General features: G+C 63.1%; 48 protein-coding genes (2 of these 48 cut by a window edge). 30 read left to right on the top strand and 18 right to left on the bottom strand.

Annotated elements, in window-relative coordinates; genetic code table 11:
• The 5 genes from AB5Y53_RS17245 to AB5Y53_RS17225 all read right to left on the bottom strand — a co-directional run.
• Positions 1-369: the 5' end (the start) of a hypothetical protein gene (locus AB5Y53_RS17245; protein ID WP_368182678.1), read on the bottom strand. Its footprint begins 408 nt before the window's first position; only the first 369 of its 777 coding nucleotides appear in the window; its start codon is at positions 367-369; its stop codon lies off the left edge, out of view.
• Positions 370-472: 103 nt separating this feature from the next.
• On the bottom strand, positions 473-898 hold the full coding sequence (arsC, locus tag AB5Y53_RS17240) for a glutaredoxin-dependent arsenate reductase (protein ID WP_368182676.1): 426 nt from the start codon (positions 896-898) through the stop codon (positions 473-475).
• 51 nt (positions 899-949) lie between these two features.
• The gene (gene arsB, locus AB5Y53_RS17235) at positions 950-2,014 is read right to left on the bottom strand and encodes an ACR3 family arsenite efflux transporter (RefSeq protein ID WP_319901313.1); all 1,065 of its coding nucleotides are present in this window, start codon (positions 2,012-2,014) and stop codon (positions 950-952) included.
• Between the two features lie 88 nt (positions 2,015-2,102).
• On the bottom strand, positions 2,103-2,471 hold the full coding sequence (locus AB5Y53_RS17230) for an ArsR/SmtB family transcription factor (protein ID WP_368182675.1): 369 nt from the start codon (positions 2,469-2,471) through the stop codon (positions 2,103-2,105).
• Between the two features lie 390 nt (positions 2,472-2,861).
• On the bottom strand, positions 2,862-3,953 hold the full coding sequence (locus AB5Y53_RS17225; protein WP_368182673.1) for an HD domain-containing phosphohydrolase: 1,092 nt from the start codon (positions 3,951-3,953) through the stop codon (positions 2,862-2,864).
• 266 nt (positions 3,954-4,219) lie between these two features.
• Between AB5Y53_RS17225 and rimO the strand changes: the two genes are divergently transcribed.
• From rimO to AB5Y53_RS17170, 11 genes are all read left to right on the top strand, one after another.
• Positions 4,220-5,548 (top strand): 30S ribosomal protein S12 methylthiotransferase RimO, encoded by a 1,329-nt coding sequence (gene rimO / locus AB5Y53_RS17220; protein WP_368182671.1) that lies wholly within the window; start codon positions 4,220-4,222, stop codon positions 5,546-5,548.
• Between the two features lie 545 nt (positions 5,549-6,093).
• Positions 6,094-7,776 (top strand): ABC transporter substrate-binding protein, encoded by a 1,683-nt coding sequence (locus AB5Y53_RS17215; RefSeq protein ID WP_010673906.1) that lies wholly within the window; start codon positions 6,094-6,096, stop codon positions 7,774-7,776.
• Positions 7,777-7,893: 117 nt separating this feature from the next.
• A complete protein-coding gene (locus tag AB5Y53_RS17210; RefSeq protein ID WP_010673905.1) occupies positions 7,894-8,877 on the top strand; it encodes an ABC transporter permease in 984 nt (327 codons plus the stop codon).
• Between the two features lies 1 nt (position 8,878).
• On the top strand, positions 8,879-9,784 hold the full coding sequence (locus tag AB5Y53_RS17205; protein ID WP_368182668.1) for an ABC transporter permease: 906 nt from the start codon (positions 8,879-8,881) through the stop codon (positions 9,782-9,784).
• Positions 9,781-10,803 carry an ABC transporter ATP-binding protein gene (locus AB5Y53_RS17200; RefSeq protein WP_041215596.1) on the top strand — a complete coding sequence of 341 codons (1,023 nt, stop codon included), beginning with the start codon at positions 9,781-9,783 and terminating at the stop codon, positions 10,801-10,803. Before AB5Y53_RS17205 ends, AB5Y53_RS17200 begins: the two co-directional genes overlap by 4 nt.
• Before the next feature lie 11 nt (positions 10,804-10,814).
• Entirely contained in the window at positions 10,815-11,813 is a 999-nt protein-coding gene (locus tag AB5Y53_RS17195; protein WP_039040529.1) for an ABC transporter ATP-binding protein, read from the top strand.
• 107 nt (positions 11,814-11,920) lie between these two features.
• Positions 11,921-13,648 (top strand): glycoside hydrolase family 9 protein, encoded by a 1,728-nt coding sequence (locus tag AB5Y53_RS17190; RefSeq protein ID WP_368182666.1) that lies wholly within the window; start codon positions 11,921-11,923, stop codon positions 13,646-13,648.
• 104 nt (positions 13,649-13,752) lie between these two features.
• Positions 13,753-14,625 (top strand): BadF/BadG/BcrA/BcrD ATPase family protein, encoded by an 873-nt coding sequence (locus AB5Y53_RS17185; protein ID WP_264786841.1) that lies wholly within the window; start codon positions 13,753-13,755, stop codon positions 14,623-14,625.
• A 67-nt stretch (positions 14,626-14,692) separates the two neighbouring features.
• The gene (locus AB5Y53_RS17180; protein ID WP_368182664.1) at positions 14,693-16,549 is read left to right on the top strand and encodes a beta-N-acetylhexosaminidase; all 1,857 of its coding nucleotides are present in this window, start codon (positions 14,693-14,695) and stop codon (positions 16,547-16,549) included.
• Between the two features lie 192 nt (positions 16,550-16,741).
• Positions 16,742-18,295: a PAS domain-containing methyl-accepting chemotaxis protein gene (locus AB5Y53_RS17175; RefSeq protein WP_041212609.1), complete on the top strand. Its 1,554-nt coding sequence runs from the start codon at positions 16,742-16,744 to the stop codon at positions 18,293-18,295.
• 66 nt (positions 18,296-18,361) lie between these two features.
• Positions 18,362-18,712, top strand: a complete 351-nt coding sequence (locus tag AB5Y53_RS17170) for an MGMT family protein (RefSeq protein ID WP_368182662.1) — start codon at positions 18,362-18,364, stop codon at positions 18,710-18,712.
• An 83-nt stretch (positions 18,713-18,795) separates the two neighbouring features.
• On the opposite strand, the gene AB5Y53_RS17165 is transcribed toward AB5Y53_RS17170, so the two are convergent.
• Positions 18,796-18,966, bottom strand: coding sequence for a hypothetical protein (locus AB5Y53_RS17165; protein WP_164882955.1), 171 nt, complete (start codon positions 18,964-18,966; stop codon positions 18,796-18,798).
• A 115-nt stretch (positions 18,967-19,081) separates the two neighbouring features.
• Positions 19,082-21,703 carry a type I DNA topoisomerase gene (topA, locus tag AB5Y53_RS17160; protein ID WP_010673895.1) on the bottom strand — a complete coding sequence of 874 codons (2,622 nt, stop codon included), beginning with the start codon at positions 21,701-21,703 and terminating at the stop codon, positions 19,082-19,084.
• 360 nt (positions 21,704-22,063) lie between these two features.
• On the opposite strand from topA, the gene astB reads away from it, so the two are divergent.
• Positions 22,064-23,401, top strand: a complete 1,338-nt coding sequence (gene astB, locus AB5Y53_RS17155) for an N-succinylarginine dihydrolase (RefSeq protein WP_045525189.1) — start codon at positions 22,064-22,066, stop codon at positions 23,399-23,401.
• 230 nt (positions 23,402-23,631) lie between these two features.
• Here astB and sohB read toward each other — a convergent pair whose 3' ends face one another.
• Positions 23,632-24,639, bottom strand: a complete 1,008-nt coding sequence (gene sohB, locus AB5Y53_RS17150) for a protease SohB (protein ID WP_368182659.1) — start codon at positions 24,637-24,639, stop codon at positions 23,632-23,634.
• 224 nt (positions 24,640-24,863) lie between these two features.
• Between sohB and AB5Y53_RS17145 the strand changes: the two genes are divergently transcribed.
• Together AB5Y53_RS17145 and AB5Y53_RS17140 are read left to right on the top strand one after the other, a co-directional pair.
• A complete protein-coding gene (locus AB5Y53_RS17145) occupies positions 24,864-25,619 on the top strand; it encodes a YciK family oxidoreductase (RefSeq protein ID WP_052814360.1) in 756 nt (251 codons plus the stop codon).
• An 89-nt stretch (positions 25,620-25,708) separates the two neighbouring features.
• On the top strand, positions 25,709-26,593 hold the full coding sequence (locus tag AB5Y53_RS17140; RefSeq protein ID WP_042015608.1) for a LysR family transcriptional regulator: 885 nt from the start codon (positions 25,709-25,711) through the stop codon (positions 26,591-26,593).
• A gap of 71 nt (positions 26,594-26,664) precedes the next feature.
• Here the strand turns inward: AB5Y53_RS17140 and AB5Y53_RS17135 are convergent, their stop codons facing one another.
• Positions 26,665-27,837 (bottom strand): MFS transporter, encoded by a 1,173-nt coding sequence (locus AB5Y53_RS17135; RefSeq protein WP_039040518.1) that lies wholly within the window; start codon positions 27,835-27,837, stop codon positions 26,665-26,667.
• Between the two features lie 164 nt (positions 27,838-28,001).
• Between AB5Y53_RS17135 and AB5Y53_RS17130 the strand changes: the two genes are divergently transcribed.
• Positions 28,002-29,141 (top strand): MalY/PatB family protein, encoded by a 1,140-nt coding sequence (locus tag AB5Y53_RS17130; protein ID WP_010673889.1) that lies wholly within the window; start codon positions 28,002-28,004, stop codon positions 29,139-29,141.
• Between the two features lie 148 nt (positions 29,142-29,289).
• On the top strand, positions 29,290-30,645 hold the full coding sequence (locus AB5Y53_RS17125) for a TAXI family TRAP transporter solute-binding subunit (protein WP_368182657.1): 1,356 nt from the start codon (positions 29,290-29,292) through the stop codon (positions 30,643-30,645).
• 63 nt (positions 30,646-30,708) lie between these two features.
• Here AB5Y53_RS17125 and AB5Y53_RS17120 read toward each other — a convergent pair whose 3' ends face one another.
• Positions 30,709-31,611, bottom strand: a complete 903-nt coding sequence (locus tag AB5Y53_RS17120) for a LysR family transcriptional regulator (protein ID WP_368182889.1) — start codon at positions 31,609-31,611, stop codon at positions 30,709-30,711.
• 190 nt (positions 31,612-31,801) lie between these two features.
• Between AB5Y53_RS17120 and AB5Y53_RS17115 the strand changes: the two genes are divergently transcribed.
• The 4 genes from AB5Y53_RS17115 (at position 31,802) to ygjK (ending at position 37,259) form a co-directional block, all read left to right on the top strand.
• On the top strand, positions 31,802-33,058 hold the full coding sequence (locus tag AB5Y53_RS17115; RefSeq protein WP_042880306.1) for an adenylosuccinate synthetase: 1,257 nt from the start codon (positions 31,802-31,804) through the stop codon (positions 33,056-33,058).
• A 178-nt stretch (positions 33,059-33,236) separates the two neighbouring features.
• On the top strand, positions 33,237-33,770 hold the full coding sequence (locus AB5Y53_RS17110; RefSeq protein ID WP_049637270.1) for a YbhB/YbcL family Raf kinase inhibitor-like protein: 534 nt from the start codon (positions 33,237-33,239) through the stop codon (positions 33,768-33,770).
• Between the two features lie 11 nt (positions 33,771-33,781).
• Entirely contained in the window at positions 33,782-34,594 is an 813-nt protein-coding gene (locus tag AB5Y53_RS17105; RefSeq protein WP_048207195.1) for an AraC family transcriptional regulator, read from the top strand.
• Between the two features lie 184 nt (positions 34,595-34,778).
• Positions 34,779-37,259 (top strand): alpha-glucosidase, encoded by a 2,481-nt coding sequence (ygjK, locus tag AB5Y53_RS17100; RefSeq protein WP_368182655.1) that lies wholly within the window; start codon positions 34,779-34,781, stop codon positions 37,257-37,259.
• Between the two features lie 78 nt (positions 37,260-37,337).
• Here the strand turns inward: ygjK and tyrS are convergent, their stop codons facing one another.
• On the bottom strand, positions 37,338-38,537 hold the full coding sequence (gene tyrS, locus AB5Y53_RS17095) for a tyrosine--tRNA ligase (RefSeq protein WP_039040151.1): 1,200 nt from the start codon (positions 38,535-38,537) through the stop codon (positions 37,338-37,340).
• 114 nt (positions 38,538-38,651) lie between these two features.
• Between tyrS and AB5Y53_RS17090 the strand changes: the two genes are divergently transcribed.
• Together AB5Y53_RS17090 and AB5Y53_RS17085 are read left to right on the top strand one after the other, a co-directional pair.
• Positions 38,652-39,962 carry a peptidoglycan DD-metalloendopeptidase family protein gene (locus AB5Y53_RS17090; RefSeq protein WP_041212599.1) on the top strand — a complete coding sequence of 437 codons (1,311 nt, stop codon included), beginning with the start codon at positions 38,652-38,654 and terminating at the stop codon, positions 39,960-39,962.
• 154 nt (positions 39,963-40,116) lie between these two features.
• A complete protein-coding gene (locus AB5Y53_RS17085; protein ID WP_368182653.1) occupies positions 40,117-41,241 on the top strand; it encodes an anhydro-N-acetylmuramic acid kinase in 1,125 nt (374 codons plus the stop codon).
• A gap of 113 nt (positions 41,242-41,354) precedes the next feature.
• Here the strand turns inward: AB5Y53_RS17085 and AB5Y53_RS17080 are convergent, their stop codons facing one another.
• Positions 41,355-41,756 carry a hypothetical protein gene (locus AB5Y53_RS17080; RefSeq protein ID WP_223929890.1) on the bottom strand — a complete coding sequence of 134 codons (402 nt, stop codon included), beginning with the start codon at positions 41,754-41,756 and terminating at the stop codon, positions 41,355-41,357.
• A 376-nt stretch (positions 41,757-42,132) separates the two neighbouring features.
• Positions 42,133-43,005 (bottom strand): hypothetical protein, encoded by an 873-nt coding sequence (locus AB5Y53_RS17075; protein ID WP_227263484.1) that lies wholly within the window; start codon positions 43,003-43,005, stop codon positions 42,133-42,135.
• 1,070 nt (positions 43,006-44,075) lie between these two features.
• On the opposite strand from AB5Y53_RS17075, the gene AB5Y53_RS17070 reads away from it, so the two are divergent.
• The gene (locus tag AB5Y53_RS17070; RefSeq protein ID WP_368182651.1) at positions 44,076-45,341 is read left to right on the top strand and encodes a RidA family protein; all 1,266 of its coding nucleotides are present in this window, start codon (positions 44,076-44,078) and stop codon (positions 45,339-45,341) included.
• 157 nt (positions 45,342-45,498) lie between these two features.
• On the opposite strand, the gene AB5Y53_RS17065 is transcribed toward AB5Y53_RS17070, so the two are convergent.
• Positions 45,499-46,173 carry a hypothetical protein gene (locus AB5Y53_RS17065; RefSeq protein WP_124244876.1) on the bottom strand — a complete coding sequence of 225 codons (675 nt, stop codon included), beginning with the start codon at positions 46,171-46,173 and terminating at the stop codon, positions 45,499-45,501.
• A 192-nt stretch (positions 46,174-46,365) separates the two neighbouring features.
• Entirely contained in the window at positions 46,366-48,357 is a 1,992-nt protein-coding gene (gene tkt / locus AB5Y53_RS17060; protein WP_039040146.1) for a transketolase, read from the bottom strand.
• 340 nt (positions 48,358-48,697) lie between these two features.
• Here tkt and metK point away from each other — a divergent pair, with 340 nt between their 5' ends.
• The 7 genes from metK (at position 48,698) to ruvX (ending at position 54,397) form a co-directional block, all read left to right on the top strand.
• A complete protein-coding gene (metK, locus tag AB5Y53_RS17055) occupies positions 48,698-49,849 on the top strand; it encodes a methionine adenosyltransferase (RefSeq protein ID WP_010673869.1) in 1,152 nt (383 codons plus the stop codon).
• Between the two features lie 67 nt (positions 49,850-49,916).
• Positions 49,917-50,456: a SprT family zinc-dependent metalloprotease gene (locus AB5Y53_RS17050; RefSeq protein WP_368182650.1), complete on the top strand. Its 540-nt coding sequence runs from the start codon at positions 49,917-49,919 to the stop codon at positions 50,454-50,456.
• Positions 50,457-50,529: 73 nt separating this feature from the next.
• A complete protein-coding gene (locus AB5Y53_RS17045) occupies positions 50,530-51,222 on the top strand; it encodes an endonuclease (protein WP_039040144.1) in 693 nt (230 codons plus the stop codon).
• A 129-nt stretch (positions 51,223-51,351) separates the two neighbouring features.
• Positions 51,352-52,083 carry a 16S rRNA (uracil(1498)-N(3))-methyltransferase gene (gene rsmE / locus AB5Y53_RS17040; RefSeq protein ID WP_104455513.1) on the top strand — a complete coding sequence of 244 codons (732 nt, stop codon included), beginning with the start codon at positions 51,352-51,354 and terminating at the stop codon, positions 52,081-52,083.
• Between the two features lie 119 nt (positions 52,084-52,202).
• Positions 52,203-53,153, top strand: a complete 951-nt coding sequence (gene gshB / locus AB5Y53_RS17035) for a glutathione synthase (protein ID WP_041212592.1) — start codon at positions 52,203-52,205, stop codon at positions 53,151-53,153.
• A 154-nt stretch (positions 53,154-53,307) separates the two neighbouring features.
• Complete coding sequence (locus AB5Y53_RS17030) at positions 53,308-53,862, top strand: YqgE/AlgH family protein (protein WP_010673864.1); 555 nt, start codon at positions 53,308-53,310, stop codon at positions 53,860-53,862.
• 112 nt (positions 53,863-53,974) lie between these two features.
• Complete coding sequence (ruvX, locus tag AB5Y53_RS17025) at positions 53,975-54,397, top strand: Holliday junction resolvase RuvX (RefSeq protein ID WP_010673863.1); 423 nt, start codon at positions 53,975-53,977, stop codon at positions 54,395-54,397.
• Here ruvX and yidZ read toward each other — a convergent pair.
• The 3 genes from yidZ to blaMOX form a co-directional block, all read right to left on the bottom strand.
• On the bottom strand, positions 54,394-55,434 hold the full coding sequence (yidZ, locus tag AB5Y53_RS17020) for an HTH-type transcriptional regulator YidZ (protein WP_049636984.1): 1,041 nt from the start codon (positions 55,432-55,434) through the stop codon (positions 54,394-54,396). The genes ruvX and yidZ overlap by 4 nt on opposite strands.
• 10 nt (positions 55,435-55,444) lie before the next feature.
• Positions 55,445-56,611, bottom strand: a complete 1,167-nt coding sequence (locus AB5Y53_RS17015) for an MdtL family multidrug efflux MFS transporter (RefSeq protein WP_368182648.1) — start codon at positions 56,609-56,611, stop codon at positions 55,445-55,447.
• Between the two features lie 292 nt (positions 56,612-56,903).
• Positions 56,904-57,671: the 3' portion of a CMY-1/MOX family class C beta-lactamase gene (blaMOX, locus tag AB5Y53_RS17010; protein ID WP_319907987.1), read on the bottom strand. 384 nt of this gene lie beyond the right edge of the window; the window shows 768 of its 1,152 coding nt (coding positions 385-1,152); the start codon falls outside the window, past its right edge — the gene reads right to left on this strand; it ends in the stop codon at positions 56,904-56,906.

Below are 57,671 nucleotides of genomic sequence, written 5' to 3'. Positions count from 1 at the left end.
CTGCTCGTTGAACAGCCGCACCAGGGCGGTATCGGCCATGGTATCGAGGGCGGTTCTCGCCTCCTCCGGGGTCTTGGGCTCGAGCATGGTGTCGAGCTTCTTGTCGGCGGCGGTCAGCCACTCCTTGCCGGTGGCCGCGCTCTCTGCCGTCCAGGCCCCCGCCTTGTTGTAGGCCTCGGCCCCCCAGCTGGACACCGACTCCCAGGTCTCCTTGGAGAAATCGGTGATCCCCTTCCACGCCTCCTTGCTGGTATCGCTCACCGCGGTACCGAGTTCGGAGGCGGCCTCCTTCAGCTTTGCCCAGTCGGCCAGACCGGGGGTTGAGGCCAGCGCCAGTGCCGTGGCTATCACCAGGAATCGAATCTTCATTGTTTCCACCCTCTGTGATGAGTCGAAGGTCACAGTAGCAGATCTGGCGCCTGCCCGTTAAGGGCATCTCCCCGGCGCGGGTCAGACGCTGACGCGCAGGGGCTCAACGAAGCCGTTTACCCTGACCGTCCACCACCTGCTCGCCATCCTCCTTGGCAAACGCCCCTTGCTGCGGGTCAGGCAGGATATCGAGCACCACCTCCGACGGGCGGCACAGCCGGGTGCCGAGGGGGGTGACCACGATGGGCCGGTTGATGAGGATGGGATGGGCCAGCATGGCATCGATCAGTTCGTCATCGCTGAAGCGATCGTCCGCCAGCCCCAGCGCCTCGTAGGGGGGCACGTTCTTGCGCAGCAAATCGCGCACCGGCATCCCCATGGCGGCGATCAGGGCCACCAGCTCGTCGCGGGAGGGGGGCGTCTCCAGATAGTAAATGATGGTGGGCTCCACGCCGCTGTTGCGAATAAGCTCCAGGGTGTTGCGGGAGGTGCCGCACTCCGGGTTGTGATAGAGGGTGATTGCACTCATTTGCCTGTCTCTCATGACTCAAGTGAATAGAAATGGGTTAGCGGCCATCCGTTAGCGCCTTAGTCCCGCCTCGTACCAGGGTTTGCTGGCGTTAACCACCCGCACCACCAGCAGCATGACCGGTACCTCAATGAGCACCCCGACCACGGTGGCGAGCGCCGCGCCCGAATGAAAGCCGAACAGGCTGATGGCGGCGGCCACCGCCAGCTCGAAGAAGTTGGAGGCCCCGATCAGGGCGGAAGGGCAGGCCACCGAGTGCTTCTCCCCCACCTTGCGGTTGAGCCAGTAGGCGAGCCCGGAGTTGAACAGCACCTGGATCAGGATGGGCACCGCCAGGAGGGCGATGACCAGCGGCTGCTCGATGATGGCGTTGCCCTGGAAGGCGAACAGCAGCACCAGGGTGAGCAGCAGGGCCGCCACCGACCAGGGCTGGATGCGGGTCATGACGCCGTCAAAATGGGCCTGCCCCTTTCTCAGCAAGGCCTTGCGCAGCAGCTGGGCGAGGATGACGGGGATGACGATGTAGAGCACCACCGAGGTGAGCAGGGTATCCCAGGGCACGACTATGCTGGAGACCCCGAGCAGCAGCGCCACCAGCGGGGCAAAGGCAAACACCATGATGAGGTCGTTCACCGCCACCTGCGACAGGGTGAAGTAGGGATCGCCGTTGGTGAGGCGACTCCAGACAAACACCATGGCGGTGCAGGGGGCTGCCGCCAGCAAGATGAGGCCCGCCACGTAGCTATCCAGCTGATCCGCCGGCAGCCAGTCGGCAAACAGCACGCGGATGAAGAGCCAGCCGAGGAAGGCCATGGAGAAGGGCTTGACCAGCCAGTTGATGAAGAGGGTGACCCCGATTCCCTTGAGGTGCCCCTTCACCTGGTGCAGGGCGCCAAAGTCGATCTTGAGCAGCATGGGGATGATCATCACCCAGATAAGCAGCCCCACCGGCAGGTTGACCCTGGCCACCTCCATGGCGCCGATGGCCTTGAAGAGACTCGGCAACCCCTGCCCGAGGCCAATGCCCACCAGGATGCAGAGGGCGACCCAGGCGGTCAGATAACGTTCAAAAAAGCCGATGGCAGGGGCTGCCTTGGCCTCACAGATTGCAGACATGATGACTCCCGGTGCGATCCACGCTCACACCCCAGGTTGAATAGATGAATGACACGGCGCATGGGCATCGACAGCCCGGCATGGCCTGTTACGACTCGCCGCAGCAGGGCGACGACCCCTCGGCGCGGCAAGCGCTGCCGGGCCCGGCGGGCAGCAGGCCGCACGCCTCGGGATGACCGGCGCAGCACTCCTCGGTGAGGTAGGCGATCACCCCCAGCATCAGGGGGATGTTGGCGCGGTAGCGCAGAAAGCGCCCCTCCTGCTCCACCGACAAGAGACCGGCGTTGAGCATCCCCTTGAGGTGAAACGAGAGGGTATTGGGGGCGATGTCGAGCTCGCCGGCCAGCTCCCCCGCGACCCGCCCCTCCAGCCCGGCCTTGACCAGCAGCCGCCACACCTCGAGCCGGATGCCGGAAGCCAGCGATTCAAAGACCTTGGTGGCCGTCTCTTTGTTCATGGGTCTCCCCCCTTGGATGCTTTATTTCAACTATACAAGAATTATTGAAATGTTCAAAGTGTCACCACCGAGCCGACATCGCGACGGGACGGGCCGCCAGAGGCGCCGCCCCGGCCATGTCGTGCCCGCCAGCGGCCTCATGTCAGTCATACGGCTAATATCTGGCCTCTCTTTATAAGGCACTCTTATGACCTTACCCCGGACAATCCTCCCGTTGGCCGCCCCGCTCACCGCGGCGCCCTGCCCCGCCGCAAAGCCGCAATGCCGCAGAACAACCCCCGGCGCCGGATGCACCAAAAGGCGATGAAACGAGAAATGGCCCCAGGCACCGCCATCAGATGACGGGGCCTGGGGAATCCGGGGGAAGCCGGGGAGGAGAGAGAGGCGCAATCAGGTGATCACGGGATCCCGATATTGCCGGTGGATGGCACAAAACGCCTCCCGGCTTTGCAGCACCGCCGCGACGCAGACAGGGTCGAACTGGCTGCCGGCATGGGTCTTGAGGTATTCAAAGGCCGTCTCGAGGGGCCAGGCCTGCTTGTAGGGGCGCTCGCTGGTGAGGGCGTCAAACACATCCGCCACCGCGACGATGCGGGCTTCCAGGGGGATCGCCTCCCCCGCCAGTCCTTCCGGATAGCCCTGACCGTCGAAACGTTCGTGGTGGTAGGCGATGATGTTCTTCAGCATGTCGGTGTGATGGATACCGTCCAGGCCGAACTCGCGGATCATCAGGGCGATCATCTCCCGCCCCTTGAAGGGGTGGGTCTTCATCACCCCGTACTCCTCGGCCGTGAGCTTGCCCGGCTTGAGCAGGATGGCGTCGGGCACCGCAATCTTGCCGATATCGTGCAGCTCGGAGAAGAGGTGAATGAACTCCACCTCCTCGTCACTCAAGGGGTAATGGGCCGCAACCTCCCGGGCGATGAGCCGCGAATAGGCCGACATCCGGTGCAGGTGATTGGCGGTCTCCTCGTCCCGGTAGCGGCTGAACTCCCGCACCGTGGTCAGGGCCCCGTTCAGGGTCTGGATGGAGAAGAACTCCACCGCGATGATGGCCGCCAGGATCTGGGCATAGGCCGCCAGCTCACCGCAAATGGCGCCATCGAAGTAACCGGGCTCTTTGGCATCGCAAAACAGAAAGCCGAACAAGCGACTGTTGAGCAGCAGCGGCTCGGTATAGCTCGACGCGTACCCGGCCGCCAACACTTTGCGGCTGTGCTCGGAGGGGGAGCCAAGCAGGGAATCCAGGGTGTCGAGCACCCTGGGCTGCTGGTGCTCGGCCAGGTAGCGCAGGGAAGGCACCTCGCTCAGCCTGACCTCGTACTGCAACAGCGGCGAGCCCCCGTCCGTGCTGTGGGCAAAGGTCTTGAGCTGGTCCGTCTGCGGGTCGTAGATGGCGATCGCCACCCGGCTCAACTTGTCAAACCGCTGCCTGAGGGTGGCGTGCACATTCTGCACTTTCTCACCAAATGAACTCTCCATCCCGCACATCCTTCTGATAGGCCTGTTGGGAGTATAGTGACACCCGTTTTGCCCCTCCTGCCAAATGGTGATGGCGCACAGGGATCGTGATCCCGCCCGCACTGGCGACGGCCCCCTCCCTGCCCGTGGTCATGTCACGCCGCCCCACCCCGCTTCCCCGGGCAAAGAGATTGTTCGCTTCCGACGTGTCGGCTGTATAGTTTTTGGTTAGCCATTCCGGTAAAATCCGCGCCCTTGAATAAGAGCCACCTAAGAGTGATTGAGCGATGTCCAACACAAAACAGGCCCCCAAAGTAGGATTCGTCTCCTTGGGTTGCCCCAAAAACCTGGTCGATTCCGAACGCATCCTGACCCAGCTGCGTACCGAAGGGTACGACGTGGTGCCCAGCTATGACGATGCGGAGCTGGTGGTGGTCAACACCTGCGGCTTCATCGACAGCGCGGTGCAGGAGTCCCTGGAAGCCATCGGTGAAGCCCTGGCCGAGAACGGCAAGGTGATCGTCACCGGCTGCCTGGGTGCCAAAGAGAACCAGATCCGCGAGATCCACCCCAAGGTGCTCGAAATAACCGGTCCCCACGCCTATGAAGAGGTGCTGGGCCACGTCCACAAATACGTGGAAAAACCCACCCACAACCCCTTCACCAGCCTGGTGCCGGCCCACGGCGTCAAGCTGACCCCGCGCCACTACGCCTATCTCAAGATTTCCGAAGGCTGCAACCACCGCTGCACCTTCTGCATCATTCCCTCCATGCGCGGGGATCTGGTGAGCCGCCCCATCGGCGAAGTACTGGCCGAGGCCAAGCGCCTGAAAGAGGCTGGCGTGAAGGAGATCCTGGTGATCTCCCAGGACACCTCCGCCTACGGCGTGGACGTCAAGCACCGCACCGGCTTCTACGACGGCATGCCGGTCAAGACCAGCATGGTGGCCCTGTGCGAAGAGCTGGCCAAGCTCGGCATGTGGGTGCGCCTGCACTATGTCTACCCGTACCCGCACGTGGATGACGTCATCCCCCTGATGCGCGACGGCAAGATCCTCCCCTACCTCGACATCCCGCTGCAGCACGCCAGCCCGCGCATCCTCAAATTGATGAAGCGCCCCGGCTCCGTCGAGCGCACCCTGGAGCGCATCCAGAAGTGGCGCGAGATCTGCCCCGAGATCACCCTGCGCTCCACCTTCATCGTCGGCTTCCCCGGCGAGACCGAAGAAGAGTTCCAGATGCTGCTGGACTTCATCGACAAGGCGGAACTGGACAGGGTTGGCTGCTTCAAATACAGCCCGGTCGAGGGTGCCAAGGCTAACGATCTGCCGGATCCTGTGCCGGCCGAGGTGCAGGAAGAGCGCTTCCAGCGCTTCATGGAACTGCAACAGCAGGTCTCCATCCGCAAGCTGGCCCGTAAAGTGGGCAAAGAGATGCTGGTGCTGATCGACGAGGTGGACGAAGAGGGTGCCACCGGCCGCTCCGCCGCCGATGCCCCCGAGATCGACGGCCTGGTCTACCTGAACGGTGAAACCGGCCTCAAGCCCGGCGACATGGTCAAGGTCCGCATCGACGAAGCGGACGAGTACGACCTCTGGGCCAGCCTGGTGGAATAATCACGCCACTCCCCCTCAAAGCCAGTCGGTCTCACCGACTGGCTTTTTTAATGTCCGCCGCCCGTCAGGCTCTTGCATGCCCCCCTGTCATCCCCTGTCCCGCCCCTCATCACCGATCTCCCTCCCCTTGCTCTTTTCGCACGCGCCCGTGAACCAGCGCACACTTCTCTCCTGCCACATGAGCCGCTTGTTTCCTGCGCAAAAATAAGCCGTGTCAACGGGGAAAAAACGAGCACGATCCAGCTCACATTATCGTTGTCACAGGGAGTGGCAAGGTGACTTTTTACTTTGTGAGAATTAATGCAACTTTATAATTTAAAAGGATTTAAAATGCATTTTGACGATAATGACGTGCGCCGTGCAATTTTTACGATATCGACGAAATGAAGAGTTGTTGTTTTCCTGTTAATTCTGCTTTTCTAAGGGCGTTGGACGACACAACTACAAGGGTGCAAAACCTGACCAACAGCGAGGGCCGGTATCCAAGCATGCGATGTCGGTGCTCCATTCCAAAACCATGGAAGACCAATAAGAAAGGAAAAAATATGCTTGCCAAAGTATCCAAAATCGCAACCTCAGTCATGCTGGGAACTCTGCTCGCCGGTGCCACCGGCACAGCCATGGCCGCCGACAACAAGACGGTGCTGACCCTGGTTGCCCAGCAGGAAACCGCATGGGTCAAGAACTTCAACCCCTTCCTGCAAGCGGGTCTGCTCCACACCACCCGTCACTTCATCTATGAGCCGCTGGTGATCTTCAACGATATGCAGGGTGGCAAACCCGTCTATCGTCTGGCTACCCACTACGCCTTCAGCGATGATCTGAAATCCGTCACCTTCGACCTGCGCGAAGGGGTCAAGTGGTCCGATGGTGAAGCCTTCACCGCCGACGACATCCTCTTCTCCTTCAACCTGGTCAAGGCCAACAAGGCGCTGGACGAGCGCTCCATCTGGACTCAGATCAAGGGTGTCGAGAAGCTGGGTGACCACAAGGTCAAATTCGACCTGGCCGAGATCAACACCAACGTGGTGAACGACCTGGTGCTGGTGCCCATCGTGCCGGAGCACCAGTGGAAGTCAGTGAAAGACCCGGTGGCCTTCACCAACGACAAGCCGGTCGGGACCGGTCCCTTCACCGAAGTGGACAACTTCTCCGCCCAGCTCTACACCCAGTGCCGCAACCCGCACTACTGGGACAACGCCAGCCTCTCCATCGACTGCCTGCGCATGCCGCAGATGGCCACCAACGACCAGGTACTGGCCGCCGTGATGAAGGGTGACGTGGACTGGTTCGGCTCCTTCGTGCCGGACATCGAGCGTCTCTACGTCGGCAACGATCCCAAGAACAACAAGTACTGGTTCCCCGCCTCCGGCACAGTGGCGTTCAACGTCAACTTCCAGAGCAAGAACCCGGGCAACCACGAAGCCTTCAACGACATCAACTTCCGCCGCGCCTTCTCGATGGCAATGGACCGCCAGTCCATGGTGGACATCGCAGGCTACGGCTACCCCACCGTCAACGAGTACCCGTCAGGGCTTGGCAAGGCATTCGCTTCCTGGGACAACCCGGACGTCGAGAAGAAGTACGGCAAGTACAACAAGTTCGACCTGGAAGGGGCCAAGGCCCTGCTGAAACAGGCGGGCTACAAGGACTGTGACGGCGACAAGTTCCTCGACACCCCGAGCTGCAAGAAGATCGAGTTCAAGGTGCTGGTGCCAAACGGCTGGACCGACTGGGTCAACACCGTCCAGATCGGGGTCGAAGGCCTGCAGGCCCTGGGCCTGAACGCCAAGACCGCCACCCCGGAAGCCACCGTCTGGACCGAGTCCCTGATCACCGGTGACTTCGACGTCGCCCTGCAGGGTTACTTTGCCGGTGCCAACCCGCACAAGTACTTCGAGACCGCCTTCCACTCCCGCAACATGGGTGAGCGCGGCAACCGCTTCGCGGCGCCCCGCTACAAGGATCCCGAGCTCGACAAGCTGATCGACGACTTCACCCAGACCGCCGATGCGGCCAAGCAGAAGGAGATCATGTTCGCCATCCAGGAGCGTGTCGGGGCCAACCAGACCATCATCCCGGTGTTCAACAACCCGACCTGGTACGAATACAGCACCAAGCGCTTCAATGGCTGGTTCAGTGCCGACAACCCGGTCGCCAAGCCGCAGGTACACCCGGACACTCCGGAGCGTCTGCTGCACGTGCTGTCACTCAAGCCAAACAGCTAATCACCCCGGCCCCCTGCGGGGGGCCCTCTTCCCCGCCATGTCTTCCATCCCCCGCACCTGCCGGGGTTGGGGGAGCTTTGCCCGGCGCGGGGCAGGCTTGCAGTAAAAGGTATCACCATGGGATTTATACTTAGACGCTTCTCCTTCTATCTGGTCGCCTTCCTGGTGGCCGCCACCATCAACTTCCTGCTACCCAGAGCCATGCCGGGGGACCCCGTCTCCGTCATGTTTGCCCGGGCCGGCGCCATGATGGAACCCGCCGCACTGGAAGCCCTCAAAGCCACCTTCGGTTTCGTGGACGGCCCCATCGGCACCCAGTTTCTCACCTATGTGAAGAGCGTCTTCACCTGGGATCTCGGCACCTCGGTGCGCTACTACCCCCAACCGGTTGCCGACGTCCTCGGCCGCGCCATCGGCTGGACCCTGTTCCTGGTGGGCACCTCCACCATTCTGAGCTTCTCCATCGGCTCCATCGTCGGCATCTTCGCCGCCTGGTACCGGGGCGGACGCATGGACAGCATCCTCTCCCCGCTCACTCTGGTGATGCAGGCCATCCCCCCCGTGGTGGTCTCCCTGCTCGCCCTCTTCCTGTTCGGAGTGAGCCTCGGCTGGCTGCCCATCGGCTACGCCTACAGCCCCGAGATCCCCGCCGATTTTGGCTGGGAACACATCAAGAGCATCCTGCTGCACGCCATCATGCCGGTGGGCACCCTGGCCGCGGTGCAGGTAGGGGGCTTTCTCATCACCATGCGCAACAACATGATCAACCTCCTGGGCGAGGACTACATCACCATGGCCAAGGCCAAGGGGCTCTCCAGCAACCGGGTGATCTTCAACTACGGCGCCCGCAACGCCGTGCTGCCCAGCGTCACCGCCCTCTCCATGGCACTCGGTTTCGTCATCGGCGGATCCCTCATCACCGAGGTGATCTTCAACTACCCCGGCCTGGGATTGACCCTCTATCAGGGCATCCTGGCCCGTGACTACCCCCTCATCCAGGGGCAACTGCTCATCATGACCATCACCATGCTCAGCTTCAATTTCCTGGCAGACGTGCTCTACGTCTTCCTGGATCCCCGTCTGCGTACAGGAGGCAAATAAGATGCGTATGCCGACTATCTTGAAAATCCTGCTGGGCAACAAGAAGGCCGCCTTCGGCCTCGCCATCGTGGTCACCTTCGTGCTGATGGCTATGTTCGCCCCGCTGCTCGCCAGCAACGAACCCACCAAGCGGGTCGCCCGCCCCCACCAGCCCCCCAGCGTGGAGCTGGTGATGGGATCGAACCGCATGGGCCACGATCTCTGGGCCCAGTTCACCAACGGCGCCCGCATCTCCCTGATGGTGGGCTTCGGGGCAGGCCTGCTGGTGTGCGCCCTGGCCATCACGGTGGGCATCACCGCCGGCTACTTCGGCGGCGTGGTGGACGAGTGCCTCACCTTCCTGATGAACGTGGTGCTGGTGATCCCGAACCTCCCCCTGTTGCTGGTGCTGGCAAGCTTCATCGGAGAGGCCTCCCCCATGGTCATCGCCCTCATCATAGGGTTGACCTCCTGGGCCTATGGCGCCCGGGTAATCCGCGCCCAGACCCTGGCCCTGCGGGAAAAGGAGTTCGTCATCGCCGCCGAGGTGCTGGGTGAACCGGCCTGGCGCATCATCCTGGTGGAGATACTGCCCAACCTCATCTCCATCATCGGGGTGAGCTTCATCGGGTCCATCATCTACGCCATCGTCACCGAGGCGACCCTGGAGTTCCTGGGCCTTGGCGACCCCACCGTCGTGAGCTGGGGCATCATGCTCTACAACGCCCAGACCTCGAGCGCCATCCTGGTGGGCGCCTGGTGGGAGATCCTGGCCCCCTGCTTCGCCATCGCCACCCTGGGGGCGGGCCTCGCCATGCTCAACTTCGCCATCGACGAAATCGCCAACCCGCAGCTTCGTTCCCACAAGGGCCTGCGTCGCTGGAAGCAGCTTGCCACTCCCATCACTGCTCAGGAGAAGACAGCATGAAGCCGCAACAACCCCTGCTGTCGGTGCGCCAGCTCTGCGTCGACTACATCACCGAGAGCGGCGACGTGCGCGCCGTCAATTCGGTCAGTTTTGACATCATGCCGGGTGAGGTATTCGGCCTCGCCGGCGAGTCCGGCTGCGGCAAGTCCACGGTCGCCTTCTCGGTGGCGCGCCTGCACAAACCGCCCGCCTACATCAGCGGCGGCGAGATCCTGTTCAAGGGAGAGAACATCCTCGGCTTCGACGACGAGCGACTGCGCAGCTACCGCTGGCGCCAGGCGAGCGTGGTGTTCCAGTCCGCCATGAATGCGCTCAACCCCGTGCTGCGCATGGAGGAGCAGTTCTGCGACGTGCTCTTGGCCCACAACCCCGGCATGACCCGCTATGAGGCGATCAAGCGTGCCCAGGAGCTGCTGGAGATAGTCGACATCCACCCGAGCCGGCTCAAGGACTACCCGCACCAGTTCTCCGGCGGCATGCGCCAGCGGCTGGTGATCGCCATCGCCATGGCCCTCAACCCCGAGCTCTTGATCATGGACGAGCCCACCACGGCGCTCGACGTGGTGGTGCAGCGGGAGATTTTGCAGAAGGTCTATGCGCTCAAGGCGAAGTTCAACTTCTCCATCCTCTTCATCACCCACGACCTCTCGCTCATGGTCGAGTTCTGTGATCGCATCGGCATCATGTACGCGGGGGAACTGGTGGAAGTGGCGCCGGCCAAGGCGATCCTGACCGCGCCCCTGCACCCCTACACCCGGGGCCTTGGCAACTCCTTCCCCCCCCTGCACGGGCCCAAGACCGTGCTGGAGGGGATCCCTGGCAGCCCCCTCAACCTGCTGGAGGTGCCGGTGGGCTGCCGCTTCCAGGCACGCTGCGCCAAGGTGCACGAGCGCTGCCGCCAGGAATACACCCGGCTGGCCGAGATCCGGCCCGGCCAACAGGCTGCCTGCCACCTTCATGAGGCAGCAGAGGAACAACCGGATCTTCCGATCCATCTGGACAAGGCCGCTGGCTGTTAAGGATGTCTGTCATGCAAATCGCCCAAACCGACGCGCCCATCATCGAGGTCCAGCACCTTTACAAGGACTTCGCCGTCAACTCCAACGCCATCAAGAGCGGCAAGATGCGGGCGCTGTCCGACATCACCTTCAACCTGCACCGGGGCCGCGCCCTGGCAGTGGTGGGGGAATCCGGCTCCGGCAAGAGCACCATCGCCAAGATCATCGCCAAGATGTACAAGCTCTCCAACGGCCGCATCCTCTACCGTGGCCGCGACCTGGAGGAGTTCAACAAGGGCACCGCCCTGCTGGACTATCGCCAGAGCGTGCAGATGGTGTGGCAGGATCCGTTCGGTTCACTGAATCCGACCCACACCATCTACCACCACATCGCCCGCCCCCTGCTGCTGCACAGCAAGGTGAGCGACAAGCGGGATCTGCCCGACATGGTCTATGGCCTCCTTGAAAAGGTGGGGCTGACCCCCGCCAAGGCCACCGCGGCCAAGTACCCCCACCAGCTCTCCGGCGGCCAGCGCCAGCGGGTCAACATCGCCCGCAACCTGGCAGTGGAGGCGGAAGTGGTGCTGGCGGACGAGCCCACCTCCATGCTAGACGTCTCCATTCGCATCGGCATCCTCAACCTGATGGAGCAGATGAAGAACGAGCTCGGCGTCTCCATGCTCTACATCACCCACGACATCGCCACCGCCCGCTACGTGGCGGAAGATCTGGCGGTGATGTACGTGGGTCACATGGTGGAGTGGGGAGAGGTGGACGAGATCCTGCACCACCCCCAGCACCCCTACACCCAGTTGCTCATCTCGGCGGTGCCGGATCCCGAGAAGAGCATCCACGCCGAGCTGGAGGGAGGCCGCAAGGGGGAGATCCCGCTCTGGACCCCGGAATCCCGTGGCTGTCCCTTTGCCGGGCGCTGCCATCAGGCCATGCCCCGCTGCAAGGAGAGCCTGCCCCCGGTGACCCGGCTCGCCGACAACCACTTCGTGCGCTGCTACCTCCACGAGCAGGGGTAAGCAGGCCCGCGGCCGGGCGCCGTCGCCCGGCCATGCCTCGCGTCGGGGCCGCAAGGCCCCGCAATGAGCCTCGCCCGCCAGGGGCGAGCCTTCGGAGTAAGACCTTGATGGAACTTTTGATCAACCAGGTGGGTTACGAATGTGACGGGGAGAAGAGCGCCCTGCTGCAGTGCGGCGCCGACCTCGATATCCGCGGCCACGTCAGGTTGCTGCGCCAGCAGGACGACCACCTTTTGCTGGAGACGCCGCTGGTGGCGGCGGGATGCGTCCCCGGCTGGCAGGGGCGCCACTACTGGCGGGCCGATTTCTCCGCCTTCACCGAGCCCGGCCACTACCGGCTGGAGGCCATCGTGACCACGGGAGCGCAGGAGCGCCTGGTGCGCTCCACCCCCTTTGCCATCGGCCGGGGGCTGCTGGCGCGCCGCTGCCTCTCCGATGTCATCCACTACTTCAAGGGGCAACGCGCCAGCGGCACCTTCGACCGGGCGGACCGCAGGGCACGCCTCTTTGGCACCGATCAGCGCCGGGACGTACATGGCGGCTGGTTCGACGCCAGCGGCGACATGAGCAAGTACCTGAGTCACCTCTCCTACGCCAACTACCTCAATCCCCAGCAGACCCCCATGGTGGTCTGGTCCCTGCTCAAGTGCAGGGAACTCCTGGCGACACGTCGCGACATCGACGGGATGAACCTGTGCAAACGGCTCAATGACGAGGGGCTGCACGGGGCGGATTTTCTCTGCCGGATGCAGGACGAGCGCGGCTTTTTCTACATGACCCTGTTCGACAAGTGGAGCAAGGATCCCGAGCAGCGGGAGCTGTGCGCCTATGCGACCCAGCAGGGGATCAAGTCCGCCCGCTGGCAGGCGGGCTTTCGCCAGGGGGGTGGCATGGCCATCGCCGCCCTGGCCCGCGCCGCCCGGGAACCGAGTGGCGGCGACCTTGACACAAGCCAGTACGCCGACGCGGCCAGACGCGGCTACCTGCACCTGCGCGAGCACAACCTCGCCTACCTGGACGACGGGGTCGAGAACATCATCGACGACTACTGCGCCCTGCTGGCGGCGGTCGAGCTCACCAGAACGCTGGGCGCCGAGTGGCTCGCCGAGGCACGGGATCGGGCCGGCCGGCTGTGCGCCCGCCAGCGCGCCCACCCCGATCTCGGCCACCATTGGGCCGCCAACGACGATGGCTCTCGCCCCTACTACCACGCCGCCGAGGCGGGCCTGCCGGTGCTGGCGCTGCTGGAGTATCTCGCCATCGAGCCGGATCCGGCGCGCCAGTGGGCGGCCAGGACCGTCGCCGAGCAGGCCCTGGCCGCTGAGCTGGCCCTCGCGGCTCGGGCAGGCAATCCCTTCGCCCTCGCCCGCCAGTATGTGAAAGGGGTCGATGAGGCGCCCCGGGTGAGCTTTTTCATGCCCCACCACAACGAATCCGGTTACTGGTGGCAAGGGGAGAACGCTCGCCTCGCGTCGCTCGCCACCATGGCGTTTGCTGCCGCACAGCACCTGCCCGGGCAGAGCGCACTGCTGCGCACCTTCGGCCAGCAGCAGCTCGACTGGATCCTGGGGAGAAACCCCTTCAACACCTGCATGCTGGCGGGTCAGGGCATCAACAACCCGGAATACACCGCCGGCTACCCCAATGCACAGGGGGGGATCTGCAACGGCATCACCGCCGGCTTCGATGACGAAAATGACGTGGCCTTTATTCCAGAGGCGTACAAGGATCGGCTGGATCAGAACTGGCGCTGGGGGGAGCAATGGATCCCGCACGCCGCCTGGTTCGCCCTGGCCATCACCTGGCAGAGCGCACAAGGAGGCCACCATGATTGAGAGCGGTTCACACATCACTGGCACCGGGGAGAGCCCTGGATCCTCCATACCGCCAGCCAGGTTTACCCTGGCCATCACCTGGCAAAGCGCGCAGGGAGGCCCCCATGATTGAGTTCTGGGTCGGGGTGGACGGCGGCGGCACCCACACCCGGGCCCGCATTCGCAACAACGCAGGCAAGCTGCTCGGCGAGGGGCGCGCCGCCGGCTCCAATCTGGAGCTGGGCATCGCCCTCGCCCACGGCCATGTGCTGGCTGCCATCGATCAGGCCCGCATCGACGCGGGTCTGCCCAGGGAGAGCGAACAGCGGATGGGAGTCGGGCTCGCACTCGCCTCCGCCGAGCTCGCCGACTGCTACCACGCCATGCTGACCATGCCCTTCCCGTTTGCGCGGGTGAAGCTCACCTCCGATGCCTTTGGTGCCTGCCTCGGCGCCTTCGACGGCCAGGAGGGGGCCATCCTGATCGCGGGCACCGGCTCGGCGGGGCTCATCTACCGGGAGGGACGTCTTCGCACCTGCTCGGGTCGCGGCTTCCCCGTCTCGGATCTCGGCAGCGGCGCCTGGCTGGGGCTGCGCGCCATCCAGCAGTCCCTGCTCTGCCACGACGGCATCCTGCCCCCCAGCACCCTGGCGGTGCGCCTGATGGATCACTTCAAGCGGGATCAGGCCGAGGTGGTGCGCTGGGCCGCCCGCGCCATCCCGGCCGACTATGGCCGCTTCGCCCCCTGGGTCTTCGATGCCGCGAGCGACGGGGACGAGCTCGCCACCGCCCTGCTGGATGAGACCTGTGCCCAGCTCGGCATGCTGCTGGAGGGCATGACCCAGCTCGGGGCAGACCGGATCGCCCTGCTGGGCGGCATTGGCACGCGCCTCGCCCCCCGTCTGGGCCACTTCCATCTGGTCACCCCCAAGCGCGACGCGCTGGAGGGGGCCATCCTGTTTGCCAGGACGGAGGCGCTGCCATGTCTGCATCCCTGAGCTTGGTCGGGCCGACAACACCTGCGGGACAGGTTCCCGTTTCCTTCACCCCATCAGAGGAATTCCCATGTCCGCACCCCTGATCCACACCCGGGTCGATCACCGTGACGGTGACGATGTCTGGTTTCGCTTCACCCTGAGCCAACTCCCGGCCACTCCCTGGAAACTCCACTTCTGCCTCGCCCGCCAGATCGATCCCCACTCGATCGAAGGGGGCGCTCTGGAGCGCCAGAGCGGCAGTTACAAGGTCATGGTGCCCCACGAGGGGGTGAGCGAGCTGCGCTTCTGCTGTCGCAACACCCCGCTCAAGCATGACTCCGATATGCCCAAGGGTTTCTTCCTGAGCCTGGAGAGCAAGGGACAGCTGCAACCCCTGGTGCTGGAGGGGGAAGACCTTGGCCTGACCAACCCGCCCTCCCCGGGCCCCGACCTGCCACAGGTGGAGGCCGTCAACGGCCTCGTGCCCCAGCCCGCCCACCTGATTTATACAGAAGGCAACTTCCGGCTGGCCGAGCGGGCCCACGTCGACGGCCCCGTTCCCCTCGCCTCCCTGCTAGCCCATTTCAACGAGCTGACAGGCCTGGCCCTGACCCAGGATCACGATGCGGAGATCCACCTCGTCGAGGCGACACTTCCCCCCGAGGGGTATGAGCTCACCATCACCCCTGAGGAGATCGTCATCCGGGCCGCCGGCGAGGCGGGCTGGCGCCACGGGCTGGTGAGCCTGGCCCAGTGGGCGCTGCAACACGGAGAGAGCCTGCCCTGCCTGACGGTGCGGGATGCACCGCGCTTCGGTTTTCGCGGCATCTTCCTCGACTGTGCCCGCCACTTCCACTCCATCGCCACCCTCAAGCGCCTGCTCAAACAGATGAGCCTCTACAAGTTCAACCGCTTCCACTGGCACCTGACCGACGACGAGGGGTGGCGCCTGGAGATCAAGGCCTTCCCCCAGCTGACCGCCGTGGGAGCCTGGCGCGGCCATGGCCTGGCGGTGGGGCCCCAGCTGAGCGGCGGCCCCGACCCTTATGGCGGTTACTACACCCAGAGCGAGGTGCGCGAGCTGGTCACCTACGCCGCCGGGCTTGGCATCACCATCATTCCGGAAATAGACATCCCGGGGCACTGTCACGCCGCCATCAAGGCGCTGCCCGAGCTGCTGGTGGAAGAGGCAGACCGCTCCCGCTACCTCTCGGTGCAATATTTCGACGACAACGTGCTGAACCCGGCCCTGCCCGGCACCTACCGGTTCCTGGACGCCGTGATGGACGAGGTGTGCGATCTCTTCCCCGGGAGTCAGGTTCACATGGGGGGGGACGAAGTGCCCACCGGCGTCTGGACCGACAGTCCCGCCTGCCAGCAGCTGATGGCCGAGCAGGGGTATCAGGATTGCCGCGAGCTGCAGGGCCACCTGCTGCGCCACTGCCAGCACTACCTGGCTGGCAAGGGCAAGCAGATGCTGGGGTGGGAGGAGATACTGCACGGTGACAAGGTGAGCCGGGAGGCCACCGTCTTCGCCTGGACCAGCTTCCAGGCCGGCCTGGATGCCGCCGCATCCGGTTACCCCGTGGTGATGGCGCCTGCCCAGCACCTCTATCTGGATCTCGCCTGGAGTCAGGACATCCACGAGCCGGGACTCTACTGGGCGGGTACCCTCAACCTGGCGCAGGTGCATGCATGCGATCCTGCCCCGGCCGATTTCCATGCCAACGATAACATCCTGGGGGTGCTGAGCCCCTTGTGGTCGGAACTGATCACCTCTCGCGATCGTCTCGACTACATGTTGTTCCCGCGCATGCTGGCCACGGCAGAGGTGGCCTGGAGCACTCCCGCCCGCAAGGTGTGGGAGCACTTCGTCGCCCGTCTGCCCGGCCAGCTGCACATCCTCGACCAGTTGCAAGTGCGTTACCGGGTGCCACAGAGGTAGTGTTATCTTTTTCTTTTCGGCGACCTTTTGGTCGCCGTTTTTTTACCCATCGACAACAAAAACCCAACCTAGCCCCTACTTTTCATCTGCCTTTGTTGGCAAAATAAGGCCCCCGATGAAACCAGACAGGGGATGCACCTCCCTGCGGTTCCGCCACAATAACAATCAGCAAACAGATCGGAGCTTACCCTTATGGCCCGCAAACACGCCCAGGTCGTGGACAGTGAAGTGGAATTTCCCGCCGACGTGCAACTCGTTTCCACCACGGATCTGCGCGGCGTCATTACCTACGCCAACCCCGCCTTCTGCCGTATCGCCGGTTACCAGGTCGATGAACTGGTCGGCCACAACCACAACCTGGTTCGCCACCCCGACATGCCCAAGGCCGCCTTCGCCGACCTCTGGGATCGCCTCAAGGAGGGCAACCCCTGGCGGGGAGTGGTGAAAAACCGCTGCAAGGATGGCCGCTATTACTGGGTCGACGCCTACGTCACCCCCATCTACGAGCACGGCAAGATAAGCGGCTACCAGTCGGTGCGCTGCAAGCCCGACCCCCAGCTCAAGCAGGCTGCCGCCCAGGCCTATCGGGCCCTGCTTTCGGCCGAGCAACGGGGCACCCCGGCCCGGCCCTCGCTGCGCCGTTTCAGGCCGCTGATGCTCGGCCTGCCGCTGCTGGCGCTGCTGGTCTGGGCCGCCCTCACCCAGGGCCCCCTCACCGCGCTGCTGATGCTGCTTCCCCCCCTCGCCATTGCGGGCGCCTACTGGCGCGAACTCATCGCCCTGCCCCGCTATCTCAGGCAGCTCGGTCAGCAATATGACAGCCTGACCCGGCTGGTCTATTCGGGGGATGCCCCGGGTGCCATCGCCGATTTTCACCTGAAGATGCTGCAGGCCCGGATCCGCACCGTGCTGGGGCGGGTCGACGATGCCACCCATCCGCTTCAGGCCCTGGCAACCGATCTGCAAGACTCCTCACACCGCGCCTTCCTCGACATCAACGAGCAGGATGCCCAGACCCAGCAGATGGCGGCCGCCATGACCCAGATGGCCAGCACCGCCCACGAGATTGCCCGCAACATCCAGGACACCAACGGCCAGGTGACCGAGGCGCGCAGCAGTTGCCAGAGCACGGTGGAACAGCTGGACCAGACCCAGCAGCAGATGACCAGGCTGGCCAGCCAGGCGGAGCAGGCCTTCCACTCCGCGGTGGAGCTCGCCAGCGAGTCGGAGCGCATTGGCAGCGTGATGGGTGAAATCCAGGGCATCGCCGAGCAGACCAACCTGCTGGCCCTCAACGCCGCCATCGAGGCCGCCCGGGCCGGCGAGCAGGGGCGCGGCTTTGCGGTGGTGGCGGACGAGGTGCGCACCCTGTCGACCCGTACCCACAAGGCGACCGAGCAGATCCAGGGCAGCATCAGCCAGATCCAGCACACCCTGGAGCGCTGGCAGGGCATGATGCAGGACAACCTGGCCCAGACCCGGGAATGTGTCGAGATGACCCGCCAGGGATCAGGCAACCTGCACCTGGTGCTGGGTGAAATCGATCAGGTGACCGAATTCTCCACCCAGATCGCCGCCGCCGCGGAGCAGCAGCAGGTGGTGGTGGAGGAGATCAGCCGCAACATCCACCAGATCTCCGAATACTCCCGCGCCAACAGCCAGAAGATCCAGGCGGTGGACGACTCCAGCCAGGAGCTGCTCAGGCGGGCCCGCGAGCTCAGGGGACTGAGCCAGACCTTCGGCTGACAGATTGCAAGCCCCATGACAGAAGCGCCACAATGGCGCTTCTGCTGTTTTTGACGAGCCATCATCATGAAAACGAACGCGCCCCCTCTGGACAAGACGGCCCGCATTGAGGCGATCCTCGCCCTGATCCCCCCCGGCCGCGTGGTGAGCTACGGCCAGGTGGCGGACCTCGCGGGCCTGCCCGGACGGGCACGACTGGTGGGAAAAGTCTTGCGGGAGACCGACAAGGTGCTGCCCTGGCACCGGGTGCTGGGGGCGGCAGGCACCATTTCGCTGCCAAAAGGATCCGCAGGCTTTGACAAGCAAGCGGGGCTGCTGCAGGAAGAGGGGGTGCCCGTGATTGGCGGGCGGGTCAGGATGCGGGAGTGGCAGTGGCAGCCCGACCTGGCCGAGCTGCTCTTTCTGGTTCCCTTCTGACGAGGCTGGCACGCCCCGAAGGGATGGGGGCTCTTGCAACAAAGGGAGGGCCTCTTTGGTCGCCCTCCGTCACGTTCTCTTCCCTAGTCGCCGGCAATGGGTCCCAGAATGTCATCGCTGCGCACCTGTACCGGGATGGTCTCATCCTCCCGTTGCAAGAGCACCAGCAGACTCTGTCTGTCCACCTCCAGCACATAGGCCGTCCCTTCACGGGTCAGGCAGGTCATGCCCGGCCGTATTTCATGTATCTCCATGACAACTCCCTGTCTTGCGCTGCCATCCATGCAGCCATTCCAGTATATCGCCATCCACCAACAAAGAAGCCCCTCGCAAGGGGCCTCTTTCATCATGCTGTGAGCGGCGTCGCCATCAGGCTTTCTTCGCCTTGGGCAGGCTCTCCTGCCATTTTCCGTTGTCGTAATGGGCTGTCCAGCCGGTCGCCTTGCCGTTGACCTCGGTCATCACGTACTGCTCCTTGGTCTTGCGGCTGAAGCGCACCACGGAGGCGTTTCCGTCAGGATCTGACGCCGGGGCGTCCGCCAGGTACTGGTGCTTGGGGGAGAGGCGATCGCGGAAGCGCTTGAGCTCCTCCACCAGGGGCGCACGGGTCTCGCGGGATTTGGGGAAGTTGCTGGCGGCCAGGAAGAGGCCGGCAGCGCCGTCCCGCAGCACGAAGTGGGCGTCGGACTGGGTGCATTTCAGCTCGGGCAAGGGTACCGGATCCTCTTTCGGCGGCGCAATGTCGCCATTTTTCAGGATCTTGCGGGTGTTCTTGCAACTCTCGTTGGTGCAACCCATGTATTTGCCGAAACGGCCGTTCTTGAGCTGCATCTCGGAGCCGCAGCGATCGCACTCGATGCTCGGCCCTTCGTAGCCCTTGAGCTTGAACTGCCCCTGCTCCACCTCGTAGCCATCGCAATCCGGGTTGCGACCGCAGACGTGCAACTTGCGGCTGTCGTCGATGATGTAGGCGTCCATCGCGGTGCCGCAGATCCCGCAGCGATGCTTGGCTCGCAGCGCATCGGTTTCCGCCTCGTCCCCGTCGGTGGCGGAGACGAACTCGTCCGCACTGACCAGATTGATGGTCTTCTTGCAGCGCTCCTTGGGCGGCAGGGCATAGCCGGAGCAGCCGAGGAAGACGCCGGTGGTGGCGGTACGGATACCCATCTTGCGGCCACAATCCGGGCAGTCGATATCGGTCAGCACCATCTGGTTGGCACGCATGCCCCCCTCTTCATGGGGCTTGTCGGCCTGCTCCAGTTCCTGGGTGAACTCGGCGTAGAAGGCGTCGAGCACCTTCTTCCACTCCAGGCTCCCCTCGGCGATGCCGTCGAGCTTGTCTTCCATCTTGGCGGTGAACTCGTAGTTCATCAGCTCGACGAAGTTTTCCACCAGGCGGTCGGTGACGATCTCCCCCATCTTCTCGGCGAAGAAGCGGCGGCTCTCGACCCGCACATACCCACGGTCGACGATGGTGGAGATGATGGAGGCGTAAGTGGACGGACGGCCGATGCCGCGCTTTTCCAGCTCGCGCACCAGAGCCGCTTCGGTGAAGCGGGCGGGCGGCTTGGTGAAGTGCTGGCGCGGATCCAGCTTGACCAGTTTCAGCACCTCGCCGACGGTCACCGCCGGCAGCTGGCTGTCTTCACCCTTGCGGCCCATGGGCGGCAGGGCCTTGGTCCAGCCGGCGAAGCGCAGGGTGCGACCGCGCGCCTTGAGCTCGAACTCCCCTGCCTTGACGGTCAGGGTCGAGGAGTCGTACTGGGCCGGGGTCATCTGGCAGGCGACAAATTGGCGCCAGATGAGGTCATAGAGCCGCATGGCATCGGGCTCCATCCCTTCCAGCATCTCGGCAGTCACCTGGACGCTGGAGGGGCGAATCGCCTCGTGGGCCTCCTGGGCATTGGCCTTGGCGCCGTAGAGGTTCGGCTCGCTCGGCAGGTAGGCGGCACCATACTGCTCGCCGATGTATTCCCGCACCGCGTCCACCGCCTCTTTGCTGAGGTTGGTGGAGTCGGTACGCATATAGGTGATGTAACCCGCTTCATAGAGACGCTGGGCCATCATCATGGTCTTCTTGACCCCGAAGCTCAGACGAGTAGAAGCGGCCTGCTGCAAGGTGGACGTGATGAAGGGAGCGGACGGCTTGGAGCCGGTCGGCTTGTCTTCCCGGTTGACCACCTTGTAGTCGACCCCTTCCAGGGCCGCTACGGCGGCGAACGTCTCGGCCTGGGTCACCGGCTTGAAGTCGGCTCCGTTGCGGCTGACCACCTCCATGCGCAGCTCGCTCTTCTCGGCGGTGAGCAGGTCGGCGTTGAGATCCCAGAACTCCACCGGCACGAACGCCTTGATCTCGCGCTCCTTGTCGACGATGAGGCGCACCGCGACGGATTGCACCCGACCGGCGGAGAGGCCGCGGGCCAGCTTCTTCCACAAGAGCGGGGAGACCATGTAGCCCACCACTCGGTCGAGGAAACGACGGGCCTGCTGGGCGTTGACACGATGAATGTTCAGCTCGGACGGCTGGGCGAACGCCTCCTGGATGGCGCTCTTGGTGATCTCGTTGAACACCACGCGCTTGTAGCGGCTGTCGTCGCCACCGATGATCTCGCGCAGGTGCCAGGCGATCGCTTCCCCCTCTCTATCCAAGTCGGTTGCGAGATAGATGGTGTCGGCCTTGGCGGCCAAACTTTGCAACTCGCTGACCACTTTTTCCTTGCCGGGCAAAATCTGGTAGTTGGCCTGCCAGCCTGCGGTCGGGTTGATGCCCATCCTTGAGAACAGGGCGTTGCGATCCTTGGCCGCCTTCTCGGATTCGCTGAGCTTGATGCCGCGAATGACAGGTTTTTTGGGCTCGGTGCTGGCGCTGCCGCTGGTCGGCAGATCGCGCACGTGGCCTACGCTGGATTTCACCACGTAGTCCTTGCCCAAATATTTGTTGATGGTCTTGGCCTTGGCCGGAGACTCCACGATGACCAGTGATTTGCCCATGCTGTAACTATTATCCTCATTGCACCCGACGGGGTTGGCGTGCGGTTTTGTGGGGCTGTATAAGAGATTTGACGGGAAAAAGCAATCTTGCGGGTCAATTTGCCCGACAGCCCGAACCGCCCTGCTTCTTTATTTATTAATGCGAAGCCGGGGCGCGGGAAGCAACCGCTTTTTTGTTTTTATGCTATATCCCCCCCTTTTTTAGATTGGAAATGACATATCCAGCCACCCTTGTGACATAAAAACCCATTCTGGTTATCAGCTTGTTACAAAGGATGAAATCTCTTTATAATGGCCGCACACCGCAGCTTTGTGCGCGGAAGGAACCGCTCCCCATATAAAAATCGAAAGGATGTGATCATGAAGCACTTCGAGGTCAACTTCGACGGCCTGGTCGGCCCCACCCACAACTATGCCGGCCTCTCCTATGGCAACGTCGCCTCCCAGAGCAACGCCAAAGAGGCCTCCAACCCCAAGGAAGCGGCCAAGCAGGGGCTGCGCAAGATGAAGGCGCTGACCGACCTCGGCATGGTGCAGGGCGTGCTGGCTCCTCAGGAGAGGCCGGATCTCGCGACCCTGCGCCGCCTGGGCTTCACCGGCAACGACGCCAGCGTCCTGGCCCAGGCGGCCAGACAGGCCCCCGCCGTGCTGGCCGCCTGCTACTCCGCCTCCAGCATGTGGACCGCCAACGCCGCCACCGTCTCCCCGAGCGCCGACACCCAGGATGGCCGCATCCACTTCACCCCCGCCAACCTGACCAACAAGTTCCACCGCTCCCTGGAGCCCGAGGTGACCGGGCGCATCCTGCGGGCCGTGTTCAACAACGATCGCCACTTCTATCACCACCAGCATCTGCCGGAGAACGACCACTTCGGTGACGAAGGCGCCGCCAACCACACCCGGCTGTGCCGCGCCTATGGCGAAGCGGGGGTCGAGCTGTTCGTCTATGGCCGCAGCGCCTTCGACGTCTCCCAGCCCGCCCCCAAACGCTATCCGGCCCGGCAGACCCTGGAGGCGAGCCAGGCCATCGCCCGCCTGCATGGCCTTGGGGATGAGAGTGCGGTCTTCATTCAGCAGAACCCGGACGTGATCGATCAGGGAGTGTTCCACAACGACGTCATCGCGGTGGGCAACCAGAACGTGCTCTTCTTCCACCAGCAGGCGTTCCTCCATACCGAGGCTGCGCTGGCCGAGGTGCGTACCAAGTTCGGCGACGGTGAGCTGCACTTCATCGAGGTACCGACTGCAGAGGTGTCGGTGCAGGACGCGGTGAAGTCCTATCTGTTCAACACCCAGATCCTCACCCTGCCATCCGGCGAGATGGCGATCATCGCCCCCACCGAATGCCGCGACAACCCGGCGGTGTCCGCCTATCTGGCCAGGCTGGTGACCCAGGGCACCCCCATCAAGGACGTCCACTACATGGACGTGAAGCAGAGCATGAGAAACGGCGGCGGCCCCGCCTGTCTGCGCCTGCGGGTTGCCATGAACGACACCGAGCTCGCCGCGGTCAACCCGGCCTGCCTCATCACCGACAGCCAGTTTGCCCGCCTGGATCAGTGGGTCGAGAAGCACTATCGCGACAGCCTGGCGCTGGACGATCTGCGCGACCCCTCCCTGGTGCTGGAGACCCGCACCGCCCTGGACGAGCTGACCCAGATCCTGAAACTGGGTTCCGTCTACCCCTTCCAACGCTGAGGTGCGCCATCGGCCTGCAGAGCCGACGCAATAAAAAAAGAGAGCCGGGCAATGCCCGGCTCTCTTTTTAGTTCTTTGCACTGAGCTATAAAACCTGTTCACGAGCTGTAGCGAGAGATCGTCAGCAAGGTGAAGAGCAGCGCAGGAACCGGAGTGTGTAGATACACATGAGGATTCCGAGCAGCACATGAGCCTTGATCACGACCTCGCAGTAAGCTCGAAACAGGTTCTCAGCGCCAGGGGCTCTGCTGCCACAGCCGGCCAAGGCCGGCCTCCAGCCCCAGTGCCGCCTGCTTGCCAAGCTTCTGGGTCAGGCTCCTTGTTTTGCTGTAGCGGATGCCGACCACCTTGTGATGGCTGGCCTGGGCCAGCAGGTAGTCATCGCTGGTGCAAAGCGCATCCACCAGTCCGAGCTGCTTGGCCTGGCTCGCCAGCCAATGCTCGCCGGTGGTCACCTTGTCGATGTCGAGACCGGGTCTGTGCTCGGCCACGAAGGCCTTGAACTGTTCGTGGATGGCCCCCAGCTCCTCGCGAAACTTCTCCCGCCCCTGATCGTCGTTCTCGCCGAACATGGTGATGGTGCGCTTGTACTGGCCTGCGGTGTGCATCTCGAATTCGATGTCGTGCTTCTTGAGCAGCTTGTTGAAGTTCGGCATCTGGGCAATGACACCGATGGAGCCGACGATGGCGAACGGCGCCGCCAGGATCTTGTCCGCGACGCAGGCCATCATGTAGCCACCGCTCGCCGCCACCTTGTCGATGGCCACGGTCAGCGTGATGTCCTTGTCCCGCAGCCGCTGCAACTGGGAGGCGGCCAGGCCGTAGCCATGCACCACGCCGCCGCCGGATTCGAGGCGCAGCAGCACCTCGTCCCCGGGCCGGGCCACGCCTATCACGGCACTCACCTCTTCCCGCAGGGAGGCCACTTCCTTGGCATCCATGCTGCCGTTGAAGTCGATGACGAACAGCCGGCTGCGCTCATCCTCCCCCTTGGCTTTGGCCTTGTGCTCGGCCTTGCGGGTCTTCTCCATCTGCTTGCGCTCGGCCTTGCCCGCCAGGGCTGCCTGCAGTTGATGGCGCCCCTGCTCCAGCTCGCCGGAGAGATCCGTCACCACCAGTTCCCCCTTGCGGGATTTGGGCTGGCGGCTGCTCGCCACCATCAGGATGACGGCGCCGATGGCCAGCAGGAAGGTGAGGGTCTTGGCCAGAAACAGGCCGTATTCGGTCAAAAATGCCACTTGATGCTCCGCTCAATGTCCGGTTTTTTCACATAGTAAGGAGTTTGCCCCCCTCGCGCAAAAACTCTGCCATCTCCCGTGCCAAGGACGGAGGGATCGACGCTATCGCCCTGTTTTATTCACATTTTTGCCGTCTCATACTGGTCAACTGCCGGGCCGGGTCAGTACACTTGCCCACTCGATTCGTTGCGCCAAGCCGCCAGGCATTGTTAACAGGAGTCCACATGCTCGACTATCAGGCCCCCCGTGATCTGCTCAAGGACAAGGTCATTCTGGTGACGGGTGCCGGTGACGGCATCGGCCGCGAAGCGGCCCTCACCTATGCGGCCCACGGCGCCACCGTGATTCTGCTCGGGCGTACCAGTGCCAAGCTGGAGGCGGTCTACGACCAGATTGAAGCGGCCGGTCACCCCCTGCCTGCCATCGTACCAGTGGACTTGAAAGGGGCTACTGCCGCCCACTACCGCGGCATGGCGGAGACCTTCGCCCAGCAGTTCGGCCGCCTCGATGGCGTGCTGTTCAACGCCGGGCTGCTCGGCACCCTGTCGCCGTTCGAACACATTCAGGAGCAGGAGTGGGACGAGGTGATGCAGGTCAACGTCAAATCCGAATTCCTGCTGACCCAGGCGCTGCTGCCCCTCATTCGTAAGACCGCCAAGGAGCACGGCGAGGCGTCCATCGTCTACACCTCCTCCAGCGTGGGCCGCAAGGGGCGCGCCTACTGGGGCACCTATGCCATTTCCAAGTTCGCCATCGAGGGGATGATGGAGGTGCTGGCGGACGAGCTGGAGAACACCAGGGTGCGGGTCAACACCCTGAACCCGGGCGGCACCCGCACCAGGATGCGGGCCAGCGCCTTCCCGGCGGAAGATCCGCAAACCCTCAAGACCCCGGCCGATCTGATGCCCCTCTATCTCTACCTGATGGGGCGTGACAGTCAGGGCCAGAGCGGCAAGACCTTCGTGGCCCAGCCCAAATAAATCAACAAATCAACCGGATGGGATTACAGTGAAGAGGGGGTGCCAAGGCGCGCCCTGTTGAATCCCATCGGCCCCAGACAGGTTGCACTATGTTTCGTCCCAAGAGCACGTTTGAGCAATGGCGGATCTTTCAGGCGGTGGTGGACTGCGGCGGTTATGCCCAGGCTGCCGAGGCGCTGAACAAGAGCCAATCCTCCCTCAATCATGCGGTTGCCAAGCTGCAACAGAGTCTGGGGGTGGCCCTGCTGGAGGTGCGGGGACGCAAGGCGGTGCTGACGCCAGCGGGGGAGATCTTCCTCAAGCGGGCGCGCCAGCTCAGCCAGCAGGTGGAAGAGCTGGAGAACCTGGCCAACAACCTGGAGCGGCAGTGGGAGCCGCAGATCAACCTCTATGTGTCCGTGGTGCAGCCGCGGGAGCGCCTCTACCGGGCGCTGGCACACTTCTACCCCCGCAGCCGCGGTTGCCGCATCAACCTGCACGAGCGGATCCACTGCCACTTCAATGCGCTGCAGGCGGGAGATCTGATGCTCTCCGAGCACCTGCCCCAGGATCGCACCGGCCTGCCGCTGGACGAAGTCTGTCTGCTTCCTCTGTGCGCAGCGGGCCACCCCCTTGCGGAGCAGGGAGAGCCCATCACCGCCGAGGTGCTGGCCAGCCACAACCAGATAAGCCTGCATCCCCCCATCCACCGCTCGGTGGACTGGAACGATGCGGACGACACCGGCTGGAAGGCGACCCACTATCATGAGGTGCTCAACATGGTGCGCCTTGGCATGGGTTACGCCTGGGTGCCCCGCCACCTGGTGCAGGAGGAGCTCGCCGAGGGCTCGCTGGTGCAGCTCGATCTCACCGGCGGCAACGAACGCTATCTCTACACCTACCTGCTCACCCCCTCGGTGGAGGCGCTGGGGCCGGCGGCCGAGCTGCTGCTGCGCTGCCTGCGCATCGAATACCAGGGAGACAACCCCAGGTAAGGCCGCTTCTTCCCCGCACGACCGGGGCACTGGTGCCGGCACATCCGGGCATCGGCTCCCTTTTGCATCCCCTATACGTTGGGGACCCGCCAGCAGGCGGCCAGCGCCATCAGCGCCAAGGCCGCCGCCACCATGAAGACCCCGTGGAAGCTCCAGAGCTCCGCCACCGTCCCCGCGATGGCCCCCGCCATGATGGAGCCGGTGCGGATGCTGTTGGAAAAGAGCGTGGTCGCCACCCCGGCGCGCCCCGGCATCAAGTCCTGGAAATAGGACATGCCGATGCCGGCCACGATGCCGATGAAGATGGCATTGAGCAGTTGCAGCGCAATGAGGGCATGCTGGCTCGACAGGGTCACGAGACCGCCATAGAAACCGACCCCGGCCAGCACCGCCAGCAGCATCATGGGCCGCTTGCCAAAGCGCCGGGTGTAGTAGCCCGCCAGCAGCATGAAGGGGATCTCCAGGGCCGCCGCCGTGCCCATCAGCAAACCGGCCAGCTTCTCCTCCAGCCCCAGCTCGCGGGTGATGTAGAGGGGCATGTTGATGAGGTACATGCTGTTGCAGGTCCACATCAGGGTGGAGGCGATGAAGAGCGCCCGCACCGACGGATCCCGCCAGCTGCTCACCCGCTCCACCTCGCTGTCCATCACCGGCAGCGGCAGGGAGGGAAGCCAGCGCCACACCACGAAGGCGCAGATGACATAGGCCAGCGCCGAGGCCAGATACATCACCTCGAAGCCGTAGCCGATGGCGAGCGCGAAGGCGATGGGCGGCCCTATCACCCAGGCCAGGGAGAACTGGGCCCGCAGCACCGAGCTGAACATGTCGGCCTGTTTGTTGCGGCTGTCGGCGTATTCCCGCGCCAGGGCGAACAGCTGCGGGCTGGCGGTGGCGGTCAGGCTCGCCAGCAGCACCCCCAGGCTCACCAGCAACCAGTACTGCCGGTTCCAGGCAAACAGCAGGGAGAGCACGATGCCGGCGAAGCAGCAGCGCAGGATCAGCTGCTTGCGATCCCCCTTGTTGTCGGAGCGGTGGCCGAGCCACTGGCTGATGAGGATGCCGATCACCGCGTTCACCGTGTAGAAGAGCCCCACCAGGAAGGGGCGCACCTGCACCTCCTCGGCCAGAAACAGGCTCAAGGTCGGCACCTGCAGCGCCACCGCCACCCCGGTCATGAAGGTCACGGCGAGAAACGAGAGAGAGACGGGATCCGGCCTCTTGCGGGCAACAGACAGCAAACTCATAGAGATACCATTGATATGGAAGAAAAAAAGGAGCCAGATGCGGGCGGGCTTGGCGTATGGCGGCGGCTATTTTATGCCATTATCAACAGCCACCTCAAGGGTTGCGGGGGGGCGTCCAAGTCCGTACATTGGAAGCCCATCCAGCGCCAGTACAAGGATTTAACATGTTTGATTTTGACCGGGAAATAGATCGCAGCGGTACCATGAGCCTGAAATGGGACAAATACAAGGGTCAGGATGTCCTGCCCATGTGGGTCGCAGACACCGACTTCGTCTCTCCCCCCGCCGTACTGGAGGCCCTCACCAAACGGGTCGCCCACGGCATCTTCGGCTATTCGCGCCCCTCTCCCCGGCTCATCGAACTGATCGTATCGCGTCTGGCCAGCCGCTATGGCTGGACCATCCAGCCCGAATGGCTCGTCTTCCTGCCCGGGGTGGTGCCGGGCCTCAATCTCGCCTGCAAGGCCTGGAGCCAGCACGGGCGCGGCATCATCACCCCCAAGCCGGTCTACTACCCCTTCCTGCAGGCACCGGGCTTCAATGACCGCCCCCTGCTCACCGTCCCCGTGGTGGAGGAAGAAGGCCGCTGGGTGCTGGATCTCGAAGAGCTTGAGCGTCAGGCCCCCTCGGCGGATCTGCTGCTGCTGTGCAACCCCCATAACCCGGGCGGCACCGTCTTCACCCGGGAAGAGCTGCTGGCCATCGACGCCATCGCCGAGCGCCACAACCTGGTGATCTGCTCCGACGAAATCCACTGCGACCTGCTGCTGGACAAGGATGCCCGCCACATCCCCTATGGTGCCCTGAGCCCAGAGGCGGCCGAACGCTCCGCCGTCATGATGGCGCCGAGCAAGACCTTCAACATCGCAGGCCTGTGCTGCTCCTTCGCCGTGATCCCCAATGCCCGCCTGCGGCTCAAGCTGCAACAGGCGATGCGCGGCATCAGCGCCGACGTCAATCTGCTGGGGTTCGTGGCGGCCGAGGCGGCCTATGAGGGGGGCGAGCAGTGGCTGAATGAACAGCTCGACTATCTGGCCGGCAACCTGGCCCTGATCGAGCAGGCCGTGGCCCGCTGGCCCGGCGTCAAGCTGGCCCGCAACCAGGCCACCTACCTCGCCTGGATCGACATGAGCGCCCTGGGCCTGGACGATCCCGTCGCCTTCTTCGAACAGGCGGGCGTGGGTCTCTCCCCCGGTGCCCAGTTCGGCAACGGCCAGTTCGTGCGGCTCAACTTTGGCTGCACCCGGGCCCGTCTCACCGAGGCCCTGGCCCGCATGGAGAAAGCCATTCTCCAGACCCGCTAGCGAACCGTCCCGGGCGGCGGCCCCAGGCCGCCCGGTGCGCGCAAAAGCGGTAAAATCCGTTCAGCTTCCCGTCTGATACGGATAAGATGAGGCTCATCACGGGATGAGCCCGCCTCCTCCTCATGTTCAGCCACGGTTTCGGTCCACTATGCGCCCATTCGCCTTCTCTGCCCTGTTGCGTCTGTCACGTACCGCCCTGCCCTGGCTTGCGGCCGTGCTGGCGCCCTCCCTCTTCGCCTCCCCCGCCTATGTCACCATCGGTACGGGAGCCCTCAACGGCGTCTACTACCCGACAGGAGGCGCCATCTGCCGCCTGCTCAACGAGGAGAGTGCCCGCCACGGCCTGCACTGCACGGTGCAGAGTACCTCGGGCTCCATCGCCAATCTGGCGGCGCTCGCCAAGGGAGAGGTACAGCTCGCCCTGATGCAGTCGGATGTGCTCTACCATGCGGTGCACGGCAGCGGCCCCTTCGCGGGCCAGGCCCCGGACGATCAGTTGCGCAGCCTGTTGCGGCTCCACAAGGAGTCCCTGACCCTGATTGCCAGCGCCACCAGCAACATCACCACCCTGGCCGACATCAAGGGCAAGCGGGTCGATGTCGGCGCCCCCAACTCCGGGGACAGAGTCACCAGCCGTGCCCTGCTCGATGCCATGGGGTGGCGGATCGCCGACTTCAGCCGCCCGCCCGTGATCTCCCCGGGCAACCGGCTGGAGGGGCTCTGTGACGGCACCCTGGATGCCGCCTTCGTGGTCGCCGGTCACCCCAATCAGGCCATCGGCGATCTCACCGGCCGCTGTCAGGCCCGCCTCATTCCCATCGAGGGGGAACAGGTGGACAAGCTGCTCAAGCAGCACCCCTACTATGATCGCAGCCGCATCGGCGCCAACCTCTATCCGGGGCAGACAAGCGGTGTCAACACCTTCGCCGTCACCGCCGAACTGGTGGCGCTGGCAAGCCTGCCCGAGAGCGAGGTGCGCACCCTGCGGGACGTGCTGAACGAGCGGCTCAAGCAGTTCACCCGGCTGCATCCGGCACTGACCACCCTCACCTGGGAAGGCATGCAGGCGGGCAGCATCGCCCTGCTCCATCCCGGCATGCTGGATGCCGTGCCCACCCTCCCGGCGGACACCCTCACGGCATCCGGTGCCGGGGCGACATCAGGTGCCTTGCCGACCTTGTCCCCGGCGAGCAGCGCGGCCACACCGACCGATGGGACAGGCCCCCTGGAAGGCACCGCGCCACTGGAGGGGTCCGACACCTTGCCCGAGCAGCCGGCCGCCGCGACCCTCTCAACCAGTTCGGGGGCGGCCTCCACCAACCAGGCCCCGGCACTGACCGAGCCGCCCACACCGGGCAGCGCAACCCTGGCACCAGGCCATCCCCTGACCCCGCCTGAGGCGCCCGCCTCGTCGGCAACGCCGCTGGAGGCGCCATCACCGAAGGCCATGCCGGCCAGCCCGCCCAGCCACGCGGTGGAGACCACAGCCCCCGCCGGGCAATGAACACCAACCAAGAGGCCACCCCAGGGGTGGCCTCTTGGTTATGGGGAACGGGCGCCTGGCCTGTCACGGCGCCAGCAGCAGCGCCGGATTCTGGATCTCCTCCTCCACCCAGTGCAGCAGTTGCTTGATGGCCCGCGACAGCACCTGGTTCTGGCGCACCACGTACCCCAGGCTGGTACCGGGAAAATCGGTGAGCCGGGTCACCGGGGCGGTCAGCTTGAGCCTGGGGTGAAGGGAGAAATCCGGCACGATGGCGACGCCAAAGCCCGCCTCGGCCCAGTCGAGCTGGGCATCCACGCTCCCCACCTCCATGATGCGGCAGCTCGGCAGACCGAGCAGGGGCAGGGAGGGGTCGATCAATGCCCGGGTCCGGGTGTCGTGCCCCAGCAGGATCAGGGTGGGCTCGTCCAGAGGATCGCTCTCTCCCGAGCTGGCCCGCGCCTGCCAGCGGGCCAGGCCGTGCCCCAGGGCACACCAGGTCACCTGCTGCAACTCGGTGTAGAAGAGCGGCTCGCTGCGCTTTTGTGCCATCACGAAGCCCAGATCCGCCTTGCCCGCCCGCACCAGATCCGCCGCCTGATCCGAGGTGGTGTTGAACAGGGTGAGGTCGATACCGGGGAAGGCCCGCTTGAAGCGCTGGAACGGCTGGATGAGCAGCAGGCGCGAGATGATGTCGCTGGCGGCGATGGCGAGCGTCCCCTGGCTCAACTGGCTCAGGGCATTGAGATCGGACTGGCAGAGCTGCAGCTCGTTGATGGCGCGCTCGGCGCTTTGCAGCAGCCGCTCCCCCGCCTGGGTCAGGCGAAACGGGCTGCGCTCCACCAGCTTGACCCGGGTCGCCTGCTCCAGGTTCTTGAGGTGCAGGCTCACATTGGGTTGCGTCATGTGCAGTTCGGTGGCCGTCTGGCCGAAGTGCTGCAACCGGGCCAGGGTGACGAAGGTGTGCAGCCAGTGAATGTCCAGCATGGGGTTCCTCTTCTCCCGGGTCGGTGGCAGGGCCAGCGCCGCCAGGGCACGGGCACCACGCAAGGGAGCGCGGTGTCGATAATGGCACCGGAATTATATGGCTTCCTTATCGGAATTATAAAGATAATTAATTTTTCTAATCCTCACGGGGCTCCTAGGATGGACGCCTAACGTCTTAGGAGAAAGAGTCATGTCGTCTATCGTAGTCGTAGGTGCTAACTGGGGTGATGAAGGCAAAGGCCGCATCGTCGATTATCTGGCAGGCCAGGCTGGCGCCAGTATTCGTTTCCAGGGCGGCAACAACGCCGGCCACACCGTGGTCAACGATCTGGGCACCTTCAAGCTGCACCAGGTGCCGAGCGGCGTCTTCAACCCGGATTGCCTGGTCGTGCTGGGCCCCGGCATGGTGATCAGCCCCGAGAAGCTCACCGTCGAGCTGGAAGAGGTCAAGGCCTCCGGCGTCATTCCCAAGCTCGCCATCTCTGACCGTGCCACCCTCTGCCTGCCGCTGCACGCGCTGGAAGACACCCTGGAAGAGCAACGCCTGGGTGACGGCGCCTACGGCTCCACCCGTCAGGGCATCGCCCCGGCTTACGGTGATCGGGTCATGAAAAAGGCGATCCTGGTGGGCTGGCTGAAACAGCCGGACGTGCTGGTCGAGCGCATCCAGTTCATGCTGGACTGGAAACTGCCGCAGATGAAGGCTCTCTATCCGGACTTCGAATTCACCCAGACCGCCCAGGAGATGGCCGACTGGCTGCTGGAAGTGTCCGCTCCCTGGCTGGACGCCGTATGCAACGTCAGCATGCCCCTCAAGGCACTGCAAGCCGAAGGCAAGACCCTGCTGTTCGAAGCCCAGCTGGGTGCCGGCCGTGATCTCATCTACGGCGAATACCCCTGGGTCACCTCCTCCCACGTTTCCGGCGCCTACGCCGGCATCGGTGGCGGTCTGCCGGGCCTGCGCCCGGAGCGCGTCATCGCCGTGGCCAAGGCATTCAGCTCCTCCGTCGGTACCGGCACCCTGCTGACCGCCATGGAGAACCAGGACGAGTTCCGCAAGATCACCAACGAGTTCGGCGCCACCACCGGCCGTCCCCGTGACGTGGGTTACTTCGATGCCGTTGCCACCAAGAACGGCGTCGAGCTGCAGGCTGCCACCGAAGTGGCCCTGACCAAGCTGGACTGCCTGACCGGTCTGCCGGATCTGAAGATCTGCGTGGCCTACGAAGGTGCCCACACCGAGAACCCGATCTGGCCGCAAACCGCCGCCCTCACCCCCGTCTACGAGAAGATGGAGAGCTGGAGCGAAGACATCAGCGCCTGCCGCACCTTCGCCGAGCTGCCCAAGGCAGCCCAGGACTATGTGCTGCGCATCGAAGCCCTGCTGGGCGTGCCGGTGCCCATGGTCTCCGTCGGCCCGGGCCGTGACGAGATGATCCTGCGCTAAGGCCCCTCGCCTCTCCCAAAAACCGGCATCCCAGGATGCCGGTTTTTTTTATGCCCCTCAAAAGCCCCGAACAGCTCACAAAAGCCGCCTCCATGGCATAATTTGAGCCATACGGGCACTCTGTTTTGAGCCAGCCCCCTTAGAGTGAATGCCATATTCACACAAAGGAGTGCCCATCATGAGATCCCCCATTATCCCGCTGCTGCCCCTGTTCTGCCTCGCGGCTCTACCCGCCGGCGCCATGACCCTCAAGAGTACCGACATCCGCGAGGGTGAACCCATGGACAAGGTCTTCAGCTTCAACGGCTTTGGTTGCAGCGGCGAGAACCGCTCCCCCCAGTTGAGCTGGCAGAGCCTGCCCGCCGGCACCCAGAGCGTCGCCATCACCGCCTATGACCCGGACGCCCCCACCGGCAGCGGCTGGTGGCACTGGCTGGTGGTGAACCTGCCGGCCAGCCAGAGCGAGCTGCCGAGCAATGCCTCCGGCAAGATCAAGCAGGGGCTGGAGCTTGGCACCGACTACGGTACCCAGGGTTATGGCGGCCCCTGCCCGCCCGCCGGTCACGGCATGCACCGCTACCAGTTCACTGTCTGGGCCCTGCCCAAGGCGCTGGAGGTGAAGGCCAACACCCCGCCCGCCATGGTAGGCTACATGCTCAACAGCCTGGCCCTTGGCAAGGCCACCCTGACCGCCACCTTCACCACCCCCTAGGAGCCCGCCCGATGAGCACGCCCCTGCTGCAACTGAATCACTACTTCGGGATCCGCCAGCAGCCCCTGCGCCGGGTGCTCATCTACGCGCCGACCCTCATCTGGGTGCAGCAGGGCCGCAAGCAGCTGTGGTGGCGGGAGCAGCGCCTCTCCTTTGACAAGGAGAGCTGGCTGCTGATCCCGGCAGGTCACCGGCTCACCTTCGTCAACCAGCCGGAGCAGGGCACGTTTCGCTCCCAGGCGCTCACCCTGCTGGCCCCGCCACCGGCCGAGTGGCTGGCAGAGAGCACCCTCGATCTCCTCAAGCCACCGGCCATCAGGGTGACGTCGGCCCTCGCCTTCTGCTTTGATCTCGTCACCACCATGGCGCAGCGGCAGCTCTGCGAGACGGCCCAGACCCAGCTGCTGCAAGGGTTTTATGGCGAGCTCAGGGAAGCGGGGGGCCTTGGCCTGCTCTTTCCTGCCACCACCATGACCCTGGGGGAACGGCTGGCCCGTTACCTCAGCGTGGAGCCTGGTCTCGATCACCGGCTGGAGACGGTAGCGACCCACTTCGCCATGAGCCGCGCCTCCCTGGTCCGCAAACTGGCCGCCGAGGGGCGCAGCTTTCGCCAGGTGCTGACCCAGGTACGCCTGGGGCACGCCCTCACTCTGCTGCAACAGGGGCTCACGCCGCTTCAGACCGCCCTCGCCTGTGGTTACGACTCCCCCGGCCGCTTTGCCGCGCGCTTCAAGGAGGAGTTCGGCCTGACCCCCCACCAATACCTGCGTACCTGCCCCTCCTCTCTCTCACTGACTGCCACCACAAAAGTAAATAATTACTAAAATACAAAGCTATGTAACCTCGTGTAACCGGGTGATCCGGCTCACACTCGCCCCTCCTGCACTGTGACACAGCGCCAATAATCCCGTCAGAATCGCCCTATAATGGCTCTCGCAAACGCTTTCACTAAAACAAATACTAAAAAACACCTTCCTTAACCTACAAAAACTGCCATTGGAGCGAGAGATGTTTCGTAAAAGTTTACTATCCATCACCCTGAGCGTCGCCCTGTTCAGCCTCACTGCCTGCAACGGCAATGACTCCAGCAGCCCGGCCGCCCCCAGCGCCACCCTGGCGAACCAGTATCAGAACGTGATCGACCGCAGCGGCACCCCGCTCCAGTTTCGTGACTTTGACAGCTACTCCAACCTCAAATACAACCCGCTGCTCGATCTCGGTGCCTGGCACGGCTTCCTGCTGCCCGCCAGCGACAGCGAGTGGGGCGGCTTTACCGGCCCCATGGTCATCGCCGAGGAGTACAGCCTGTTCTTCGCAAGGGAATTGGACAAGCTGACCCTGAGCGACGAGAGCGGCCGCACCTTTCCGCTCACCAGCGCCAGCAAGCAGGCGCTGTACGCCATCCCGGGGGCGCTGGTGCAGCGCTTCGAATTCGACCCCTTCACCCTGGAGCTGGAGCTGCGCTACGGCGATGCCCGCACTGCGCTGGTTCGCACCCGCCTCATCAACCACACTGACGCCCCCCTCACCCTCAAGCTCAACTGGCAGGGGGAGCTGCTCAACCAGTGGGATGCCAACAAGACGGTCGCCGAGCAGTACCCCGCCTGGACCCGCACCATCAGCCAAACCGAGCGCGGCGTGGCATTCCAGTTCGGCAAACTGCGCAGCACCTGGAACATCATGCAAAGCGGCAGCGCCAGCTACCGCATCGATCGCACCCTGCCGAGTAGCACCACCCTCGACGAGCAGGGGATCGGCTACGTGAGCGAGGCCAGCCTCACCCTGGCAGCCAAGGGCCAGCAGGATATCTACACCCTGCAGAGCTATGTCCACAGCCGTGCTGACGCGAGTCGCTTCGAGCGAAGCCGCCAGGCGCTGCTGGCCGACCCCGCCAGCCATTTCGATGACTCCATCCGCCGCTGGGAGGATTACCTGGCGCGCGGCCTCTCCAATCAGGGGATCCCGGAATCGGAGCGACGCATCGCGGTCAAGGCGATGGAGACCCTCAACGGCAACTGGCGCTCGCCGGCCGGTGCCATCCTGCACGACGGGGTGACCCCCTCCAACACCGCCCGCTGGTTCGACGGGGTCTGGGCCTGGGACAGCTGGAAACACGCCTATGCCATGGCCCACTTCAACCCGGAAGTGGCCAAGAACAACGTACGCGCCATGTATGACTACCAGATCCAGGCCGATGACCCGGTCCGGCCGCAGGATGCCGGCATGGTGATCGACGCCGTCTTCTACAACAAGCTCGCCGATCGGGGCGGTGATGGCGGCAACTGGAACGAGCGCGATACCAAGCCGCCCCTCTCCGCCTGGGCCATCTGGGAGATCTACAGCGCCACCCAGGACAAGGCCTTCATCGCCGAGATGTACCCGAAGATCCAGGCCTATCACGACTGGTGGTATCGGGCGCGGGACAACAACCGCAACGGCATCATCGAATATGGCGCCACCCGTCACGTAGAGCACAACGACGAGTTCGGCAACATCACCTTCAAGGTGCAGTACCCGACGGGGGCACCGGTCGGGCTGGATCTGTCGAGCTGTACCAATGAGGGAGATGGCTGGTATGGCTGCGCCGGCATGGCGCTCTATCAGCAGGTATTGAGCGTTGGCGGCTACGCCGACATGGATATCGGCGCCCAGCACGGTGCCGGCTGGGAGTCCGGCATGGACAACGCCGCCCGCTTCGGCTTTATCGAGCCGGAGCAGCTCAAGCGCTATGCCGACAAGACCTATGGCGGCGACATGGCCAAGGCTCGCCAGGACTGGAACGTCTTCTTCTTTGAAAACCATCAGGACGACGGCAGCCTCATCGGCTTCTCCATCGATCAGGAGTCGGTGGAGCTCAACGCCTTCCTCGCCAAGGAGAAGCGCATCCTGGCCGACATGGCTGAGCTGCTCGGCAAGCCGGACGAGGCGAGCCGCTATCGCGAAGGGGCGACCCAGCTGGCCGATTACATCAACAGCTGCCTGTTCGATGAGGCCTCCGGCTTCTATTACGACCGCCAGATAGCCCAGGGAGATCTGCCCGACGCCAACGGCTGCGTCGGCAAGCTGTTGACCGCCCGCGGCCGTGGCCCGGAAGGGTGGAGCCCGCTCTGGGCCGAGGTAGCGGACAAGGAGAAGGCGGCGCGGGTGCGCGAGGTGATGCTCAATGCCCAGGAGTTCAACACCAAGGTGCCGCTCGGCACGGCGGCACTGACCAACCCGGCCTACGACCCCGACATCTACTGGCGCGGTCGGGTCTGGCTGGATCAGTTCTACTTCGGGGTGAAGGGGCTGGAGAACTACGGCTATCGCAGCGATGCCCAACAGCTCGTCAACAAGCTGTTTAGCAATGCCGAGGGGCTGGCGGGCAGCGGCCCCATCCGCGAGAACTACAACCCGGAAACCGGCGCCATGCAGGGTGCCAGCAACTTCAGCTGGAGCTCGGCCCACCTCTACATGCTCTATCGCAACTTCCTGAAAACCGAGGGTTGATCCCTCTTTGCAGCAATGAGCCAACAAAAAGGCCTCCGCAAGGGAGGCCTTTCTTATGGCAGGGCCAGAGGTGGCGACTTACTTCACGGTCACCCGGGCAAACTTGCGCTTGCCGACCTGGTAGACGGCGGTACCGGCACCGATGAGTGCCTTGCCATCGTCCAGCTTCTCGCCATCAACCTTCACCGCGCCCTGCTTGATCATGCGCAGCGCTTCGGAGGTAGTGGCCACCAGATCGGCGTCTTTGAGCAGGTTGGCAATGGCCAGCCCTTCCCCTTCCAGTGCCAGCTCGACTTCCGGCATGTCGTCCGGAATGGCGTTCTTGGAGAAGCGCTGGGTGAAGTCTTCGTGGGCCGCTTCGGCCGCCGCTTCGTCGTGATAACGGGCGATGATCTCTTTGGCCAGCCAGATCTTCACGTCACGCGGGTTGAGGGTACCGGCGGCAATGCCCGCCTTGAACTCTTCGATTTCAGCCAGCGGACGGAAGGAGAGCAGTTCGTAGTAGTTCCACATCAGATCGTCGGTGATGGACATGATCTTGCCGAACATTTCGCCCGGGGCATCGTGCACGCCGATGTAGTTGGCAGCGGACTTGGACATCTTCTTGACGCCATCCAGGCCTACCAGGAGCGGCATCATCAGCACGCACTGGGTCGCCATGCCGGCATCTTTTTGCAGCTCGCGGCCCATCAGCAGGTTGAACTTCTGATCGGTACCGCCGAGCTCCACGTCCGCCTTGAGCGCGACCGAGTCATAGCCTTGCAGCAGCGGATAGAGGAATTCGTGAATGGCGATGGACTGGCCGTTGCTGTAGCGCTTCTTGAAGTCGTCGCGCTCCATCATGCGGGCCACGGTCTGCTTGGCCGCCAGCTTGATCATGCCGGTCGCGCCCAGCTCACTCAGCCAGGTGGAGTTGTACTCGATGCGGGTCTTGGCCGGGTCGAGGATCTTGAACGCCTGCTCGGCATAGGTGAGGGCGTTGTGCTTGATGGCCTCTTCGGAGAGCGGCGGACGGGTGGCGTTCTTGCCGGAGGGGTCACCCACCATGGCGGTGAAGTCACCGATCAGCAGGATCACTTCATGGCCCAGATCCTGGAAGGTCTTCAGCTTGTTGAGGATCACGGTATGACCCAGGTGGATGTCTGGCGCGGTCGGGTCCATCCCCAGCTTGATGCGCAGGGGGCGCCCTTCCTTCAACTTGGCGATCAGTTCTTCTTCAACCAGAATTTCTTCCGCTCCGCGCTTGATCTCGGCTAGCGCCACCTCGAGCTGGGACATTTTTTGACTCTCCAATCACGATTCCACAGGGCCAGACATATTACTGGAATGGCGGGCCAATTGGAAAGGCGGTAAACTCCGACCTTCTTCCGGGTTCAACTTTGTCTGCTTCTCATGGTCCTTTGGCACGCCTTCAACTCTCTCCCTCACTGGCACCGCAAGATGGTGCTTATCCTGAGCATCATGGTGATGATGCTGGCGGCCTGGCCGAGCGAACAGGCAGTCGCCACCCGGGTCGATGACAACGACAACGAACTGGCCGTCGAGCAGCAGGTCGACGAGGAGGCGCAGCTGGCACGGGCCGAGCCCGTCACCCCGCCCAAACCGCGCTATGTCACCAGACAGGTGAAGGTGCGCAGCGGCGACAACATGGGGGTCATCTTCCAGCGCCTGGGCCTCAGCACCACGGATCTGCACCTCATCGACCAGCTCGAGGGCACGGATACCCTGCGCCTGCTCAAGCCCGGTCAGGAGCTCACCTTCAAGCTCACCAAGGGCGGCGAGCTGCACAGCCTCTATTACCCCCACAGCCTGGAGCAGGCGCTCAAGGTGAACCGCCGGGATGACGGCTTCGTGGCCAGGCCTGTGAAGATCGAGCTCGACACCCGCGAACAGGTGGCCCAGGGGGAAATCCGCTCCAGCTTCTGGGGCGCCGCCGTCGAAGCGGGCATGACGGAAGACCAGATCATGGATCTCGCCGCCATCTTCGGCTGGGACATCGACTTTGCCCAGGACCTGCAACCGGGGGACAGCTTCCGGGTGGTCTACCAGGACAAATACCAGGATGACGAGCGGGTTGCCTCCGGCGACATCCTGGCCGCCGAGTTCGTCAACCAGGGGGCCATCTACCGCGCCGTGCTGAACACGGATGGCAACTACTACACCCCGGACGGCAAGGCGATGCGCAAAAGCTTCCTGCGCGCGCCGGTCAACTTCAAATACATCAGCTCCAACTTCAATCCGCGCCGCCTTCACCCGGTCACCGGCAAGGTGCGTCCCCACAACGGCATCGACTACGTAGCGCCGGTGGGGACCCCCATCATGGCGGCGGGCGGCGGCAGCGTGGTGGCCGCCGGCTACAACCAGTTCAACGGCAACTACGTCTTCATCAAGCACGCGGGCAACTACGTGACCAAGTACCTGCACCTCTCCAAGCGCACCGTCAACAAGGGGCAGCGAGTGAAGCAGGGCCAGACCATCGGCCTGCTCGGTGGCACCGGCCGGGTCACAGGCCCGCACCTGCACTATGAATTCGTGGTGGGCGGCGTACACAAGAACCCGCGCACCCTCAACCTGCCCCAGGCGGAGTCTCTCAGCGGGAGGGCGCTGGCCAGCTTCAAGGCCCAGGCCATGCCCCAGCTGGCCAAGCTGGACAGCCCCGAGCTGCAACTGGCCAGAAACAAGGGCAACGGCGACGACAGCTGACCGCTGTCGACCAAGGCGGAACACGGTATCGAACCGTTCCTCTGCATCATTGAAAGGGGGTTGTCATGACTGAGCGCTATATAGGCTTGATGTCCGGTACCAGAGCGGGGCATGGCATCGAACCGTTCCCCTGCATCATTGAAAGGGGGTTGTCATGACTGAGCGCTATATAGGCTTGATGTCCGGTACCAGCATGGATGGTATCGACGCCGTGCTGGTGACGATGGATAGGGAAGCGCTTCGAGTAGAGGCGGCGCTGTGCCACCCCTGGCCAGCGGAGACCGCCCACGAGCTGCACGCCCTCTGCACCCCGGGGGAGAACGAAATCGACCGCATGGGGGTTGCCGACAACCTGGTGGCCCGCGAATTTGCCGCCGCCACCCAGGCCCTGCTCGCCAAGGCGGCGCTGACTCCCAAGGAGATTCGCGCCATCGGCAGTCACGGCCAGACCATACGCCACCGCCCTGCCCTCGGCTTTACCCTGCAGATTGGCAACGCGGCCCTGCTGGCGGCCCTGACCGGCATCGACGTGGTGGCCGATTTTCGCACCATGGACATGGCCCTCGGCGGTCAGGGGGCCCCCCTGGTGCCCGCCTTCCATCAGGCGCTCTTTGCCCGCCCCGGCGCCCTTCGGGTGGTGCTGAACCTCGGCGGCATTGCCAATATCTCGGTGCTGCCCGGCCAGGCCGACGGGGGGGCGGGTTCAGGGGTATATGGCTTCGATACCGGCCCCGCCAACACCCTGCTCGACGGCTGGTATCGCCGCCACCAGCCCCACGGTGGCAGCTATGATGCCGGTGGCCAGTGGGCCGCCAGCGGCAAGCTTGTTCCTGCGCTGCTGGAGCAGTTGCTGGCTCACCCCTACTTCGCCGCCCCCGCCCCCAAGAGCACGGGGCGTGAGATGTTCACCCTCGACTGGCTCGACGGCGAGCTGGACGGCTGCACATACGCCCCCGCAGATGTGCAGCGTACCCTGCAATCCCTCACCTGCCACAGCATCGCCCGCCAGTTGCCCGCCCACCGTGACGCGCCAACCCGGCCCGAGCTGTTTGTCTGCGGCGGCGGCGCCCACAACGCCCCGCTGCTGGCGGAGCTGGCCAGCCTGCTGCCCGACTGGCATCTGACCAGCACCGCCCAGCTCGGCCTTGCACCGGACTGGGTGGAAGGGGCCGCCTTTGCCTGGCTGGCACAACGCTTTATCCAGCGAAAGCCAGGCAACCTGCCTGCGGTGACCGGCGCTAGCCGCCCGGCGGTACTGGGCGCCCTCTATCCCGCCTGAGCCGCTCCCCGAGCGCCATCCGCCCCTAATGAAACAAGCCCGAACAGGTGCACCTGATCGGGCTTGTTGTTATGCCTGGCGCCAGATGGCGCAGACCCGTCACTCTGTGCTCCCTACCCGAGCCGCTCTTTCAACCTGGCCGCCTGCGCCTTGAAGGTCTCATAATCGGCGACATGCCGGCTCCTGGCGGCGGTGATCCACTGCACGCCCGTCTCGTCGGCGTGGGAAAATTCGATGCAAAACTCATATTTCGCGCTGGAGAGCAGCCCCATCAGCGCGCCAGACAGAAAACCCACCAGGGGCAGGAAGAGCACGATGAGCCAGTTGCCCGCCTGCTCGTAGGAAGGGGTGAAGTAAAAGAGCACGCTGGAGGTGACCACTCCCAGCAACAAGGTCTTCTTGAGCCTATCCATCCAGCCGAGTGCTTTTACCTGCACGCCGACGATGCGGCCCAGATCGTAGCGATCCTTGTTGACCCTCAGTGTGTTGTCCGACTGTTCAATGGCAATGGCCATCCTGATACTCCGTCCTGTTGGCTATGGCGATAAGGGGTTGCCGTGGTGGCCCCGGATTGTGCATCCCGAGGGCATGACGGGACCAGCGGCCAGCCACGGGGCGATGGGCGGCACCTTCCCCAACAGGAACACACGCTGCGCATGGTATCGTATGGCGCCAAACATCAAAAGACGTTCACATCAAAAGGCGAGGTGGATCACCTTCTGCCCGACCCTTGTCCCCCGTGCAGCCGTTGGCTATTCTGGCCATCCTCTCTTGGGCAAGGTAGCCGGGGGATCAGGGGTCAGTGAGATAACAGTCCCGTGATGACCATCAGCAGGGGCGGGCCAATGGGATGGCGCCATGGGCCCGCACCTCGAGAGCACTCCCATGGCCCTAGAAGGCCCACTTCAGGAAGCGGTTTACCTGGCGCTTGACCGGTGCACAGAGCGGCGGTTTGGGAGGATCCAGGTTGATCTGTCTGCGGCCCACCCTGGCTTCGCCCCGCAGCAGGATCTGGAGATAGTGGGGGTGCTGGCGCTGGATGAATCGAGAGATCTCATGGGCCCAGGGTTTGGGGACTCCCCACAGGGTCGAGGCCAGGGCGCCGACGATACAGAAGAAAGCGGGCTCGTGCATGCCCATCCTGACGCCATTCTCCAGCGCCTCCTTGAAGGAGCCCGAATGGGCGATGCAGGTCATCACATTGACCATGAAGGCGGCATAGTCATCTTCCCCGCCGTGGCCCACCCTGGCCACCAGCCCGGCCTGCGGCCTGTAGCCGAACTGGTGGCCGATGTGCTCAAGCACTGCATTGCGCTGGCGAATGACCTTGGCATAGAACATCAGCATGGCGGTACAGTCGAGCGCCTGGCTCAAGGCCGCCTGATGGGGATGGGTCTGGGTGGGACGGGGGGTGGTCAGCAGCGCGATCTCCTCCGAGATGGCGAGCAGACCGATGGGCACCGCCGTGCTGATAAAGGCGAGATCAATGGCGATCGCCAGGTCCTGGCCCTCCTCCATCCGGCCGATGACCACCTGCTCGGCAAAGAGGCGACGCTGGCGCTCGATAAAGGCGCCATAGATCAGGGCCCTGAACTTCTTCTGGGGATAGGGGGTATCGAGCAGGGTCTCCATGGTCAGGATGGCGGCACCGGTGCGACCGCGCAGTTGATAGTCGGGGGCGAGGGGGAAGTGCTTGCCTAGGCGGGGGGGTGGCCGAAACCCGCTGGTGCGGCTGTACATGTCACCCAGAATGAATCCAAGCATAAAACCTCCGAAGTCAGATGACGGGGATCGCGATGCGATCGCATGTGCCACTCCCGGGCAGATGAGTGCCGATCCGTGCTGCTCGTCGGCAGGGTCCCTGATTTCATTATTAATCATACAGTTAATAATCCACCCAAACCCCGACCCAGGTCGCAATAACGGCAGTTGATGACAAGGAACACAAATAAGGGTGGTGCGGGGAAGATGAGCCGGCTGCATCGCAAGGAGTGCGGGATACGCCAGGGCGGCAAAGCAGGGCGGACTCCGGGGCCCCCTCACAGGGAGGGTCATGACAGGTGTGATATGCATCGGGGGGCGGCAAGTCGGGGCAGGCAAGGGGAAGACCCCCTCCCCTTGCTTATGAGCCTTGTTGGCGGGCTGCGTTCGCGCCACTGAAAAGATATGGCATAGGCGGTGTGGCGACCCGCCCATGTCAGCCTCCGCCGCAGGGGCTAAAAAGCGCCCTCTCTTTCTCCCGTATTTATGTCATGACCTGTGGCCATGCAAAGAGGGTGAATGTTATTTCAGTGTGCTCGCCGCAGCATATTTTGGCGGCGCTGAACAGGGCGTCGAGAGAGCGATAAATAGATAGCTATGCAAAACCGGGAGAATAAGCTGCAATTTCGCCAAAAGTATTAACGGAGGATTCACAGGCTGTAACCCTGATACGCGACAATATGGCGCTATCTGGTTCCACTTTCATGGTAAAGCGGGATCATCATCACCTTTATTTGCCATGCCCGTCATGAATTGAATCGCAAAATGAATATATTTCACTCTGTTGAGCCACCTCATAGAAACAGGATCCCGGTTTGCATCCCCGGATAACCGCCCCCTAGAATTCTCCCGTCTGAATCACCAGGCCAACTTCTCTCCCTTGTCTGTTGCACGCGCTGTCTGCATCGAAACAGGGCTCGACACTGTGATGATCGTTCTCCTTTTCTCCGTCGCCCTGCGGCGGGAACGGGCAACTGTTGCCGCAATATCACGAGTCATCAGCGTGCCGCATTCGGTCAGGGAAGAACAATGCGGCCCGGACCCTACATCAAAAACGAAAAAGGAGTATCGCCATGAGTGGTACCATCATCAAATCCGCCAGAAATACCCCCAATGCGCCTCAGGATCTGGGGCCCTATACCCAGAGCGTGGCCTTCTCCCACTACAACAATATTGCCGCCCAGCTCCCGGTCGACCCGAAAACGGGCGCGCTGGTCGCAGGGGATATCCAGGCGCAGGCCAGGCAGTGTCTCACCAATATCCAGGCCATCGTCCAGAGCATTGGCCACGGCATGGAGGACATGGTGAAGGTGACTCTGTTCCTCGCGGACATCGCCGACCTCGATGCCGTCAACGCCGTCTATCGGGAATTCTTCCCCCACTCGCTGCCGACCCGCACAGTGCTCGCCGTCGCCGGTCTGCCGCTCGGCGCCAAGGTGCAGATGGATGCCCTGCTCTCCAACGGGGAAGGCACCTTCCCCCAGGCTCCCTGCCCGCTGCTCAAACTCGCGCGCAATAGCGACCACGCCCCGCAGGATCCGCTCTCCAGCCAGAGCGTCGCCTTCTCTCATTACAACAATATCGGTGCCCAGCTGCCCCTCGACCCCGCCTCCGGCGCCCTGGTTGACGGTGGCATCCGCGAGCAGGCGGCCCAGTGCCTGCGCAATATCAAAACCGTGCTGGAGAGCATCGACGTGCCCTTCGACGACATCGTCAAGGTGACCGTCTATCTAACCAATCTGGCGGATATCGACGCCGTCAACGAGGTCTACACCACCTTCTTCCCGGACTCCGCCATCGCCCGTGCCGTCGCCTATCTGCCGGCCCGCAGCGTGATCGTGGCCTCTGCCCTGCCGCTGGGTGCCCGGGTGCAGATGGATGCGGTCATCTCCCACGGTGACGGCACCCCGCCCCAGCTGGTGGAAGACAGACACAATCTGGTGATCCGTGCCCGCAATACCGACAAGGCACCGAGAAACCCGCTGCATAGCCAGAGCGTCGCCTTCTCCCACTACAACCACATCGCCGGCCAGTTGCCGGTTGATCTGGTCACCGGCAAGATCCTGACTGGTTGCGTCAAGGAGCAGACCGCCCAATGCCTCGGCCATATCAAGACCATCGTCGAGAGCATCGGCCACGTGATGGACGATATCGTCAAGATCAATATCCAGGTGAAGAACATCGCGGATCTGGCGGATGTGGATGCCATCTACACCCAATACTTCCCGGCCTACCTGCCGGCCCGCACCGTATTCGGGGTAAGCGAACTGCCCGCCGGCGCCCTGGTGCAGATGGATGCGGTGATGTCCAATGCGGAAAGTACCCCGCCGCAGGTGTAAAGTTTGTTGAAATAAAAAAAGACCGGCTATATGCCGGTCTCTTTTTATGTAATATGTGGGGCATTATTTTTATGACATCGTCTTAAAGAACGCGAACGTCCGATTACGCTTCGCTAATCGAACCTACGAGCTGTACATGAATCGAACCTACGGACTTTTAATTAACGTTATCCAAGTAGGGGCTAAACTCATAGTTGAAGCTACAAGTTTCATGTGACCGAGAAAAATGAAGATTATCTAAAGCCACACAAATTTCTATACTAAGTAATGCAATAAGCTTCTGTTTAGATGACGATAATGTCATTTTGAATTGAGTAGAATCAACAGCAGTTAAACCGATTAAAATATGATAAATTGCAGACCACATATCAATCGATTTAGGTATTATTCGATGAATATCGATAGCAATCTCTTTCATCTCTTCAGAAGATAAAGTTTCAGTGTTACATAACATAAACCTCTCATGAAGCACCGCACGTAATGACACGTCACCAACCAAGGGGTCATCGAGGATAGTCGATAATTGTGACGCATAAAACTCGATATCCTCTCTTGCCTGCTGTAAATAATACTGGTCGTTTACCTGTTCCTGCAAACCAACCTGACGGAGTAAAACAAATAACGTGAGCCCCCCAACTATTGGGGCATAGATCCCACCAATTGCTGAACCAAACTCAGCCCAGCGAGAGTGTTCATGTGATATCCCACCATTAAAAGTATTAACATAAATAAATATTGGTGATACAACTATGGCAATGAGTGATGCTATTAGAATACTATTTTTATAATTAGTACTTAATAGTTTCTTTGTTATCAACCGAAAACGGTCCATATTGATCCTTTTATGTATCGTCGAGAATTATTTTTCTATATCTGAATTTACATAATCAAGAATAAAAGCTTTTGATATAACAAAGCAACACTAATAAAAATCTCTAATGTGAATAAAAAACGCCCCCCATCTTGCGATGGGGGGCGTTTTATCGTTCCGGCTATTGGGCCATCGTGGCCCAATAGTCAGCTTTTACAGGGACTCTGCGGTCGCAACCACATTTTCCACGGTAAAGCCGAATTCCTTGAACAGCAGCTCGGCCGGCGCGGACTCACCGAAGGTGCGCATGCCGATGATCTTGCCGCCAAAGCCCACGTACTTGTACCAGTAGTCGGCGATGCCCGCTTCGATGGCCACGCGCTTGGTAACGGCGGCCGGCAGGACGGACTCTTTGTACTCGGCGGACTGGGCATCGAACACGTCGGTAGACGGGATGGAGACCACGCGCACGGCACGGCCCTTGGCAGTCAGCTGCTCATAGGCAGCCACGGCCAGCTCCACTTCGGAACCGGTGGCGATCAGGATCAGCTCCGGAGTACCGGCGCAATCCTTCAGCACGTAACCACCCTTGGCGGCATCGGCCAGTTGCTGGGCGGTGCGGTCCATCTGGGCCAGGTTCTGACGGGAGAAGATCAGGGAGGTCGGGCCGTCGGTACGCTCGATGGCGTGTTTCCAGGCGATGGCGGACTCTACCTGGTCACACGGGCGCCAGGTGCTCATGTTCGGGGTCAGACGCAGGGAGGCGATCTGCTCGACCGGCTGGTGAGTCGGACCATCTTCACCCAGACCGATGGAGTCGTGGGTGTAGACGAAGATGGCGCGCTGCTTCATCAGGGCGGCCATGCGCAGGGCGTTGCGGGCGTACTCCATGAACATCAGGAAGGTGGCGCCGTAGGGGATGAAACCACCGTGCAGGGCGATGCCGTTCATGATGGCGGACATGCCGAACTCGCGCACGCCGTAGTGGATGTAGTTGCCTGCGGCGCTCTCGGGAGTCAGGGACTTGGAGCCGGACCACATGGTCAGGTTGGACGGCGCGAGATCCGCGGAGCCGCCCATGAATTCCGGCAGCAGCTTGCCGAAGGCTTCCAGGGAGTTCTGGGACGCTTTACGGGTCGCGATCTTGGCCGGGTTGGCCTGCAGGGTTTCGATGATCTTGGCGGATTCAGCAGCCCAGTTGGCCGGCAGCTCGCCAGTGGTACGGCGCTTGAACTCGGCAGCCAGGGCCGGGTGAGCGGCTTCATAGGCGGCGAACTTGGCAGCCCAGTCGGATTCGAGCTTGGCGCCCTTTTCCTGACCGTTCCACTCGGCGGCGATGTCGGACGGGATGACGAACGGCGCGTGGTCCCACTTCAGGAAGGCACGGGCGGCGGCGATCTCGTCGTTGCCCAGCGGTGCGCCGTGGCAGTCGTGGGAGCCAGACTTGTTCGGGGAACCGTAGCCGATGATGGTGCGGCAGCAGATCAGGGTCGGCTTGCCGGTCTCGGCCTTGGCGGCTTCGATGGCAGCGTTGATGGCTTCCGGGTTGTGACCGTCAACGGCCGGGATGACGTGCCAGCCGTAGGCTTCGAAGCGCTTGGGAGTGTCGTCGGTGAACCAGCCTTCTACGTGACCATCGATGGAGATGCCGTTGTCATCCCAGAACGCGATCAGCTTGCCCAGACCCAGGGTGCCGGCCAGGGAGCAGGCTTCGTGGGAGATACCTTCCATCAGGCAGCCGTCGCCCATGAAGGCGTAGGTGTAGTGGTCGACGATGTCGTGACCCGGCTGGTTGAACTGCTCGGCCATGGCCTTCTCGGCGATCGCCATGCCCACGGCATTGGTGATGCCCTGACCCAGCGGACCGGTGGTGGTTTCAACGCCCGGCGCATAACCGTACTCCGGGTGACCCGGGGTGCGAGAGTGCAGTTGGCGGAAGTTTTTCAGATCGTCGATGGAGAGGTCATAACCGGAGAGGTGCAGCAGGGAGTACAGCAGCATGGAGCCGTGGCCGTTGGAGAGAATGAAACGGTCGCGGTCGGCCCACTTGGGGTTGTTCGGGTTGTGTTTGAGGTGGCTGCGCCACAGCACTTCAGCGATATCCGCCATTCCCATGGGGGCGCCCGGGTGACCGGAGTTGGCTTTTTGAACGGCATCCATACTCAATGCACGAATGGCATTGGCAAGCTCTTTACGAGAAGGCATCTGTATCTCCTGCGATTGCTTCATTTGATGGCCAAGATTAAGGCGCGTTATTGTCCCAGCAGGGGGCGCGGCGTGCAAATATTATCTGGGCGAATAAAGTGGCTTTGGGAGCACAATCGCTTTTCTGGGCGGGGAAAACGATTCAATCCGCCCTCTGCCTTACCTCCATGGAGGTGGATCCCTTCCCCATCCCGCCCCGGGCGGCTCCACCCCCAAATAGTGCTGGCAATCACTGGATGACCTATTTAAAATAGACGTCCAGATGTAGATACCTCTACAGTCATCCTGTCATTATCCGGTTATGGCCAAGGCGATAACCCTTACGAATCGAGAACCAAACATGGCAAAGCTGTTTACTTCCGAGTCGGTCTCCGAAGGCCATCCCGATAAAATCGCCGACCAGATCTCCGATGCGGTGCTGGACGCCATCCTGCAGCAGGACACCAAGGCGCGCGTCGCCTGCGAAACCCTGGTCAAGACCGGCATGGTGATGGTAGCCGGCGAAGTGACCACCTCTGCCTGGGTCGACATCGAACAGATCGTGCGCGACACCGTGCGCGAGATTGGTTACACCCACTCCGACATGGGCTTCGACGCCGACTCCTGCGCCGTGCTGAACGCCATCGGCAAACAGTCTCCGGACATCAACCAGGGCGTCGACCGTACCGACCCGCTGGAGCAAGGTGCCGGTGACCAGGGCCTGATGTTCGGCTACGCCACCAACGAAACCGACGTGCTGATGCCCGCGCCCATCACCTACTCCCACCTGCTGGTGAAGCGTCAGGCAGAAGTGCGCAAGAACGGCACCCTGCCGTGGCTGCGTCCGGACGCCAAGAGCCAGCTGACCTTCGCCTACGACGACGCAGGCAAGATCCTGGGTGTCGATGCCGTGGTGCTCTCCACCCAGCATTGCGACTCCATCAGCCACAGCGATCTGGTGGAAGCGGTGCGCGAAGAGATCATCAAGCCGGTGCTGCCCGCCGAGTGGATCAACAAGGACACCAAGTACTTCATCAACCCGACCGGTCGTTTCGTCATCGGCGGCCCCATGGGTGACTGCGGTCTGACCGGTCGCAAGATCATCGTCGACACCTACGGCGGCATGGCCCGTCACGGTGGTGGCGCCTTCTCCGGCAAGGATCCGTCCAAGGTGGACCGCTCTGCCGCCTATGCCGCCCGCTACGTGGCCAAGAACATCGTGGCCGCAGGTCTCGCGGATCGCTGTGAAGTGCAGGTCTCCTACGCCATCGGCGTGGCCGAGCCCACCTCCATCAGCGTCGAAACCTTCGGCACCGGCAAGGTGGCCGAAGCCCTGCTGGTCAAGCTGGTGCGCGAGTTCTTCGAGCTGCGCCCCTATGGCCTCATCGAGATGCTGGATCTGAAGCGTCCGATCTACCAGGCAACCGCCGCTTACGGCCACTTCGGCCGCGACGAGTTCCCCTGGGAGAAGACCGACAAGGCCGAGCTGCTGCGCGCTGCCGCTGGCCTGTAAGGCTCGAGGTTGTGATAAAAGGGGAGCCTGGCTCCCCTTTTGCTTTTGTGTCCGTCCCGAGGATCCCATGCCTGCCACTGCCACCCGGCTTGACCCCGCCCTCATCGAGATGCTGCTCACGCGCGTCGAGGCCTGCTTTGTACAGGCTGAAACGCGCCTTGGCCGCACCTTTCCCCGCCCGCAAGTCCATTGCAACATGCGGGGCCGGGCGGCAGGGTCTGCGCGGCTGCAAACCTGGGAGCTGCGTTTCAATCCGGCGCTCTATCAGGCCAATCAGCAGGCATTTCTCAGGGAAGTGGTGCCCCACGAGGTGGCGCACCTGCTGGTCTATGCGCTCTGGGGAGAGGGGCGCGGCAAGAGCCGGGTACTGCCCCACGGCCGCCAGTGGCAGTCGGTGATGCGGGAGCTGTTCGACCTCGAACCCAGCACCACCCACAGCTTCGATCTGGGGGTGCTGGCCCAGCGCACCTTCGTGTATGCCTGCGCCTGCCAGCAGCATCCCCTCTCGGTGCGCCGCCACAACAAGGTGATGCGCGGCGAGGCCCGCTATCACTGTCGCCGCTGTCGCCAGCCCCTGGTGTGGCAGCGCGACACGACGGCGGATTGAGTCACCCCGTGTCGCGCTCCTGTGATAGGGTGCGCGCTTACTTCATTCAACTGTCTCATTGCCAAGGATATTCATGTTTCGCCCTCTGCTCTCCCTCTGCCTGGCCCTGCTGGTCAGTGCCCCGGCCCATGCCGACAACATCCAGACTTTTCGCGCCGCCAAGCAGGATCTGAACAAGCTCTACCAGAGCCACCCCGTCACCTTCTACTGCGGCTGCAACATCAAGTTCAGCGGCAAGAAGATGGCCCCCGACTGGGAGAGCTGCGGCTACCTGCCGCGCAAGCAGGCCGAGCGGGCCTCCCGCATCGAATGGGAGCACGTGGTGCCCGCCTGGGAGTTCGGCCACCAGCTCCAGTGCTGGCAGGACGGGGGTCGCAAGAATTGCGGCAAGAGCGACGAGTTCAACAGGATGGAGGGAGACATGCACAACCTCTTCCCCGCCATCGGCGAGGTGAACGGCGATCGGGCGAACTTCCGCTTCAGCGACTGGAACGGCAAACCCAACCAGTACGGCAAGTGCCAGATGCTGGTGGACTTCAAGGAGCGCCAGGTGCAGCCGCCCAAGGGGCCGGTGCGTGGCCAGATCGCCCGCGCCTACCTCTACATGAGCCAGCAGTACGGACTGCGTCTGGCGGCCCAGCAGCGCAAGCTTTACGAAGCCTGGGACAGGCAGTATCCGGCTGATCGCTGGGAGTGCGAGCGCAACCGCCGTATCGGCAAGCTGCAGGGCAATACCAATCCCTTCATTGAAAAGCAGTGCCAATAACCCCATTTGACCAGGGAGGGGGAGCGTCCCCCTCCTCCTGAATCCCTTCACTCTCTGTCTCGCGAGCCTTGCTCGCCGCCGTGCAGTAGGGTATTGAAGGGTTTCCAAGCAAGAGACTGACTATCAGCCATGCGCATTCCACGTATCTATGAACCGGCCAGCCTGCAGGTTGGCCAGACCCTCGCCCTGTCGGAAGACGGTGCCAATCACATCGGCCGCGTGCTGCGCATGCAGCCGGGCCAGCAGCTCGAGCTGTTCAACGGCGACGGCCACCAGTACCCCGCCACCATCGCCAACGTCGGCAAGAAGTCGGTGGAAGTGACCATCGACAGTTGCGAGACCCGCTCGGTGGAGTCCCCGCTGGCCATCCACCTGGGTCAGGTGATCAGCCGCGGCGACAAGATGGACTTCACCATCCAGAAATCGGTGGAGCTCGGCGTCACCTGCATCACGCCCCTCTTCTCCGAGCGCTGCGGCGTCAAGCTGCCCGCCGATCGGCTCGAGAAAAAGCGCGAGCAGTGGCAGAAGGTGGTGATCAGCGCCTGCGAGCAGTGCGGCCGCAATACCGTGCCCGAGGTGCGCATGCCGATGGAGCTGGACGCCTGGCTGGCGGAAGAGACCCAGGAGCTCAAGCTCAACCTGCACCCGCGCGCCCCTTACAGCATCAACACCCTGCCGATCCCTGAGCACGGCGTGCGCCTGCTGATCGGCCCGGAAGGGGGCTTGTCCAGCGACGAGATCGCCCGTACCGTGCAGGAAGATTTCAAGGAGATGCTGCTGGGGCCGCGGGTGCTGCGCACCGAAACCGCCGCCCTGACGGCGATTACTGCGCTTCAGTGCCGCTTTGGCGATCTCGCTTGATACTATCTGGCGGTGTCGATAAGCCGTGTGGCGCATCACATCATGGCAGCCTCAAACGGCCGATTACGCTGCGCTAATCGACCCTACAACCCTATCGAGCCATTAGGAAGGAAACTCGGATGACCATTAAACTCGGCATCGTGATGGACCCCATCTCGGCCATCAACATCAAGAAGGACTCCAGCTTCGCCATGCTCGAAGAGGCGCAAAAGCGCGGCTACGAGCTGTTCTATCTGGAGATGAAGGATCTCTACATGGAGGCCGGTCGCGCCTTCGGTACCATGCGTCCGCTCACCGTCAAATATGACTATGCCGACTGGTATAGCCTGGGCGAGGTGGTGGATCAGCCGCTCTCCAGCCTAGACGTGATCCTGATGCGCAAGGATCCCCCCTTCGACACCGAGTTCATCTACGCCACCTACATGCTGGAGCGGGCCGAGGATGAGGGCTGCCTCATCGTCAACAAGCCCCAGAGCCTGCGCGACGCTAACGAAAAGCTCTACACCGCCTGGTTTGCCGAACACACCCCGACCACGCTCGTCACTCGCAGAGCCGACAAGCTGCGAGCCTTCCACGCCAAGCACAAGGACGTCATCCTCAAGCCGCTGGACGGTATGGGCGGCGCCTCCATCTTCCGCATGAAGGAGGATGACGCCAACGTCGGCGTCATCATCGAGACATTAACCTCTCACGGCAGCCAGTACTGCATGGCGCAGACCTATCTGCCCGCCATCAAGGATGGCGACAAGCGGGTGCTGGTGGTGGACGGCGAGCCGGTACCCTACTGCCTGGCCCGCATTCCGGCCCAAGGTGAGACCCGTGGCAACCTGGCGGCAGGTGGCCGTGGTGAGGCGCGCCCTTTGAGTGACGCGGACTGGGCCATCGCCCGCGCGGTGGGTCCGACCCTGAAAGAGAAGGGGCTCATCTTCGTCGGCCTCGACATCATCGGCGATCGCCTGACCGAGATTAACGTCACCAGCCCGACCTGCATCCGCGAGATTGAGGCAGCCTTCGACGTCTCCATTACCGGCATGCTGATGGACGCCATCGAGCGCCGACTGGGCCGCTGACCCCTTCCCCAGCGACCCGTTGCCGCAGCGAGGAAACACACACAAGGGGCCGTGAAGGCCCCTTTGACTGCCGGCAAAAAGCGGTTTTGCCCGCCGCCATCAACTGCCATAATCACCCCAAATACCTTTGCACGCTAAGAGATACATACGCTCCATGCAAACACTGCAAAATCATTTTCTGCTCGCCATGCCGAGCCTCACGGACGCCTATTTCCAGCGCTCCCTGGTCTATCTGTGCGAACACAGCAGCGAAGGCGCCATGGGACTGGTGGTCAACATTCCGGTCGACATGTCCCTGGACGCCATGCTGACCAAGCTCAATCTCAATCCCCCCGCCACCGCCGAGATGAAACAGCCGGTGTTGCAGGGGGGGCCGGTGCACGGGGATCGCGGCTTCGTGTTGCACAGCTTCCGCCCGGGGTTCAACTCCACCCTGCAGGTGAGCGACGAGATGATGGTCACCACCTCCAAGGACATCCTGGAGACCCTGGGCACCGACGAGGCGCCGGACCACTGGCTGGTGGCGCTCGGTTACGCCGGCTGGAGTGCAGGCCAGCTCGAGCAGGAGCTGGTGGATGGCGCCTGGCTGGTGATCCCCCCCAATCCCAAGCTGGTCTTCGATACCCCCATCCACCTGCGCTGGCAGCAAGCCGCAGCGAGCATTGGGGTCAACCCCCTGCACCTCTCCAGCCAGGTGGGGCATAGCTGACACCCCGGCCCTCCCCTCCGGGGGAGGCGGCACGCTCACCTCCCACCATGAGCAGGGGGAGACAGGGAGGGGGCTTCCCCCTTCATTTATCCATCCATTTCGAGGAGACCCCATGTCATCACGCAGCATCATGGGCTTTGACTACGGCACCAAGAGCATCGGTGTCGCCATCGGCCAGGAGCTCACGGGCAGCGCCCGCCCCCTTCGCTCCCTCAAGGCCAACGACGGCATCCCCAACTGGGACGAGATCGAGAAGCTGATCAAGGAGTGGCAACCGGATCTGCTGATCGTCGGTCTGCCGCTCAACATGGATGGCACGGACCAGGAGATCACGGTGCGGGCCCGCAAGTTCGGCAATCGCCTGCACGGCCGCTTCGGCAAGCCGGTGGAGTTCAAGGACGAGCGGCTCACCACCACGGATGCCCGCGCCCGCCTGTTTGAACGTGGCGGCTACAAGGCGCTGGACAAGGGGAGCGTGGACGGCGTCTCCGCCCAGCTCATCGTCGAAGCCTGGATGGAAGAGCAGTACGACTAAACCGGGGTGCCTCCTCCCCCTTGCTTCTCTTTCGCCGCCCCGCTCTCCATGGGCCCGCCCCAGGCAAAACGCGTCATCCCCGCCGCGGCCAGGCCATAGAGCCGCCGGATCTCTCCCCGCAACCACATCACCTTGGCATCCTGATTGTGGCGCTTGTGCCACAGCAGGATGAAGGCGATCTCCAACTGGGCATAGAGAGACTCTTCCAGCGGCAACGGCATGGGGATGAGGTCGGGGTGATGTCTGGCGGCATAGTCCGCGCAATATGAAGGCACCACTGCGATCAGCTCATGGCTCTTTTGGGCGGCGATGTGCAGCGCCTGCTCGAAGCTCGCCACCATGATGGGCACCTGCCGCCTGTGGCCTTCGTCCTCCAGCAGATCATCCAGTGCCCAGCTGTCGCTGGCCTCCCACACCACGCTCACCTGGGGGCAGGCCAGAAAGCGGGTCAGCGACCACGTCTGCCCGAGCAAGGGGTGATCCTTGCGCAGGAACACCACGGGACGATCGCAGAACAGCACCTCGTGATCGATGTAATAGGGCAGCCGGTTGACCCTGGCATGGGAGCGGCCGTGGGTCTCCCGGGCGCAGAAGCCGAGATCCGCCTCCCCGTTGACAATGTCGTTGAGGGAGTGGTGATCCCAGCCCAACATCCTGACCACGGAGTGGGGGTACTTCTGGTAGATGGTCGTGGGTAGCTCGCTCAGGAAGCTGATGCCAAAGGGGGACTCCATCACCAGACTGAAGCGGGCCCCCTCGGGGATCGCCTCGCGGTTGAGGGTACTGATGCTCTCGGTGAGCTGGAACCAGGTCTTGAGCTCCTCCGCCAGGGTCAGGGAGAGATTGGTCGGCTGCAAGCCCTGGCGCACGCGCACGAAGAGGGGGTCCCCGAACCAGTCCCGCAGCTTGCCGAGCGCCTTGCTCACCGCCGACGGGGTGACACACAGCTTCTTGGCCGCCCCCGCCACGCTGCGCTCCTGCATCAGGTGCCTGAAGACCACCAGCAGGTTCAAATCGAGTTCACCCAGATTGCGCATCGCGTCTCTCCTATCCCCGAGCCCGTACTCGCCGTACCGCACGCCATGGTAGCAGCACCTTGACCACTAGGTAACCGAGCAGCGCCAGCAGGAGTGCCAGGATCAGCATCCAGAGCGCAGGCATCCCCAGATGGCCCATCCCCCAGATGAAGAGCCCGGACAACCCTATCTGCATGATGCAGAGCAGGGCACTGGCCGATGCCACCTGATCCCCGCACACATCCAGCGCCTCCCCCATCGCCACCCCGAACCCGCAGGAAAACCCGATGCAGACCAGGGCACACCCCGCCAGCAGCCAGGACAGGCCGCCTTCGGGCCCGCTGCTGCACAGCAGGGCGAGCAAAGCCAGCAGGTAGGCGAGGTGGGAGAGCGCCAGCACCCTTGCCTTGCCGAGCCAGCGCAGCAGCAAGGGGGTCAGGAAGGAAGCGGACATGCTCACCCCGGCCATCGCCATCATCAGCCGGGTGTACTGCTCGGGAGACAGGCCGAACATGGTCATCAGGACGAGGGGCGAGACGCTCACATAGACCAGGATGGCGGTCACGCTGGCGCTGGTCAGCAAGGCGCGCAGCATGAAGGGGGCCATGCCCAGCAGGGCCAGCGGCGATGCCCCCGCTGGCTGGCGGGCGGGGCGGGTCTCCTTGAGCAGTCGCAGGTTGACCAGGGCGCTGATGGCGGCCACCAGCGCCATGCCCACGAAGATGCCGCGCCACTCGAAGTGCGACAGGATGAGATAACCGAGTACGGGAGCCAGCACCGGAATAACGCAGATCACGCCGTTGATGAGGGATAGGGCCATCGCGAGGCGCGCCTGGCTCAGCACATCCCGCAGCACGGTGAAGGTCATGATGTAGAGCGCTCCAGCGCCCACCCCTTGCCAGAAACGCCCCAGATAAAACTGGGCGATGCCGGTCGCCTCCGCCGCCACCAGGGAAGCGACCACGAAGATGAGGGCGCCCCCCAGCACCACGGGGCGCCTGCCATGGCGATCCGCCAGCATGCCCCCCGGCAGCACGGTAGCCGCCATGCCCAGCAGATAGATGGAAAAAGCGGTGTGGATCTGCGCCTCGCTCCCCTGCAGGGTTTGCGCAATGCGGGGGACGGCCACCAGATAGAGATCGATCCCGAGGGGATAGAGGATGATCATCAGAAAAGTACACAGCAGAAACATACCCATGAAGGCTCCATAGCAGCAGGTTTCACCATCACAGGTGCGCTGTCAGCGAGATTGACAACTCAATCCTGCAAAAGCAGAGGAAGATGCCGGGCACTATAGAGCGGGCGGCCTGCCGGGGCCTAGTGACGAGATGGCACTCGGTGAATGCCAATCCGGACATCTCCCGCAAGAGAGGTCCGGATTGGCATGCTCATCGACCCACCCCCTGCCAGGTCGCCCTTGAGGGGTCGGGTCCGAGGTAACGGGCACGCGGCGATGCGGCGTGCCCTCAAGGCTCAGCGAAGGCGCTCCATTACCTGGCCAGTTGCGTCAAGATGGCGTGGGCCGCCTTGATGCGCGCCTCGTTGGGGTAGTTGCGATTGGCCAGCATGACGACGCCGATCCCTTTGGCCGGCACGAAGGCCACATAGGCCCCGAAGCCGTTGGTCGAGCCGGTCTTGTTGAAGAGCACAGGGTGCCCTGTTGCAGCGGGCGCGGGCGCCGCCGGGTTGGCATTGTAAATCATCGCCGGGGAGTTGCCCGCCAGCAGCGTCTGCTCGCTGACGGGATAGGCGTAACGCTCCCAGCCCAGTCCCTGGGTCATCTCCCCCACCGCATACTGGCCCTGGTGAGTCAGGTCGATGGCCTGCTGCATGGCCGCATTATCCACCCCGCTGATGTTGGCCTTCACAAAGCGCAGCAGATCCGCCGAGCTGGTCTTGATGCCGTAGGCCTCGTCCGCCAGCATGCCGGGAGTGACGCGGATCGGCTTGTCCTCCTTCGAGTAGCCGTAGGCGTAGTGCCCCATCGCCTGCTCGGGCACATTGAGGTAGGTATGGTACAGGCCAAGCCCCGGCAGGATCGTCTGCTCCATCAGGCGATCGAACGGCTGCTTCATGCTGCTCGCCGCCAGATAGCCAAAGAGCCCGATGCTGGGGTTGGCGTACTGGCGATGGGAACCCGGCGAGTAGGCTGGGGTCCACTGGCGGTAGTAGGCCTGCATCTTCTCGAGCGAATCCACCTCCTCGGGGAATTGCAGCGGCAAGCCGCCTGCGCTGTAGGTAGCCAGCTCCCCCATGGT

This window comes from Aeromonas sp. R7-5 (assembly GCF_040908015.1).
Lineage (GTDB): Bacteria > Pseudomonadota > Gammaproteobacteria > Enterobacterales > Aeromonadaceae > Aeromonas > Aeromonas caviae.
The sequence above is the reverse complement of the archived record's forward strand: the minus strand, read 5'-3'. Positions and strand labels throughout refer to the sequence as shown.

Coding starts and splice junctions, on each gene's coding strand:
- astB (WP_045525189.1), top strand. CDS start 22,064: ATGAAGCACTTCGAGGTCAACTTCGACGGCCTGGTCGGCCCCACCCAC.
- AB5Y53_RS17195 (WP_039040529.1), top strand. CDS start 10,815: ATGCAAATCGCCCAAACCGACGCGCCCATCATCGAGGTCCAGCACCTT.
- AB5Y53_RS17070 (WP_368182651.1), top strand. CDS start 44,076: ATGAGTGGTACCATCATCAAATCCGCCAGAAATACCCCCAATGCGCCT.
- AB5Y53_RS17065 (WP_124244876.1), bottom strand. CDS start 46,173: ATGGACCGTTTTCGGTTGATAACAAAGAAACTATTAAGTACTAATTAT.
- arsB (WP_319901313.1), bottom strand. CDS start 2,014: ATGTCTGCAATCTGTGAGGCCAAGGCAGCCCCTGCCATCGGCTTTTTT.
- yidZ (WP_049636984.1), bottom strand. CDS start 55,434: ATGCGCAATCTGGGTGAACTCGATTTGAACCTGCTGGTGGTCTTCAGG.
- AB5Y53_RS17085 (WP_368182653.1), top strand. CDS start 40,117: ATGACTGAGCGCTATATAGGCTTGATGTCCGGTACCAGCATGGATGGT.
- AB5Y53_RS17125 (WP_368182657.1), top strand. CDS start 29,290: ATGCGCCCATTCGCCTTCTCTGCCCTGTTGCGTCTGTCACGTACCGCC.
- AB5Y53_RS17075 (WP_227263484.1), bottom strand. CDS start 43,005: ATGCTTGGATTCATTCTGGGTGACATGTACAGCCGCACCAGCGGGTTT.
- AB5Y53_RS17050 (WP_368182650.1), top strand. CDS start 49,917: ATGCCTGCCACTGCCACCCGGCTTGACCCCGCCCTCATCGAGATGCTG.
- AB5Y53_RS17185 (WP_264786841.1), top strand. CDS start 13,753: ATGATTGAGTTCTGGGTCGGGGTGGACGGCGGCGGCACCCACACCCGG.
- tkt (WP_039040146.1), bottom strand. CDS start 48,357: ATGCCTTCTCGTAAAGAGCTTGCCAATGCCATTCGTGCATTGAGTATG.
- AB5Y53_RS17140 (WP_042015608.1), top strand. CDS start 25,709: ATGTTTCGTCCCAAGAGCACGTTTGAGCAATGGCGGATCTTTCAGGCG.
- AB5Y53_RS17230 (WP_368182675.1), bottom strand. CDS start 2,471: ATGAACAAAGAGACGGCCACCAAGGTCTTTGAATCGCTGGCTTCCGGC.
- rimO (WP_368182671.1), top strand. CDS start 4,220: ATGTCCAACACAAAACAGGCCCCCAAAGTAGGATTCGTCTCCTTGGGT.
- AB5Y53_RS17215 (WP_010673906.1), top strand. CDS start 6,094: ATGCTTGCCAAAGTATCCAAAATCGCAACCTCAGTCATGCTGGGAACT.
- metK (WP_010673869.1), top strand. CDS start 48,698: ATGGCAAAGCTGTTTACTTCCGAGTCGGTCTCCGAAGGCCATCCCGAT.
- AB5Y53_RS17175 (WP_041212609.1), top strand. CDS start 16,742: ATGGCCCGCAAACACGCCCAGGTCGTGGACAGTGAAGTGGAATTTCCC.
- AB5Y53_RS17145 (WP_052814360.1), top strand. CDS start 24,864: ATGCTCGACTATCAGGCCCCCCGTGATCTGCTCAAGGACAAGGTCATT.
- topA (WP_010673895.1), bottom strand. CDS start 21,703: ATGGGCAAATCACTGGTCATCGTGGAGTCTCCGGCCAAGGCCAAGACC.
- AB5Y53_RS17210 (WP_010673905.1), top strand. CDS start 7,894: ATGGGATTTATACTTAGACGCTTCTCCTTCTATCTGGTCGCCTTCCTG.
- ygjK (WP_368182655.1), top strand. CDS start 34,779: ATGTTTCGTAAAAGTTTACTATCCATCACCCTGAGCGTCGCCCTGTTC.
- AB5Y53_RS17200 (WP_041215596.1), top strand. CDS start 9,781: ATGAAGCCGCAACAACCCCTGCTGTCGGTGCGCCAGCTCTGCGTCGAC.
- AB5Y53_RS17110 (WP_049637270.1), top strand. CDS start 33,237: ATGAGATCCCCCATTATCCCGCTGCTGCCCCTGTTCTGCCTCGCGGCT.
- rsmE (WP_104455513.1), top strand. CDS start 51,352: ATGCGCATTCCACGTATCTATGAACCGGCCAGCCTGCAGGTTGGCCAG.
- AB5Y53_RS17115 (WP_042880306.1), top strand. CDS start 31,802: ATGTCGTCTATCGTAGTCGTAGGTGCTAACTGGGGTGATGAAGGCAAA.
- tyrS (WP_039040151.1), bottom strand. CDS start 38,537: ATGTCCCAGCTCGAGGTGGCGCTAGCCGAGATCAAGCGCGGAGCGGAA.
- AB5Y53_RS17180 (WP_368182664.1), top strand. CDS start 14,693: ATGTCCGCACCCCTGATCCACACCCGGGTCGATCACCGTGACGGTGAC.
- ruvX (WP_010673863.1), top strand. CDS start 53,975: ATGTCATCACGCAGCATCATGGGCTTTGACTACGGCACCAAGAGCATC.
- AB5Y53_RS17030 (WP_010673864.1), top strand. CDS start 53,308: ATGCAAACACTGCAAAATCATTTTCTGCTCGCCATGCCGAGCCTCACG.
- AB5Y53_RS17190 (WP_368182666.1), top strand. CDS start 11,921: ATGGAACTTTTGATCAACCAGGTGGGTTACGAATGTGACGGGGAGAAG.
- AB5Y53_RS17105 (WP_048207195.1), top strand. CDS start 33,782: ATGAGCACGCCCCTGCTGCAACTGAATCACTACTTCGGGATCCGCCAG.
- AB5Y53_RS17170 (WP_368182662.1), top strand. CDS start 18,362: ATGAAAACGAACGCGCCCCCTCTGGACAAGACGGCCCGCATTGAGGCG.
- AB5Y53_RS17045 (WP_039040144.1), top strand. CDS start 50,530: ATGTTTCGCCCTCTGCTCTCCCTCTGCCTGGCCCTGCTGGTCAGTGCC.
- AB5Y53_RS17205 (WP_368182668.1), top strand. CDS start 8,879: ATGCGTATGCCGACTATCTTGAAAATCCTGCTGGGCAACAAGAAGGCC.
- gshB (WP_041212592.1), top strand. CDS start 52,203: ATGACCATTAAACTCGGCATCGTGATGGACCCCATCTCGGCCATCAAC.
- AB5Y53_RS17015 (WP_368182648.1), bottom strand. CDS start 56,611: ATGGGTATGTTTCTGCTGTGTACTTTTCTGATGATCATCCTCTATCCC.
- AB5Y53_RS17225 (WP_368182673.1), bottom strand. CDS start 3,953: ATGGAGAGTTCATTTGGTGAGAAAGTGCAGAATGTGCACGCCACCCTC.
- AB5Y53_RS17090 (WP_041212599.1), top strand. CDS start 38,652: ATGGTCCTTTGGCACGCCTTCAACTCTCTCCCTCACTGGCACCGCAAG.
- AB5Y53_RS17165 (WP_164882955.1), bottom strand. CDS start 18,966: ATGGAGATACATGAAATACGGCCGGGCATGACCTGCCTGACCCGTGAA.
- arsC (WP_368182676.1), bottom strand. CDS start 898: ATGAGTGCAATCACCCTCTATCACAACCCGGAGTGCGGCACCTCCCGC.
- AB5Y53_RS17080 (WP_223929890.1), bottom strand. CDS start 41,756: ATGGCCATTGCCATTGAACAGTCGGACAACACACTGAGGGTCAACAAG.
- AB5Y53_RS17120 (WP_368182889.1), bottom strand. CDS start 31,611: ATGCTGGACATTCACTGGCTGCACACCTTCGTCACCCTGGCCCGGTTG.
- AB5Y53_RS17130 (WP_010673889.1), top strand. CDS start 28,002: ATGTTTGATTTTGACCGGGAAATAGATCGCAGCGGTACCATGAGCCTG.
- AB5Y53_RS17135 (WP_039040518.1), bottom strand. CDS start 27,837: ATGAGTTTGCTGTCTGTTGCCCGCAAGAGGCCGGATCCCGTCTCTCTC.